Origin of the sequence: Nissabacter sp. SGAir0207 (assembly GCF_005491205.1) — a bacterium.
GTDB lineage: Bacteria > Pseudomonadota > Gammaproteobacteria > Enterobacterales > Enterobacteriaceae > Chimaeribacter.
In genome coordinates, this window is record NZ_CP028035.1 from 3660198 (window position 1) to 3716408 (window position 56211).

53 protein-coding genes and 4 tRNA genes (1 of these 57 cut by a window edge) are annotated in these 56211 nt (G+C 61.8%); 18 read left to right on the forward strand and 39 right to left on the reverse strand.

Going from position 1 to position 56211, the window contains the following annotated elements:
* The first annotated feature begins 254 nt into the window (after window positions 1-254).
* Window positions 255-644, forward strand: coding sequence for an aspartate 1-decarboxylase autocleavage activator PanM (gene panM / locus C1N62_RS16415; protein WP_137764630.1), 390 nt, complete (start codon window positions 255-257; stop codon window positions 642-644).
* Window positions 645-697: 53 nt separating this feature from the next.
* Here the strand turns inward: panM and rpoH are convergent, their stop codons facing one another.
* The 4 genes from rpoH to ftsY form a co-directional block, all read right to left on the reverse strand.
* On the reverse strand, window positions 698-1555 hold the full coding sequence (gene rpoH, locus C1N62_RS16420; RefSeq protein WP_137764631.1) for an RNA polymerase sigma factor RpoH: 858 nt from the start codon (window positions 1553-1555) through the stop codon (window positions 698-700).
* Between the two features lie 287 nt (window positions 1556-1842).
* Window positions 1843-2832, reverse strand: a complete 990-nt coding sequence (gene ftsX / locus C1N62_RS16425) for a permease-like cell division protein FtsX (RefSeq protein ID WP_137764632.1) — start codon at window positions 2830-2832, stop codon at window positions 1843-1845.
* The gene (ftsE, locus tag C1N62_RS16430; RefSeq protein WP_137764633.1) at window positions 2822-3493 is read right to left on the reverse strand and encodes a cell division ATP-binding protein FtsE; all 672 of its coding nucleotides are present in this window, start codon (window positions 3491-3493) and stop codon (window positions 2822-2824) included. The genes ftsX and ftsE overlap by 11 nt, the downstream gene beginning before the upstream one ends.
* A gap of 5 nt (window positions 3494-3498) precedes the next feature.
* Window positions 3499-4944, reverse strand: coding sequence for a signal recognition particle-docking protein FtsY (gene ftsY / locus C1N62_RS16435; protein ID WP_137764634.1), 1446 nt, complete (start codon window positions 4942-4944; stop codon window positions 3499-3501).
* A 226-nt stretch (window positions 4945-5170) separates the two neighbouring features.
* On the opposite strand from ftsY, the gene rsmD reads away from it, so the two are divergent.
* Both rsmD and C1N62_RS16445 read left to right on the forward strand, forming a co-directional pair.
* Window positions 5171-5791 carry a 16S rRNA (guanine(966)-N(2))-methyltransferase gene (rsmD, locus tag C1N62_RS16440; RefSeq protein WP_137764635.1) on the forward strand — a complete coding sequence of 207 codons (621 nt, stop codon included), beginning with the start codon at window positions 5171-5173 and terminating at the stop codon, window positions 5789-5791.
* The gene (locus tag C1N62_RS16445) at window positions 5781-6059 is read left to right on the forward strand and encodes a DUF1145 family protein (RefSeq protein ID WP_137764636.1); all 279 of its coding nucleotides are present in this window, start codon (window positions 5781-5783) and stop codon (window positions 6057-6059) included. Before rsmD ends, C1N62_RS16445 begins: the two co-directional genes overlap by 11 nt.
* 5 nt (window positions 6060-6064) lie before the next feature.
* Here the strand turns inward: C1N62_RS16445 and C1N62_RS16450 are convergent, their stop codons facing one another.
* Window positions 6065-6382, reverse strand: coding sequence for a DUF1820 family protein (locus tag C1N62_RS16450; protein WP_137764637.1), 318 nt, complete (start codon window positions 6380-6382; stop codon window positions 6065-6067).
* A 206-nt stretch (window positions 6383-6588) separates the two neighbouring features.
* Between C1N62_RS16450 and C1N62_RS16455 the strand changes: the two genes are divergently transcribed.
* Window positions 6589-7215 (forward strand): lysoplasmalogenase, encoded by a 627-nt coding sequence (locus tag C1N62_RS16455; protein ID WP_137764638.1) that lies wholly within the window; start codon window positions 6589-6591, stop codon window positions 7213-7215.
* 35 nt (window positions 7216-7250) lie between these two features.
* Here C1N62_RS16455 and tusA read toward each other — a convergent pair whose 3' ends face one another.
* Window positions 7251-7499 (reverse strand): sulfurtransferase TusA, encoded by a 249-nt coding sequence (tusA, locus tag C1N62_RS16460; RefSeq protein WP_137764639.1) that lies wholly within the window; start codon window positions 7497-7499, stop codon window positions 7251-7253.
* Between the two features lie 257 nt (window positions 7500-7756).
* Between tusA and C1N62_RS16465 the strand changes: the two genes are divergently transcribed.
* Both C1N62_RS16465 and C1N62_RS16470 read left to right on the forward strand, forming a co-directional pair.
* Window positions 7757-8422 (forward strand): 7-cyano-7-deazaguanine/7-aminomethyl-7-deazaguanine transporter, encoded by a 666-nt coding sequence (locus tag C1N62_RS16465; protein WP_137764640.1) that lies wholly within the window; start codon window positions 7757-7759, stop codon window positions 8420-8422.
* Window positions 8423-8522: 100 nt separating this feature from the next.
* The gene (locus C1N62_RS16470; protein WP_137764641.1) at window positions 8523-9092 is read left to right on the forward strand and encodes a DcrB family lipoprotein; all 570 of its coding nucleotides are present in this window, start codon (window positions 8523-8525) and stop codon (window positions 9090-9092) included.
* Window positions 9093-9142: 50 nt separating this feature from the next.
* Here the strand turns inward: C1N62_RS16470 and C1N62_RS16475 are convergent, their stop codons facing one another.
* Both C1N62_RS16475 and C1N62_RS16480 read right to left on the reverse strand, forming a co-directional pair.
* On the reverse strand, window positions 9143-10207 hold the full coding sequence (locus C1N62_RS16475) for an ABC transporter ATP-binding protein (RefSeq protein WP_137764642.1): 1065 nt from the start codon (window positions 10205-10207) through the stop codon (window positions 9143-9145).
* Window positions 10208-10259: 52 nt separating this feature from the next.
* Complete coding sequence (locus C1N62_RS16480; RefSeq protein ID WP_137764643.1) at window positions 10260-11315, reverse strand: LacI family DNA-binding transcriptional regulator; 1056 nt, start codon at window positions 11313-11315, stop codon at window positions 10260-10262.
* A 256-nt stretch (window positions 11316-11571) separates the two neighbouring features.
* Between C1N62_RS16480 and C1N62_RS16485 the strand changes: the two genes are divergently transcribed.
* From C1N62_RS16485 to C1N62_RS16505, 5 genes are read left to right on the forward strand one after another with little or no spacing between them, the layout of a single operon-like run.
* Window positions 11572-12840: an ABC transporter substrate-binding protein gene (locus tag C1N62_RS16485; RefSeq protein WP_137764644.1), complete on the forward strand. Its 1269-nt coding sequence runs from the start codon at window positions 11572-11574 to the stop codon at window positions 12838-12840.
* Window position 12841: 1 nt separating this feature from the next.
* Entirely contained in the window at window positions 12842-13714 is an 873-nt protein-coding gene (locus tag C1N62_RS16490) for a carbohydrate ABC transporter permease (RefSeq protein ID WP_137764645.1), read from the forward strand.
* Between the two features lie 2 nt (window positions 13715-13716).
* Window positions 13717-14556: a carbohydrate ABC transporter permease gene (locus C1N62_RS16495; RefSeq protein ID WP_137764646.1), complete on the forward strand. Its 840-nt coding sequence runs from the start codon at window positions 13717-13719 to the stop codon at window positions 14554-14556.
* A 10-nt stretch (window positions 14557-14566) separates the two neighbouring features.
* Window positions 14567-16162 carry an alpha-amylase family glycosyl hydrolase gene (locus tag C1N62_RS16500; RefSeq protein ID WP_137764647.1) on the forward strand — a complete coding sequence of 532 codons (1596 nt, stop codon included), beginning with the start codon at window positions 14567-14569 and terminating at the stop codon, window positions 16160-16162.
* Complete coding sequence (locus C1N62_RS16505) at window positions 16143-17201, forward strand: glycoside hydrolase family 130 protein (protein WP_137765045.1); 1059 nt, start codon at window positions 16143-16145, stop codon at window positions 17199-17201. The genes C1N62_RS16500 and C1N62_RS16505 overlap by 20 nt, the downstream gene beginning before the upstream one ends.
* A 34-nt stretch (window positions 17202-17235) precedes the next feature.
* Here the strand turns inward: C1N62_RS16505 and yigL are convergent, their stop codons facing one another.
* Together yigL and pldB are read right to left on the reverse strand one after the other, a co-directional pair.
* Window positions 17236-18045, reverse strand: a complete 810-nt coding sequence (gene yigL, locus C1N62_RS16510; RefSeq protein ID WP_137764648.1) for a sugar/pyridoxal phosphate phosphatase YigL — start codon at window positions 18043-18045, stop codon at window positions 17236-17238.
* Between the two features lie 10 nt (window positions 18046-18055).
* Complete coding sequence (gene pldB, locus C1N62_RS16515; protein ID WP_137764649.1) at window positions 18056-19102, reverse strand: lysophospholipase L2; 1047 nt, start codon at window positions 19100-19102, stop codon at window positions 18056-18058.
* A gap of 115 nt (window positions 19103-19217) precedes the next feature.
* Here pldB and rhtB point away from each other — a divergent pair, with 115 nt between their 5' ends.
* Window positions 19218-19838 (forward strand): homoserine/homoserine lactone efflux protein, encoded by a 621-nt coding sequence (gene rhtB / locus C1N62_RS16520; protein WP_137764650.1) that lies wholly within the window; start codon window positions 19218-19220, stop codon window positions 19836-19838.
* A 65-nt stretch (window positions 19839-19903) separates the two neighbouring features.
* On the opposite strand, the gene rhtC is transcribed toward rhtB, so the two are convergent.
* The 3 genes from rhtC to pldA all read right to left on the reverse strand — a co-directional run bounded on the left by rhtC (window position 19904) and on the right by pldA (window position 23377).
* Window positions 19904-20524 (reverse strand): threonine export protein RhtC, encoded by a 621-nt coding sequence (gene rhtC / locus C1N62_RS16525; RefSeq protein ID WP_137764651.1) that lies wholly within the window; start codon window positions 20522-20524, stop codon window positions 19904-19906.
* 78 nt (window positions 20525-20602) lie between these two features.
* Window positions 20603-22432 carry an ATP-dependent DNA helicase RecQ gene (gene recQ / locus C1N62_RS16530; RefSeq protein ID WP_137764652.1) on the reverse strand — a complete coding sequence of 610 codons (1830 nt, stop codon included), beginning with the start codon at window positions 22430-22432 and terminating at the stop codon, window positions 20603-20605.
* A gap of 66 nt (window positions 22433-22498) precedes the next feature.
* Window positions 22499-23377 carry a phospholipase A gene (pldA, locus tag C1N62_RS16535; RefSeq protein WP_137764653.1) on the reverse strand — a complete coding sequence of 293 codons (879 nt, stop codon included), beginning with the start codon at window positions 23375-23377 and terminating at the stop codon, window positions 22499-22501.
* A 189-nt stretch (window positions 23378-23566) separates the two neighbouring features.
* Here pldA and C1N62_RS16540 point away from each other — a divergent pair, with 189 nt between their 5' ends.
* Complete coding sequence (locus C1N62_RS16540; protein WP_137764654.1) at window positions 23567-24037, forward strand: thioesterase family protein; 471 nt, start codon at window positions 23567-23569, stop codon at window positions 24035-24037.
* A 79-nt stretch (window positions 24038-24116) separates the two neighbouring features.
* The gene (gene rarD, locus C1N62_RS16545) at window positions 24117-25004 is read left to right on the forward strand and encodes an EamA family transporter RarD (RefSeq protein ID WP_137764655.1); all 888 of its coding nucleotides are present in this window, start codon (window positions 24117-24119) and stop codon (window positions 25002-25004) included.
* Here the strand turns inward: rarD and C1N62_RS16550 are convergent.
* The 9 genes from C1N62_RS16550 to C1N62_RS16590 form a co-directional block, all read right to left on the reverse strand.
* Entirely contained in the window at window positions 25001-26077 is a 1077-nt protein-coding gene (locus C1N62_RS16550) for an AbrB family transcriptional regulator (protein ID WP_370465576.1), read from the reverse strand. The two genes, rarD and C1N62_RS16550, sit on opposite strands and share 4 nt — an antisense overlap.
* 131 nt (window positions 26078-26208) lie before the next feature.
* Window positions 26209-27159: a magnesium/cobalt transporter CorA gene (gene corA, locus C1N62_RS16555; RefSeq protein ID WP_137764656.1), complete on the reverse strand. Its 951-nt coding sequence runs from the start codon at window positions 27157-27159 to the stop codon at window positions 26209-26211.
* Window positions 27160-27535: 376 nt separating this feature from the next.
* Window positions 27536-29698: a DNA helicase II gene (gene uvrD / locus C1N62_RS16560; protein ID WP_137764657.1), complete on the reverse strand. Its 2163-nt coding sequence runs from the start codon at window positions 29696-29698 to the stop codon at window positions 27536-27538.
* Window positions 29699-29785: 87 nt separating this feature from the next.
* On the reverse strand, window positions 29786-30502 hold the full coding sequence (yigB, locus tag C1N62_RS16565; RefSeq protein WP_137764658.1) for a 5-amino-6-(5-phospho-D-ribitylamino)uracil phosphatase YigB: 717 nt from the start codon (window positions 30500-30502) through the stop codon (window positions 29786-29788).
* The gene (gene xerC / locus C1N62_RS16570) at window positions 30502-31425 is read right to left on the reverse strand and encodes a tyrosine recombinase XerC (protein ID WP_137764659.1); all 924 of its coding nucleotides are present in this window, start codon (window positions 31423-31425) and stop codon (window positions 30502-30504) included. Before xerC ends, yigB begins: the two co-directional genes overlap by 1 nt.
* Window positions 31422-32126, reverse strand: coding sequence for a DUF484 domain-containing protein (locus C1N62_RS16575; RefSeq protein WP_137764660.1), 705 nt, complete (start codon window positions 32124-32126; stop codon window positions 31422-31424). Before C1N62_RS16575 ends, xerC begins: the two co-directional genes overlap by 4 nt.
* Entirely contained in the window at window positions 32123-32947 is an 825-nt protein-coding gene (gene dapF, locus C1N62_RS16580) for a diaminopimelate epimerase (RefSeq protein WP_137764661.1), read from the reverse strand. The genes C1N62_RS16575 and dapF overlap by 4 nt, the downstream gene beginning before the upstream one ends.
* 77 nt (window positions 32948-33024) lie before the next feature.
* Complete coding sequence (locus C1N62_RS16585) at window positions 33025-33231, reverse strand: lipoprotein (protein WP_137764662.1); 207 nt, start codon at window positions 33229-33231, stop codon at window positions 33025-33027.
* Between the two features lie 149 nt (window positions 33232-33380).
* Window positions 33381-35936, reverse strand: a complete 2556-nt coding sequence (locus C1N62_RS16590; protein WP_137764663.1) for a class I adenylate cyclase — start codon at window positions 35934-35936, stop codon at window positions 33381-33383.
* A 312-nt stretch (window positions 35937-36248) separates the two neighbouring features.
* Here C1N62_RS16590 and hemC point away from each other — a divergent pair, with 312 nt between their 5' ends.
* The 4 genes from hemC to hemY are packed head-to-tail and all read left to right on the forward strand — an operon-like array spanning window position 36249 to window position 40273.
* Complete coding sequence (gene hemC / locus C1N62_RS16595) at window positions 36249-37190, forward strand: hydroxymethylbilane synthase (protein WP_137764664.1); 942 nt, start codon at window positions 36249-36251, stop codon at window positions 37188-37190.
* Window positions 37187-37927, forward strand: a complete 741-nt coding sequence (gene hemD / locus C1N62_RS16600; protein WP_137764665.1) for a uroporphyrinogen-III synthase — start codon at window positions 37187-37189, stop codon at window positions 37925-37927. Before hemC ends, hemD begins: the two co-directional genes overlap by 4 nt.
* A gap of 22 nt (window positions 37928-37949) precedes the next feature.
* A complete protein-coding gene (hemX, locus tag C1N62_RS16605; protein WP_137764666.1) occupies window positions 37950-39077 on the forward strand; it encodes a uroporphyrinogen-III C-methyltransferase in 1128 nt (375 codons plus the stop codon).
* 2 nt (window positions 39078-39079) lie between these two features.
* Window positions 39080-40273 (forward strand): protoheme IX biogenesis protein HemY, encoded by a 1194-nt coding sequence (gene hemY, locus C1N62_RS16610; protein ID WP_137764667.1) that lies wholly within the window; start codon window positions 39080-39082, stop codon window positions 40271-40273.
* 653 nt (window positions 40274-40926) lie between these two features.
* Here hemY and C1N62_RS16615 read toward each other — a convergent pair.
* From C1N62_RS16615 to rho, 17 genes are all read right to left on the reverse strand, one after another.
* Window positions 40927-41003: transfer RNA gene (locus C1N62_RS16615), tRNA-Pro, on the reverse strand.
* 48 nt (window positions 41004-41051) lie between these two features.
* A tRNA-Leu gene (locus tag C1N62_RS16620) sits at window positions 41052-41138 on the reverse strand.
* 14 nt (window positions 41139-41152) lie between these two features.
* A tRNA-His gene (locus C1N62_RS16625) sits at window positions 41153-41228 on the reverse strand.
* Window positions 41229-41304: 76 nt separating this feature from the next.
* Window positions 41305-41381 (reverse strand) — tRNA-Arg (locus C1N62_RS16630).
* A 143-nt stretch (window positions 41382-41524) separates the two neighbouring features.
* Window positions 41525-42919, reverse strand: a complete 1395-nt coding sequence (locus C1N62_RS16635) for an amino acid permease (protein WP_137764668.1) — start codon at window positions 42917-42919, stop codon at window positions 41525-41527.
* 294 nt (window positions 42920-43213) lie between these two features.
* Window positions 43214-43954, reverse strand: coding sequence for a lipopolysaccharide N-acetylmannosaminouronosyltransferase (gene wecG / locus C1N62_RS16640; protein WP_137764669.1), 741 nt, complete (start codon window positions 43952-43954; stop codon window positions 43214-43216).
* Between the two features lie 8 nt (window positions 43955-43962).
* Complete coding sequence (wzyE, locus tag C1N62_RS16645) at window positions 43963-45330, reverse strand: ECA oligosaccharide polymerase (protein ID WP_137764670.1); 1368 nt, start codon at window positions 45328-45330, stop codon at window positions 43963-43965.
* A complete protein-coding gene (locus C1N62_RS16650; RefSeq protein ID WP_137764671.1) occupies window positions 45327-46412 on the reverse strand; it encodes a TDP-N-acetylfucosamine:lipid II N-acetylfucosaminyltransferase in 1086 nt (361 codons plus the stop codon). Before C1N62_RS16650 ends, wzyE begins: the two co-directional genes overlap by 4 nt.
* The gene (gene wzxE, locus C1N62_RS16655; RefSeq protein ID WP_137765047.1) at window positions 46409-47659 is read right to left on the reverse strand and encodes a lipid III flippase WzxE; all 1251 of its coding nucleotides are present in this window, start codon (window positions 47657-47659) and stop codon (window positions 46409-46411) included. The genes C1N62_RS16650 and wzxE overlap by 4 nt, the downstream gene beginning before the upstream one ends.
* A 1-nt stretch (window position 47660) precedes the next feature.
* Entirely contained in the window at window positions 47661-48791 is a 1131-nt protein-coding gene (rffA, locus tag C1N62_RS16660) for a dTDP-4-amino-4,6-dideoxygalactose transaminase (protein WP_137764672.1), read from the reverse strand.
* Window positions 48792-48795: 4 nt separating this feature from the next.
* Window positions 48796-49494: a dTDP-4-amino-4,6-dideoxy-D-galactose acyltransferase gene (gene rffC, locus C1N62_RS16665; RefSeq protein ID WP_137765048.1), complete on the reverse strand. Its 699-nt coding sequence runs from the start codon at window positions 49492-49494 to the stop codon at window positions 48796-48798.
* A complete protein-coding gene (gene rfbA, locus C1N62_RS16670; RefSeq protein ID WP_137764673.1) occupies window positions 49472-50353 on the reverse strand; it encodes a glucose-1-phosphate thymidylyltransferase RfbA in 882 nt (293 codons plus the stop codon). The genes rffC and rfbA overlap by 23 nt, the downstream gene beginning before the upstream one ends.
* A gap of 48 nt (window positions 50354-50401) precedes the next feature.
* Entirely contained in the window at window positions 50402-51664 is a 1263-nt protein-coding gene (wecC, locus tag C1N62_RS16675) for a UDP-N-acetyl-D-mannosamine dehydrogenase (protein WP_137764674.1), read from the reverse strand.
* A complete protein-coding gene (gene wecB / locus C1N62_RS16680; protein ID WP_137764675.1) occupies window positions 51661-52791 on the reverse strand; it encodes a non-hydrolyzing UDP-N-acetylglucosamine 2-epimerase in 1131 nt (376 codons plus the stop codon). The genes wecC and wecB overlap by 4 nt, the downstream gene beginning before the upstream one ends.
* A 63-nt stretch (window positions 52792-52854) precedes the next feature.
* Window positions 52855-53904: an ECA polysaccharide chain length modulation protein gene (gene wzzE, locus C1N62_RS16685; protein ID WP_137764676.1), complete on the reverse strand. Its 1050-nt coding sequence runs from the start codon at window positions 53902-53904 to the stop codon at window positions 52855-52857.
* 20 nt (window positions 53905-53924) lie between these two features.
* A complete protein-coding gene (wecA, locus tag C1N62_RS16690; RefSeq protein WP_137764677.1) occupies window positions 53925-55022 on the reverse strand; it encodes a UDP-N-acetylglucosamine--undecaprenyl-phosphate N-acetylglucosaminephosphotransferase in 1098 nt (365 codons plus the stop codon).
* A 298-nt stretch (window positions 55023-55320) separates the two neighbouring features.
* A protein-coding gene (rho, locus tag C1N62_RS16695; protein WP_137764678.1) for a transcription termination factor Rho crosses the window boundary here: on the reverse strand, window positions 55321-56211 show its 3' portion. Its footprint extends 369 nt past the window's final position; only the last 891 of its 1260 coding nucleotides appear in the window; its start codon lies off the right edge, out of view — the gene reads right to left on this strand; the stop codon is at window positions 55321-55323.

Sequence of the window (56211 nt, forward strand, 5' to 3'; positions counted from 1 at the left end):
AGACTTTATTTTTCATGCCATTAAACAGGAATTTTCTTCTGCAAATCAAATCGAGAACTCAGAAACAAGCGGTATAAACAGAATAAAATTCGGAGTAAATTCGCGCACCTTGCGATCAGTATGGTCGCTTATGCTGGCTTTTGCCGCAGGCGGTGATCTATAACTCCGAAAATGCGCGCAGAAAAAAACGTAATGCGCAGTTTTTGTACAGTATTGTCATTGAGCAGCCACGGCACTTTCAGGGTTGGGAGAGCATGAGATTAAGCATTGAACGGATTGGCCCATTGAGCCAGCAGGATCGGCTCGATTTAGCCAAAATTTGGCCGCACCAGACGCCAGAGCAGTGGCAGGCAGCGGGTGCGCTGTTCGCCGCCCGCTTCAATGCGCGGCTGCTGGCAGCGGTGAAGGTGGAGTGGACGGGCGATCGCGGCGTGATGCGCGATCTCTGCGTGCGTGAGGTCACCCGGCGGCGCGGTGTCGGGCGCTATCTGCTGGAGGAGGTGCAGCGGCAACTGCCAACGGTGCGCCACTGGCGGGTGGAGGGAGCGAGTGGGGATACAACGATGCAGGCGTTTATGCTGGCCTGCGGCTTCCGGGCGGAGGGCGATGGCTGGACGCGCGATCCCGCTGCCCCAGCGGCCTGAAAAACGGCAATAAAAAAGCCCGGCAAGCCGGGCTTTTTTGTCTCTGGCAGGCGTCAGGCCTCGATCGCCATCTTCAGTTTCTTCATGGCGTTCTTCTCCAGCTGGCGCACACGCTCGGCGGAGACGCCGTACTTGTCGGCCAGCTCCTGCAACGTGGACTTGTTGTCGTCGTCCAGCCAGCGGGCGCGGATAATGTCCTGGGAACGCTCATCCAACCCCTCCAGCGCGTAGCTGAGTTTGTCGGCCGCGTTGCTCTCCCAGTTATCCTCTTCGATGCCCTCGGCAAAGTCAGAGCTTTTGTCTTGCAGGTAGAGCATCGGTGCCATCGGCTGGCCGTCGCGCGCTTCGTCATCCGGCGTCGGGTCAAAGGTCATGTCCTGCGCCGCCATGCGGGACTCCATCTCCAGCACATCTTTGCTGGAGACACCCAGTTCGCGCGCCACCAGCTCCACTTCATCCTGGTTGAACCAGCCCAGACGCTGCTTGGTTTTGCGCAGGTTGAAGAACAGCTTGCGCTGCGCCTTGGTGGTCGCCACTTTTACAATGCGCCAGTTGCGCAGCACGTACTCGTGGATCTCCGCCTTGATCCAGTGAACCGCGAACGACACCAGTCGCACGCCCACCTCTGGGTTGAAACGGCGCACTGCCTTCATCAGGCCGATGTTGCCTTCCTGGATAAGGTCAGCCTGCGGCAAACCGTACCCTGAATAGTTACGAGCAATGTGAGCGACAAAGCGCAGGTGAGACAGGATAAGCTGCTTCGCCGCTTCCAAGTCGCCCTGATAATGCAGCCGTTCAGCCAGCTCCCGCTCTTCCTCTGCCGTCAGCATCGGGAAGGCATTGGCGGCCCGCACATAGGCTTCCAGGCTACCTTGGGGAATTAAGGCTAAAGTTTGCATCTCTTTGGTCATTCAAACCCTCTCTTAATTGGAACGTTCATGCAGGTTGATTGGCCGCCGGGCTTTATTGATCGCTTTACGTCGCCGCAGACGGGCACCCTTACATTTGCTCTCTTTTTGACCGTGATCCAGGTCACAAGTTCCCTGAAGATCCTCTTCAGATAACAGACCATACGTGATGGCGTAAAGGATAGATAGGGAAAACGTGCGAAGGGAAATGCCGGAAAGGTCAGGAACCCGAAGGCGCTTCCCCTGCCTGCACGATCAGAGCAGCAGGGGAAGAGTATATCAAAAAATCACTATTGTGGTGTAAAACGGCGTAAATGTTGCACGGTTGCTAACCACGCGGCGATCCAGCCGATCATCGCGGCGATCAACAGCAGCAGCAGACCCTCATCCCAGCTCAGGCCATGCAGGGTAAAGGTGGTGCCGAACACCGACGCCACATGCACCACTACGCTCTCCAGCCGCAGCACCAGCGCCTCAGAGAGGCCGAGCGAGAGCAGCGCGCCGAACAAGCCGAGCAGCGCCCCGCCGTTGAGGAACGGGCGCAGGATAAAGCCGTCGGTCGCGCCAATCAGCTTCATCACGTTGATGGTGTCACGGCGGCTGAAGATGCTGAGCCGCACGCTGTTGCCGATCACCAGGAACACCGCCACGATCATCAGGATGCCGATCATCGCCGCCACCTGGCCCACCAGCCCGGTCAGGGCCGCCAGCCGGGCGAACCAGCTGTCATCCATCCGCACCTCATCCACGCCCTGCACCGCCGCCACGCGGTCGCGCAGGGTGTTGAGCGTCTCCTGGCTCTGGAAGTTGAGTTTCGGCGTGATGATCGCCACCGCTGGCAGCGGGTTCTCCTCCAGCATGTCCAGCGCGCCGCCGAAGCCTGACCAGTTGCGGAACTCGCCCATCGCCTCGTCACGCGTCAGGTAGTTGACCTTCTCCACGCCGCCCTCGGCTTTCAGCGCCTTGATCACGCTTTCGGCCGCGTCATCATCCAGCGCCTTGTCGAGGTAGACCGTCAGTTGCGGCGTCGGATACCACTGCTCCGCCGCGGTGCTGACGTTCTTCCACACCAGATAGCAGACGCTCGGCAGCGTCAGCGAGATGGCGATCACCATGATGGTCAGCAGCGTCGCCAGCGGCTGGCGCAGCATGTCTGACAGCGCATTGGCCCACGCGTAGCGCCACTGCTCATGCCAGCCGCCGCGCAGGGATTTGCTCTTGGCGCTGCGTGCCGCCTCGGCGCTCTTCACGCCGCCGGTGCCCTTTGGATTACTCGCCATGATGCGGCCCCCCGTGCATCCGCCCCTGCGTCAGGGTCAGGATGCGGTAGTTGCGGCGGGCGATCAGCCCCATGTCGTGGGTCGCCATCAGTACCGTCACGCCCACCCGGTTGAACTCCTCGAACAGGCGCAAAATGCCTTCGGAGAGCGCCTCATCCAGGTTGCCGGTTGGCTCATCCGCCAGCAGCACCGCCGGCTTGTTGACCACCGCGCGGGCGATGCCGACGCGCTGCTGCTCACCGCCGGAGAGTTGGATGGGAAAGTTTTTCGCTTTGTCCAGCAGCCCGACCTTGTCCAGCGCCGCGGAGACGCGGCGGCGGATGTCCTCGCTGCTGGCGCCGGCGATGATCAGCGGCATCGCCACATTGTCATACACCGTGCGATCCATCAGCAGGTGGTGATCCTGGAAAATCATACCGATCTGGCGGCGCAGGAAGGGCACCTCGCGCGCCTTGAGGCGGCTGATGTCGTGCCCGCCGAACCAGATATGGCCCGCGCTGGGCCGCTCAATGCCGCAAATCAGCTTGAGCAGCGTGCTCTTGCCGGCCCCGGAGTGGCCGGTGAGGAACGCCATCTCCGCCGGACGGAGGTGGAAATCCACCCCCTGCAACGCTTGCCGGCCGCCGAGATAGGCTTTACTGACCTGTTCAAAGCGAATCATCCGTATTAATCCTCTCGGGCAAAAAGTGCCTCAATAAAATCGTCGGCCTTGAAGGGCCGCAAATCCTCAATGCTCTCACCGACGCCGATGTAGCGGATCGGAATGCCGAACTGGTCGGCGATGGAGAAGATCACCCCACCCTTCGCCGTCCCATCCAGTTTGGTCAGGGTGATGCCGGTCAGGCCTACGGCCTCGTTGAACAGCTTCGCCTGGCTGACAGCATTCTGCCCGGTGCTGGCGTCCAGCGTGAGCATAACCTCGTGGGGCGCGTTCTCGTCCAGCTTTTTCATGACGCGGACAATCTTCTTCAGCTCTTCCATCAGGTGCGCTTTGTTTTGCAGACGGCCCGCGGTGTCGGCAATCAGCACGTCGATTTTGCGCGCCTTGGCCGCTTGCAGGGCGTCGAAGATTACCGAGGCAGAGTCCGCGCCGGTGTGCTGCGCCACCACCGGGATATTGTTGCGCTGGCCCCAGACCTGAAGCTGCTCCACCGCCGCCGCGCGGAAGGTGTCGCCCGCCGCCAGCATCACCGACTTGCCCTGTGCCTCAAACTGGCGCGCCAGCTTGCCGATGGTGGTGGTTTTGCCGACGCCGTTGACGCCGACCATCAGGATCACGAACGGCGTGTGCGAGGTGACATCCAGCGGCTGGTCAACCTTCGCCAGGATCTCCGCCATCTCCTCTTTCAGCTTGCCGTAGAGCTGCTCGGCATCTTTCAGCTCCTTGCGGCTGGCGTGCTGGGTCAGGGAGGTGATGATGCGGCGGGTGGTCTCCACGCCCACGTCGGCGATCAGCAGCTGCTCTTCCAGCTCCTCGAACAGGTCGTCATCAATCTTTTTGCCACGGAACAGGCCCATAAAGCCGGAGCCAAGGTTCTGGCGGGTCTTCACCAAGCTGCGTTTCAGGCGCGCGAAGAAGCCCTCTTTGGTCGGGCGCTCCTGCTCCTGCGGCACCACGTCCGCTGGCACGATCGGCGCGAGCGTTAGCGGGGCTTGATCCTCTTCGATCTGCGCCTCGGTCAGCGGCTCGCCACGATCTTCCGCCAGGGCCGGGATCGCCGCCTCGGTCTCCTCCACCGGTTGGTGGGCGACCTCCTGCTCAGCGGCCACCTGCTCGGTGATCGCCACAATCTCCTGCGCCAATGCCTCTTCCGGGGCTGGCTCTGCGGCCACGGCCTCCGGGGCCTCCTCCCGCGGCGTCGGCTCGATGCGCTCCGCCTTCTCAACCACTGCCTCTGGCTCCGCGACCGGTGCCTCTGGCTCAACCACCGCTGCCTCTGGTTCGGCAACGGGCGCTTCAGGTGTGGTTACCGGGGCGTCAGCCTCTGGCGTTACCGCTTCAGGTTCAGCCTGTGCTTCCTGGGAGGCGACGGCCTCTTCCTGCTCGGTTTTCTCTTCCTGACGGTTGCGACCAAACCAGGAGAAAAACCCGCGTTTTTTCTCTTTTGCCATTTTTCGACTTCACTCCTCGCCGTTGTTGCAGGGCGTCAGGACATTAAAAAGTTATAAACCCGGCAGTCTAACACTTTCTTTTCACAGCAACACGCTCCCGGCGCGGCAATCCGGCGGATTTGGCCGGCACGGCGAAACATTTGCCCTAAACCTTCACACCGGTAGAATAGCCCACCAAACTGTATGTGAGCGACGCCGCTTCGGCCGCTGAAAATTGAAACGAGATATGGCAAAGAAACCGCAATCCGCCCCGGCCGGGCAAATCCGCATCATTGGCGGACAGTGGCGTGGCCGCAAACTTCCTGTCCCGCATAGCCCCGGCCTGCGCCCGACCACCGACCGCGTGCGTGAAACGCTGTTCAACTGGCTGGCACCGGTGATCCGTGGCGCGCGCTGCCTCGACTGCTTCGCCGGTAGCGGCGCGCTGGGGCTGGAAGCGCTCTCGCGCTATGCCGGCCACGCCACCCTGCTGGAGTTTGAGCGCCCGGTGGCGCAGCAACTGGAGAAGAACCTGGCACTGCTGCGGGCGGAAGAGGCACAGGTCGTGAACACCAACGCCCTCACCTGGCTGGCGCAGAGCGGCACGCCCTACGACGTGGTGTTCCTCGATCCGCCGTTCCGCAAGGGCATTCTGGCGCAGACCGTCACTTTGCTGGCGGAACAGGGCTGGCTGGCAGAGGAGGCGTGGATCTATATTGAGGCCGAAGCGGAGGGCGAGGCCCTGGACGTGCCCGCTGACTGGCAGTTGCACCGTGAGAAGATTGCCGGGCAGGTCGCCTACCGGCTCTATGTTCGCCAGACGCCCGGCGCGTCACTGGCCCCAGAGGAGTATGCAGATGTTGATTAATATTGGCCGCGTGCTGATGCTGTGCGTGTGGGCGTTTTTGTTGTCCAACGTGATCCACCCCTTCCCCAAGCCGCTGAACATTTTCCTGAATGTGGCGATGATCTTCATGATCCTGATGCATGGGTTGCAGCTGACGCTGCTGAAATCCACGCAGCCGAAAGATGGCCCGGCGATTGGCAAGGCGCAGCAATTCCGCATTTTCCTGTTCGGGGTGTTTGAACTGCTGGCCTGGCAGAAGAAGCAGCCTGCCCTGCCGAAAAAGAAGTAACGCGCTTACTTTTTCCCCGGCAGGATCGGGAAGGGGGCGACGTTGTCGCCCAGCTCCGAGATGCGGGCGCTGCCCCGCTCGGTGACCGCATCGATGCGGATCACCGCCTGTAACGGGATGTAGCTGCGGTTGACGCCACTGAACTCGGTCTTCAGCCGCTCCGTTGACGGATCCACCAGCAGCGTGGAGTGGCTGTCAAACACGAACCCGCCAATCTCAATAAAACCAAACAGCGTACCCTGCACCACCTCACGCACGTAGAGCTGGTAGTTTTTGCCGTTGTTCATGAACTGGATGCGGTATAGCGGTTGCTGTTCACTCATGCTCTCACCTCGCCTGCACTGGCCGGTACGCGCCGCGCCGGAAATTTTTCACTTTCCGTAACATAGCACGAAGCCCTGTGCAGGAAACATCCGGGAATCCGATTGTCCGCCCGTGGCGCTTTCCCCTACACTTATCCGGCAGAGGGAAATGCAGTCGCCCGGCGCGGCTGTAAGGTGAAAAAACATAAACGTTAAGAGGGAAGCAAATGAGTTGGCCTTTACTTGCGGTATTTTTTTCGGCCTGGCTGTATGTGGATGCCAGTTATCGCGGCCCGGACTGGCAACGCTGGCTGTTTAAGCCGGTCACGCTGTTGTTACTGTTACTGCTGGCGTTGCAGACGCCAATCCTGTCGGTCTACGGCTACCTGATTATCATGGGGCTGATCGCCACGCTGGCGGGCGACGCGCTGATGCAGTTGCCGAAGGCGCGCGTGATGTATGCGCTGGGGGCGTTCTTCCTCTCCCACCTCTTCTACACCCTGAGTTTCGCCACCCAGATGACCATCACGCTGTTCTGGCCGCTGCCGCTGGCGCTGGTGGCGATTGGGGTGATCCTGCTGGCGGTGATCTGGACGCGGCTGGAGGAGCTGCGCTGGCCGGTCTCCACCTTTGTGGCGATGACGCTGCTGATGGTGTGGCTGGCGGGCGAGCAGTACTACATGCGCAGCAATGATTTCAGCTTCTCGGTGCTGGTCGGCACCTCGCTGCTGCTGCTCTCCACCATCCTCTGGCTGGTGCACCGCTTCCGCTGGAACTTCCGCGCGGCGGATGCGCTGGTGGCCGCCTGCTACTTTGGCGGCCACTTCATGATCGTGCGTTCAATGGTGCTGTGACACCCCGGCCTGCCGCGCGGCGGCAGGCCCCCTCCTCACGCCGCGCCCTTTCGCAGCAGATAGCGGTAGGGCAGGCTCTCCGTCTCCGACGCCAGCAGGGTGTGCTCCATAAACCGGCAGAAGCCGGGAATGTCACGGGTGGTGGCCGGATCGTCAGCGATAATCAGCAGGGTCTGGCCCTCTTCCATATGGCGCACCGCTTTGCGCACCATCATTACCGGTTCCGGGCAGCGCAGGCCCAGCGCGTCCAGCGTCTTATCGGCCTGGGTAAATGCATCTGTCATGGGTTTCTCTCAATTACGGCGGGCGGGATGCGGCGTCAGGCCGCGATCGGCAAGGCAAACAGTTTACCCCGGCAAAAATCTGGTGCAAGCTGCGTGAACGATTGCGCGGAATTTAACCATTTGCATCAGTTGCGCAAACAGGTAATATGCGCGCCGCGCCGCGACATCCTGTGGCGGCGGCACGAGCGTCTGGCCTGATTGGCTGGCCGGGCATGAATACTGGGTTCCCTCACCCCATCACTAAAAAGGCGACATTTATGTACGACTTTACCCTCCAGCAGCGTCATCGCGCGCTGGTTTGGCTTTCCCTGTTCCACATCCTGATCATTACCTCCAGCAACTATCTGGTGCAGCTGCCGATCGACATTTTCGGCTTCCACACCACCTGGGGCGCGTTCACCTTCCCGTTCATCTTCCTGGCGACTGACCTGACCGTGCGCATCTTTGGCGCGCCGCTGGCGCGACGGATTATCCTCGCGGTGATGGTGCCAGCATTGCTTATCTCCTACCTCATCTCGGTGGTCTTCTACCAAGGCAACTGGCAGGGGCTGAACGCGGTGACCGACTTCAACCTGTTTGTGGCGCGCATCGCCATCGCCAGCTTTATGGCCTATGTGCTCGGGCAGATTCTGGACGTCTACGTCTTCAACCGCCTGCGCCAGCGCCACAGTTGGTGGATTGCCCCGGCGGCGTCGATGTTCTTCGGCAACATCAGCGACACCCTGGCCTTCTTCTTCATTGCGTTTTACAAAAGCAGCGACGCCTTTATGGCGGATCACTGGGTGGAGATCGCGCTGGTGGACTATAGTTTCAAAGTGCTGATCTGTCTGGTCTTCTTCCTGCCGATGTACGGGATGCTGCTGAATACGCTGCTGAAGCGTCTGAGCCGCAGCGGCGGTCAGCAGTATGTGCGGGCGCATTGATTATCAGGCAGTTTGCGCAAAAGTCTGACTTGCTTTTCGGTACTGAATCAGGTGCGATAAGGGCCGAAAGTCATGGACTCATGATTAAGAAGGAAGCCCTATGCGTAAACTCGTAAAATATGTCGGTATCGGCCTGTTGGTGACGGGCCTCGCGGCCTGTGATGGCAACAGCGATGAGAAAGCCAGCGCGGCACCGGATGCCGACCAGACCACTACCCAGACCGCGGCTGGCCAGCAGGTTTCGCTGCTGAACGGCAACGTCACCTTCACCATGCCGGGTGACATGAGCGACCAGAGCGGCAAGATGGGCACCCAGGCCAACAACATGCATGTCTATGCCGATGAGAGTGGGCAGAAGGCGATCATCGTGCTGTTGAGCGACAACAGCCCGGACGCGCTGGACGCGCTGTCAAAACGTCTGGAGGAGCAGCAACGCTCCCGCGATCCGGACTTGCAGGTGGTCACCAACAAGAGCATCACGGTGGATGGGCAGCCCGTCCAACAGCTTGACAGCGTGATCTCCACCAGCGGCAAGAAGGCCTACTCCTCCGTGCTGCTGGCGAAAGTGGACAGCCACCTGATGACCCTGCAAATCACCCTGCCAGCGGATGACCAGCAGCAGGCACAGGGTCAGGCAGAGCAGATCATCAATACGCTGAAGTTCAAGTAACACGACACTCAGTGCATCAGGGCGGGGATCTCCCCGCCTTTTTTTTTGGCTTACTCCAGCCGCTCCCCCGCCTCATCAAACAGCAACAGGCTCGCCTCCTCCGCACCAACCTGTAGTGTCGTACCCGCCGGGAAACGCACCTGCTGTGGCGTCTTGAGTTTCAGCGCCAGTTCGCCCGCGCGGGCGTAGACCAGCGTGGCGTCCCCCTGCAATTCGGTGAACTCCACCTCCACCGCCAGCGTGAGATCGTGCGCCCCCTCCAGCCGCAAATGCTCCGGCCGGATGCCGACCCACAGCCGCTGATCCGCCTGCAAGCTTGCTGGCGGCTGGCGCAGCGTAAACGGCGACTGGCCGTCGATCCGCACCTGCCCGTCGCGCCAGTGGGCTGGCAGTAGGTTGATTTTCGGCGTGCCGATGAACTCCGCCACAAAGGTGTTCTGCGGCCGGTTATACAGCTCAATCGGCGTGCCTATTTGCTCCACCTTCCCCTTGTTGAGCAGCACGATGCGGTCGGCCAGCGTCATCGCCTCCACCTGATCGTGGGTCACGTAGATCATGGTGTTTTTCAGCCGGGCGTGCAGGCGGCTAATCTCCTGGCGCATCTGCACCCGCAACGCGGCGTCGAGGTTGGAGAGCGGCTCATCAAACAGGAATACCGCCGGTTGCTGCACGATGGAGCGGCCAATCGCCACCCGCTGCCGCTGCCCGCCGGAGAGCTGCTGCGGCAGGCGATCCAGCACCGCTTCCAGCCCCAGCATCTGCGTGGCCTCCTGCACGCGGCGCTCAATCTCCGCCGCCGGGGTGTGCAGATTCTTCAGGCCGAAGGAGAGGTTCTGCCTGACCGTCATGTGCGGGTAGAGCGCGTAGGATTGGAAGACCATCGACAGCCCGCGCTGGCCAGCGGGCAGGTGGGTCACCTCGTTGCCATTGATGAACACCGCGCCGGAGGTCAGCGCCTCCAGCCCGGCAATCATCCGTAGCAGGGTGGATTTGCCGCAGCCGGAGGGGCCGACCAGCACCAGAAACTCGCCGGACTGCACGGTAAGGGAGAGTGCCTCAATCACCGTGCTCTTCTGGTAGCACTTGGTGACGCGATCCAGTATGACGCCTGACATAGTGAAATCCTTGTAAAACGGCCGGCACCGCGCGCCGGCGATGCGTAGCGGCTCAGAGAGGGCGCGCGTCGGGCTGGGTTGACTCACGCACAATCAGTTCAAACTCCAGCGTGTGGCGCACCCCTTTTTTCCCCTCTAACAGCAGGCGGGCGGCAATCTCCCCTTTCTTGACCGCATCCTGGGCGATGGTGGTCAGGCCGGGATGCGTGCCCGCTGGTGCGTTGTTGTCGAAGCCGGTGATCGCCATTTGCTGTGGGATGGCCAGCCCGGCCTGCTGGCAGGCGCGCGCCGCGCCGACGGCAAAGCGATCCGACAGGCAGATCAGCGCGGTCGGGCGCGGTGACTGCGCCATCAGCGCCTGCGCCGCCAGCGCGCCATGCGCCTCGTCATGCTCCGTCTCATACAGCCAGCAGGCGGCGAGGTCGATGCCGTGCGCCACCAGCGTGCGTCGGCAGGCGTTCACCCGCGTCAGCATCAGGGTGTTGTCGCCCTCCAGCGGCGCGTCGAGCGCGGAAAGCCCCTGCCGCCCCTGCTGGGACGGGAAGGAGATGATGCCGACCTGACGGTGGCCGCACTCCAGCAGGTGCAGGCAGAGCTGGCGCATCGCCTCGTGGTTGTCGATAGAGACGCAACTGTGCGGCGGCAGGAGGAAATCGGTGGTGACAATCGGCAGGCCCCTGTTAAGCGCCTTCTCAATAATCCGGTCATTGTTGAAGGTGGCGTTGAGGATATAGCCATCCACCGCCGCATTCAGCGAGTACAGCTTCGCCCGGCTTTTGTGTTTCAGCGGGATCAGCACGATATTCGCCCCCTGCTTTTCGCAGGCATTGGCGATGCCGTTCATCAGGTGCACATCATGCTGGTCGGTGAAGACATAGCTCAGGGCGTCATTGAAGATCACGCCAATCGCGCCGGATTTGCCTGTCCGCAGCGCGCGGCCAAGGTGATCTGGCGTGTGGTAGTGGTTTGCCGCCGCGTGGGCCAGCACGCGCTCAAGCAGCGCCGGTGATAATTTGTGCGGCCGGTTAAACGCATTGGAGACCGTGGTATGGGTAACGCCCAGATCTTTGGCGAGGGATTTTAGCGTCACCTTTTTCTTATTCGGCATACAGGCCACCTTTCACAAAAATAGTGGGCGCAGTAATCCGCCCACTATTATCTTGGGGAGCAACGGCAATTCAGCCTGAATTACCGCTTATTTATCGCCGCAAAGTTTAACGATAAACAAAATGAATTCTGTGACAGGTTTAACGCCAAAGTTAAATAGCCGCGTGCTAGCGTAAAAAAAGAGACGCGCGGCCCGCCGGCGTTAAATATAAAAAAGATAAATATATAGTCACTTAGCTATTATTAAAGGAGTATATATGTTGCGCACAGCAATAAAATACGCCGCCCTGTCCGCGGCCCTATTATTTCTTGGCGGCTGCGGGCAGGAGGAGCAGGCCAGCGAGCCGCTGAAAATGTGGGTGGCGCCCAACCGCACGCAGGAGCAATTTTGGGGCGAGGTGATCCGCGACTGGAACGCCATTCCCGGCAATACGCCCATTGAGTTCTCCGCCATCCCGGCGGCTGGCAGTTCGGAGGAGGCGATCATGAACGCGCTGGCCTCCGGCACTGAGCCGGACATTTCCACCAACATTTTCATCGGCTTTGCCGCGCAACTCACCGAACTGGACCAGCTCACTGACTTCTCCACGCTGGCGGGCTATGACGCGCTGGTGAAGGCGCGCCGGATGGAGCCTGCGCTGGCGAACTGGAAAATCGACGGCAAACAGAGCGTTATCCCAATCTACGTCAGCCCGATTGTCTACTGGTGGCGCGGCGACATCCTGGCGCAACAGGGGTTTGACGAGGTGCCAACCACCTACGAGCAGGTCTACGGGCTGTCACAGCGCTACGCCGCGCAGGGGCGGGGCTACTCCATGCAGGTGACCGCTGGCAAGAACTGGTGGGATCGCTGGTGTGACTTCATTCCGCTCTACTACGCCGCCTCCGGTGGCACGCCCTATCTGGCGGACAACCGCGCCCAGTACAACAATGAGGCTGGCTTGCAGGCGCTGACCTTCATCCAGACCATGTTCCTGAACAAGTGGTCGAGCTACGACTTCACCGCCGCTGACGACCCGCTGCTGACCGGCGCGGTGATTGGTGCGGTGCGCGGCCCGTGGGACATCATCCGCTACCGTGACAACTATCCTGAGGTGCTGAAAACCATCCGCATCGGGCCGATGCTGACCGCCAGCGGCCAGCCCAACCCGGCCACCATGGCCGACAGCAAAGGGCTGGTGCTATTTAATAGCTCGGATAAAAAAGAGGCGGCGTGGAAATTTATCCAATGGGTCTATAGCAACCCGAAATATGATTTGCGCTGGCTGGAATTAACCAATATGCCGCCAGCGCGTGACGACCTGCTGACCAATCCGCAATTCATCGCCTATTTTGACAATAACCCGCTGGTGAAAGAGATCGTTAATTATATTGATCGCGCCACACCGCCCGCCGCCATTATTCATACCGTGGATGTCCAGCGCAGCATGACGCAAATGATCGAGCGGACAATATTCAGCAACCAGACACCTGCCGCCGCCTTAAAACAGTCGGCAGCGGAAGTCGACCCTATTTTGGCGCAGTGATATGAAATTCGCCCTGAAAGAGTCCACGCTGGGGGGCCTGGTGGCCTCCAGTTATCTTGGCTATTCGCTGTTGTTTTGGTTCTACCCGATTTTTTGGCTGTGCGTATTGAGCGTCACTGACTGGAAATTTATTGGCCTGCCCACCTTCAGTGGGCTGCGCAATTTTCTGGCGGTGCTGCATGACCCGCTCTTCTGGCGGGCGATGCGTAACGTGTTTCACTTCCTGCTCTACTACCTGCCGGTGGTATTCAGCGCCTCGCTGCTGTTTGCCTTCGGGCTGAAAAAGATCCGCTACGGCAAGGCGTTCATCGCCCTGAGTTTCCTACTGGCGAACGTCTCCTCCAGCGTCGCCTACTCGGTGGTGTTCTCGAAACTCTTCAGCGAGTCCGGCCCCATCAACACGCTGTTGCAGCAACTGTGTGGCGTCAGCGTGCCGTGGTTCACCTCGCCGGACGTCGCCATGCTGTCGATTGCGCTGATCGTCACCTGGAAGTTCGTCGGGTACTACGGGCTGATCTTCTACTCCGGCCTGATCACCCTGCCCAAGGAGATCGAGGACGCCGCCGCCCTCGATCACGCTGGCCCCTGCAAGCGGCTGTTTTACGTGACGCTGCCGATGATGAACGCGCAGATCGTGATGGTGTTGGTGCTTGCCATCTCCGTGGCCTTCGCGCTGTTCACCGAACCCTACCTGATCACCGGCGGTGGCCCGCTCGACAGCACCACTACGCCGATGGTGGTGATGTATGAGGCGGCCTTCCGGCGTATGCGGCCCGGCTGGGCGGCGATGATGTCGATTATCGTCGCGCTGGTCAGCTTTGGCCTGATCTGGCTGCTGCGCCGGCTGCTGGAAAAGAACATTGAGAAGGTGTGACCATGAAAAAATGCCTGACTGCCCTGTCGCCCGCCTCGCTGCTGCTGCACGCCGTGATGCTGCTGCTGGCGCTCTCCTGGCTCTACCCCTACCTCTGGATGCTGTTCTCCTCGCTGAAGGATACCGCCGACATCTACACCACCAGCCTGCTCGGCGGCCACTTCTCCTTTGATAACTACCGCTTCCTGTTTGATGACACCGCGCAGGCGGAGAAGCCCTTCCTGCGCACCCTGCTCAACTCGCTGTTCATCACCCTAAGCATCACCGCCTGCGTCACCGTCAGCTCGGCGCTGGTGGGGTACGCGCTGGCAAAAATGCCCTTCCCCGGCCGGGCGGCGTTCAAGAACCTGCTGATTTTGCAGATTGTCTTCCCGGCGTTCATGTTCATCATCCCGCACTTTGTGCTGATGCGTGAACTGGGGCTGATGAACAGCTACGGCGCGCTGATCCTGCCGTTCGTGATGAATGCCTGGGGCATTTTCATGGTGGCGCAGAGCTTTCAGGGCACGCCGAATGACTACCTCTACGCTGCGCGGCTGGATCATGCCTCGATCCCGAAGATCCTGCTGCACATCATGGTGCCGCTGAATAAGTCGATTTTGGCGATTGTCGCGCTCTTCACCTTCACCGCCGCCTGGGACAATTTCCTCTGGCCGCTGGTGGTGGTGCAGGATGCGCAAAAGATGCCGCTCTCGGTGCTGCTTGCCACTTTCAGCAAGTCCTACAGCATCTATCTTGGCCCGGTGATGGCTGGCGCAGTGGTGCAGACCCTGCCGATTGTCACCCTATTCATTCTGTTCCGGCGGCACTTCCTGCAAGGGATGGCGCTGACGCTCAAGTAAGGAGGCAGTGATGCAAGAGAGTGTGAAGTGGTGGCGCAAAGGGGTGTTTTACCAGATCTACCTGCCCTCCTTCTGTGACGGCAATGGCGACGGGCTGGGGGATTTCCACGGCCTGCTGAGCAAGCTGGACTATTTGGCGGAGCTAGGCATCGCCGGTATCTGGATCACCCCCTTCTACCCGTCGCCGCTGGTGGACAACGGTTATGACATCTCCGACTACTGCAACGTCGATGCGCGCTTCGGCGATCTGGCGCTGTTCAGCCAACTGGTGGAGGCGTGCCATCAGCGCCATATCCGGGTGATCATCGATCTGGTGATCAACCACGTCTCCAGCGCGCACCCGTGGTTCCAACAGGCGCTAAGCGACCCGCAGAGCCGCTACCGGGAGTACTTCTTCTTCCGGCCGCAGCCGAACAACTGGCACTCCTTCTTTGGCGGCCCGGCGTGGAGCCGCACGCCCGCTGGCGATGCCTTCTACTACCACAAGTTTTCGCCGCAGCAAGTAGATCTCAACTGGGCCAACCCGCAGGTGGAGCGCGAGATTGAGCAGGTGATCGACTTCTGGCTGGCGCGCGGCGTGGATGGCTTCCGCTTCGATGTGATCAACTTCCTCACCACCGACGGCATCGGCCCCGACAACCCCCCGGGCGAGGGGGAGCAGCGCCATGAGCATGACATCAACCAGCCGGGGGTGACGGCAGTGATTGCGCGGCTGTGCCGCTACATCCGCCAGCGCAAGGAGGCGTTCCTGATTGGCGAGGTGGGCAGCGAGAAGCTGGAGGAGCTGTGCCGCTACCAAGGCGGCGACCTGCTGGATGTGGTGTTCAACTTCAACCTCGGCAGCCTTAAGACCTTCAGCGTCCACGACATCCACCAGCAACTGGTGGCAATGGAGACGCAACAGCCCGGCGTGCCGACGCTGTTTTTCTCCAGCCACGATATGTCACGCATGATCAGCCGCTTCGGCGAGCATGAGCAGGATCTCGATCGCGCCGTCGCGCTGTTCGCGCTGCAAATCAGCGCCAAGGGGGTGCCGTTTATCTATAACGGTGAGGAGATCGGCATGACCGATTTTGTGCCGGAGACGTTCGACCAGTTGCGGGACGTTCAGGGCATCACCCACTACCAACAGGCGCGGGCGGCCGGGCTGGCGCACCCAGAGGCGCTGGCGGAGGCGATCGTCCACTCCCGTGATGCCTCACGTTCGCCCATGCAGTGGGACAGCCGTCCCCATGCCGGTTTTTCGCCGGTCACCCCCTGGATGCCGGTGCACCGCAATGCCACAACCACGCAGGTCAGCGCGCTGCGCCGCCAGCCCGGCTCCATCCTTAAGCGCTACCGGGCGCTGATTGCGCTGCGCAACCGCCACCCGGCGCTCCAGAGTGGCGACTATTTACGGCTGGCACGGCACGGCGACTGCCTGATGCTCTGCCGGACGCACCGCACGGAGACGCTGCACATCTTCATCAACTTCGGCGACCCGCTGCCCAACCCCAGCTGGGGCGACGGCGAGCAGGTGCTGTTTGGCACCGACTGCCGCCAGTTGGAAAAAAATTCCGTCCTGATTAAAAAGGTATGCCATGAACATCATCCGCAATCCCGCTAATCCGCTGATTACCCCGAAAGATGTGCCGCCGACCCGGCCGGGCATGAAGGTCGAGTGTGTGTTTAATGCCGGCGTGGTGCGCCGCGGCGAGGAGACGCTGCTGCTGCTACGGGTGGCCGAGAGCGTTATTCCCTCGCACCCGGATGAGATCTGTGTGCCGCGGCTGGTGAATGAGGAGGGCGTCTGGCGGCCGCACACCGTGGCGTTCAACCGCCACGACCCGCGCTATGAGTTCAGCGATCCGCGCGCCATCGTGCTGAAGGCCGATCCCACCGAGACGCTGCTGACCTCGCTCTCCCACCTGCGGCTGGCACGCAGCCGTGACGGCGTGCACTTTGATATTGATGACGCGCCGTTCCTCTTCCCGGAGAACGAGTATGAGCAGTTTGGCTGTGAAGATCCGCGCATCAGCCTGATCGACGGCTTGTACTACATCAACTACTCGGCGGTGTCGCCCTACGGCATCGCCACCGCGCTGGCAGTGACGGCGGATTTCACCGAGGTGCGGCGGCTCGGCGTCATACTCTGCCCGGACAACCGCGACGTCTGCTTCTTCCCACAGCGCGTCAATGGCGAATATCTGGCGCTGACGCGCCCCTCGCCCAAGTATTTCGGCAAGCCGGAGATCTGGCTCAGCGCCTCACCAGACCTGCTGCACTGGGGCAACCACCGCCGCCTGCCGGCTGGCTCGGCCAGCGACTGGGACGCGCTGAAGCTCGGCGGCGGCGCGCCGCTGCTGGAGACAGAACATGGCTGGTTGCAGATCTACCACGGCGTGGATCAGCAGCAGCGCTACTGCCTCGGCGCGCTGCTGCTCGACCGGGATGACCCGATGCGCATTCTGGCGAAATCCGCCACCCCGCTGTTGCAGCCAGAGGCGGAGTATGAGGTGCACGGCTTTTTCGGCAATGTGGTGTTCACCTGCGGTGCGCTGATTGAGGGCGATCAGTTGAAGATCTACTACGGCGCGGCCGACCAGTGCATCGCGCTGGCGCAGATGACGCTGGCCGATCTCTGGGCGCATCTGGGCATCGCCTGAGTCCCATAAAAAAGGGCGCTGAGCGCCCTTTTTTTTACTGCCCTTCGGCGAGGTACATCGCCCGCAGGTAGTGCGGCACCGCGTCATCAACGTTGGAGCCAATCACCTCCAGATGCGGCAGTTGATCTTTCAGGCGCTGGTGCGCGTTGCGCATCAGGCAGCCCTTGCCCGCCACCGACAGCATCTCGAAATCATTCATGCCGTCACCAAAGGCGATGCAGTCCGCCAGCGAATAGCCCGCCAGCGCTGCCACCTGCTCCAGTGCATGGCCTTTGGAGACGCCGCCCGCCATGACTTCCAGACAGGTCGGGAAGGAGAAGCTGACGTTCACTCGCTCGCCCCAGCGGCTGTTGATCTCCTCCTCCAGCCGCAGCAGTTCGTCGTGATCCTCACTGGTGAAGTAGACCTTGCAGATGCCGTCGGTCTCCAGCAGGCTCGGTTCGAACAGCGTGTATTTGAACACCGACTCTTGGAAAAACTCATCCTGATCCGGGCGGTCACGGTTCATGAACCAGTCATCATTGCGGTAGACATTGGTCAGGATCGCCGGGTTATCGTGCACGATGCCGTAGAGATCGCGGGCGATATCGCCGTCCAGATTGTGGGAGAAGATCAGCTCGCCCTCGGTATTGTGCACGCGCGCGCCGTTGGAGGTGATCATAAAGGCGCTGATCTCCAGGTTATCCCGGATCTGGCCCACGTCCACGTGGTGGCGGCCAGTGGCGAAAACGAAGTGGATACCCTTGCGGGTCAGCAGCTTCAGCGTCTCCTTGGCGTACGGGGTCAGGGTGTGGTCCGGGGAGAGCAGCGTGCCGTCTAAATCGGATGCGACAACATGGTACATAGCGTCTGTTTTAACCTCTGATGGTATGAAGGGCAGCTGCGCCGCCAGATTGGGAGTGTCGCGCAAAAAAGCGCAGGGTGGCGTCCAGCGCCTGGGCGCGCAAGGCGTCCCGTTCAAACAGGATCTCATGGCGCGCCCCCTTGATGACCAGCGGCTTGCCCCCTTCGCAGGGCCGCCCCGCTTGCGTCATCGCCTGACAAAATGCCTGCTGCGAGCGGTTATCCACCACCCGGTCCTCACTGGCCTGCAACAGCAACAGGGGAGTATCAATATCTTTGGCCTTCGCCAGCACCTGCTCGCCCGCCAGCACGCCCTCCCGCACCCAGTGGTAGGTTGGCCCACCCACCCGCAGCTCCGGGTAGTCGGCGTAGTAGCGCAGGGTGCGCTGGTAGCGCTCACGGCTATGGGTTAACCGGTTGACCAAAAAGGGCAGTGGCTGCCAGTGGCCGGTGCCGATGGCATAGAAATCGCGCCGTGCCGGGTTGCCCTCCGCCCAGTTCAGGATGCGGCGCACCATCCAGCCCGGCATCGGCAGGGTGATGCCGGTCATCGGCGCACAGAGCGTCGCGGCGGCAAAGAAGGGCGGCGTATCCGCTGGCCGGCGGCGCGCCAGATAGAGCGCCAGAATCGCCCCACCCATCGAGTGCGCCAGCGCGTATTTTTGGCGATAGCCGAGCGGTGCCACCACCTCTTCGCAGAAGGTGGCGAGATCATCCACATAGTCGTCGAACAGGTGGACGTGCCCACGGTGGCTGTCTTCCAGCATCCGCCCGGATCGCCCCTGCCCGCGATGGTCGAGGATCATCACGTCATAGCCGCAATGGAAAAGGTCATACGCCACTTCGGGGTACTTCATGTAGCTTTCGATGCGGCCGGGCGACACCACCACCACCTGATCATGGTGCGGCGCATGGAAACGCACATAGCGAATCGGCACGCCGTTGACGCCGGTAAACTCCCCCTCCTGACGATGGCGCCAGAAATCGAGCAGGGGGCCGGTCGAGAACGCCGCGAAGCCCAATTCACGTGTCAGCCAGCTCTGTTTGATGTGTGACATAGCGTCTGTCCGTAGCCACTCATGGTGCAATGAAACGCGCCGTTCAACGGCCATAGCGTAACCTCCGGCAATAGCGTATTGTGGCACAAAACAGCGCAATCAGGGAGCATTGCCGATGACCTTGGAGTGGTGGTTAACCTACCTGCTAACAACCCTTATCCTCAGCCTGTCGCCCGGCTCGGGAGCGATCAACACCATGAGCACCAGTATCAGCCACGGCTACCGCGGGGCCGCCGCCTCGATCGCCGGCCTGCAACTGGGGCTGGCCAGCCACATCCTGCTGGTGGGTGTGGGCCTTGGCGCGCTGCTGTCGCAGTCGCTGCTGGCCTTTGAGCTGCTGAAGTGGCTCGGTGCCGCCTATCTGGTGTGGCTGGGCATCCAGCAATGGCGCGCCGCGGGCGCGATGGATCTGCACGCGCTGGCCGGCAGTATGCCGCGCCGCCAGCTGTTCCGCCGGGCGGTGCTGGTCAACCTGACCAACCCGAAGAGCATCGTGTTCCTCGCCGCCCTCTTCCCGCAGTTCATTGTGCCGCACCAGCCGCAGGCCGCGCAGTACCTGATCCTCGGCGTCACTACTGTGGCAGTGGACATCATCGTGATGATTGGTTACGCCACCCTCGCCCGCCGCATCGCTGGCTGGCTCAAGTCGCCCAAGCAGATGGCGCTGCTCAACCGCATTTTCGGCTCGCTGTTTGTGCTGGTTGCGGCGCTGCTGACCACCGCCCGTCAGGCGTAAACGCCGCGTTGGAAAAAAGGCAGGCCATGCGCCTGCCTTTTTTTATGGATGCTAACCGCGAAAGGTTAACGGGAGATGATCAGATGGATGCCGAAACCGGCAAACAGCACGCCCGCGACGCCGTCGATCCACTTGGCCAGCCGCTGGTAGCCGCGGCGCATCACCGGCAGGGCAAACACCATCGCCACGATGGAAAACCAGACGAAGGTCTCGGCAATGATCATCACGAACAGCCCCCAGCGCTCGGCGCTGCCAACGCTGTCACCGACAAACAGCGAGAAGACGCTGCCGAAGTAGATCACCGCTTTCGGGTTGGAGAGGTTGGTCAGGAAGCCGCGCATAAAGGTGCGGCCACGCGCTGGCAAGGCGACGGGTGCCTCCGCGGCGGGTTCCCCCTGCCGGGCGCGGGCGGCGCGCAGCAGTTGCCAGCCCATCCACAGCAGGTAGAGGCCGCCGCCGACGGTGATCACCTGATGCAGCCAGGCCATCCGCTCCAGCAGCAGGTGCAGCCCCATCAGCGCTACCCCCGCCCAGATCACGATGCCCAGGGTGATGCCAATCACCCCCATCATCGCCTCACGGCGTGAGCGGCTGGCCGCGGTTTGGGAAACAAAGAAGAAGTCCGGGCCGGGGCTGATCAGGGCCACCAGATGCACCAGCGCAACAGTGAAAAACAGCATGAACATCAGTACAACTCCCAGAGAGGCGGAAATATCGCGCCATCATAGGCGATGGCGGAGGTTCCCGCCATCGTCCTCGAGGGGTCATTCGTCGTCGTTGTCGATATGGTCGCGGATCATCTGCAGGAAGGGCGCGCCAAAGCGCTCCAGCTTGCGCTGGCCGACGCCGTTGACGCTGAGCAATTCGCCCGGCGAAGCTGGCATCTGCTCGGCCATCTCCAGCAGCGTGGCGTCGTTGAACACCACGTAGGGCGGCACGTTGGCCTCGTCAGCGATCGATTTGCGCAGCTTGCGCAATTTGGCGAACAGCTTGCGGTCATAGTTGCCGCTGTAGCTCTTCGGCGTGCTACTGCGCGCCTTGGGTGCCTGAATGCGCGGCACCGCCAGTTGCAGCGGCGTCTCGCCACGCAGCACCGGACGCGCCGCCTCGGTGAGTTGCAGCGCCGAGTGCAGCGCGATGTTCTGGCTGATCAGGCCGAGGTGGATCAGCTGGCGATAGACGCTGACCCAGTGCTCGGTGGTCTGGTCACGGCCCATGCCATAGATCGTCAGCTTGTCATGGCCGTTTTCACGGATACGCAGGTTATTGGCCCCGCGCAGCACCTCCACCACATAGCCGATACCAAAGCGCTGGCCGACGCGCGCCACGGCGGAGAGCGCTTTTTGCGCATCGAGCAGGCCGTCATAGCGCTTCGGCGGATCGAGGCAGATGTCGCAGTTGCCGCACGGCGTCTGCCGCCCCTCGCCAAAGTAGTTGAGCAGCACCAGCCGGCGGCAGGTCTGCGCCTCAGCGAAAGCGCCCATCGCGTTCAGCTTGTGGCGCTCCACGTCCTGCTGCGGCCCGGCGGGTTTCTCCTCCAGACAGCGGCGCAGCCAGGCCATGTCGGCCGGATCATAGAGCAGAATCGCCTCGGCTGGCAGGCCGTCACGCCCGGCGCGGCCGGTTTCTTGGTAGTAGGCCTCGATGGTGCGCGGAATATCAAAGTGCACCACAAAGCGCACGTTGGGCTTGTTGATGCCCATGCCGAACGCCACGGTCGCCACCACCACCTGCAAGTCATCGCGCTGGAAGGCGTCTTGCACCTGTGCGCGCCGCTCGCTCTCCAGCCCGGCGTGGTAGGCCCCCACGCTGAGGCCGCGCGCTTGCAGGCGGGCGGCGGTGTCTTCCACCTTCGCCCGGCTGTTGCAGTAGATGATGCCGCTCTTGCCGCGCTGATCCTGCACAAAGCGCCACAGCTGGTCGAGGGGCTTGTACTTCTCTACCAGCGTGTAGCGGATGTTGGGGCGGTCAAAGCTGCTGATCTGCACCAGCGGCTCATGGAGCGCCAGCCCGCGCACGATGTCATTGCGCGTGGCTTCGTCGGCCGTCGCCGTCAGGGCGATGACCGGCAGATTCGGGTAACGCGCCTTCAGTTGCCCAAGCGCACGGTATTCGGGGCGGAAATCGTGCCCCCACTGGGAAATACAGTGCGCTTCGTCAACCGCCAACAGCGACGGGTTAAGCTGCGGCAACTGGTCGAGGAAGTTGTCCATCATCAGCCGCTCTGGCGCGATGTAGAGCATCTTGATCTGCCCGTTGCGGCAGCCGGTCATCACCTCATACTGCTGCTCCCGCGTCTGGCTGGAGTTGAGGCACGCCGCCGCCACGCCGTTGGCCAGCAGCTGATCCACCTGGTCTTTCATCAGGGAGATCAGCGGCGAGACCACCAGCGTCAGGCCATCCATAACCAAGGCAGGGATTTGGTAACACAGGGATTTGCCGCCCCCGGTGGGCATGACCACCAGACAGTCGCGCCCTTCGAGCGCGGTGTTGATGATGGTTTGCTGACCCGGACGGAATTGCTGGTAGCCGAAGGTGTCACGCAACACCTGCTCTGCCAGCAACGCTTTGTTGATTACTGCCGCCGTAGACACTCGTTTCCCCAACGTTCTGCGAGCCGGCAGGGAGCCTGCCGGCCGGTGATGATGCGCACGCGCGTTTTACAAAATATCGTTCAGCATGATGCCGACACCGACGCGCGTCTGCTTGTAGTTGTAGTCAATCAGCGATTCGCCATAGCCGCTGAAGACCTGCGTATAGAAGCGCACATGGCGGGTGATCGGGTAGCTCCACCCGGCCTCCGCCCCGCCGTAACCAGTGTTCCAGTTGTAGCGGCCGTTGATGCTGAATACGCTGTCGCCCCAGGCATACGCCACCTTCAGGCGGTAGTAGCCCATGTATTTGGTGATGTCCGGGTTATCGTCATTGCTGTCGCTCTCCGGGATGCGATACCAAGGCTTGAGATCCACCTGCCAGTTGCCGTGCTGCGCCATAAAGCGCGCGTAGATACGGTTCCAGCTACGCGAAGTGGGATCGGAGCGGCCATTGGAGTCATGGTTGAAGCCGGTCTCCACCTCACGCAGCGTCCAGCCAGCGAAGGAGTAGTCCGTCGCCCAGGCCACGAACACCTGCGGCTCATAGTTGGTTTCGCGGAACGGTGACGATTCGCTACTATTGGAGAGCTGCCAGAATGAGCGCTGGGTGTAGGAGGCCGCCAGCAGCGAGTTGTCCCCGGCAATGCCGCGCCAGATCGGGAAGCCCAGGCTAAGCTGGAACTCTACCTCATCTTTGCGGGCGTTGTCTGCCCAGTCGTAGGTCTGAATGGCCTTGGTGTTTACCTTATCGGTATAGGTATACAACAGATAGTTCGTTTCGTAAGGATAGAGCGTAAACGGGTTGTCATGTTCCTGCAACATGCTGGCAATGACGCTGCCACGCACTGTGGGGTAATCATGGATCTGTTTAACTGTCGCTTCTTCCGCCTGAACCAGGGCCGGTGCTGCCAGCAGCGCCATCCCGATTCCCCAATAACCGCGCATAACCCCTCCAAAAAAATCCTAAAATAGACCGCCAACAAAAAGGCAGGCCATTTTACACACAAATCACGACGGCGATCAGCGGTGTTTCGATTTATCCGCGCCGGGCTGGAAAGCAACAAATGCGAAGCATAAAATCCACAATAAATTAACCTAACCGCGCCGCCTTCCGGCGCTGACCAAGGAACCTGTATGTCTGACCTGACCCTGACGCCCGAGGCCGCCCGCCGGCTGATTGGCAACATCTTTGTGTATGACATGCCCTTCAATCGCGAGCTGGGGCTGGAGCTGGCCTGCTTTGATGAAGAGCAGGTGGTGCTGACCTTCGCCAACCAGACGCGACTGGTGGGCAACGCGGCGCAGCATATCCTGCATGGTGGCGTCATCGCCTCGGTGCTGGATGTGGCCGCCGGGCTGTGCTGCGTTGGCAGCGTGCTGCTGCGCCACGAGAACCAGAGCGAAACCGAGCTGCGCCAACGGCTCGCCAAAATGGGCACCATCGACCTGCGGGTCGACTACCTGCGCCCCGGACGCGGCGAGCAGTTCCGCGCCACCAGTACCCTGCTGCGCGCGGGCAACAAGGTGGCGGTCGCCCGCGTGGAGCTGCATAACCAAGCGGATCTGCATATTGCCAGCGCCACCGCCACCTACCTGATTGGCTGACGCCGCAAGGTTGCGCGCCGTCAGGAAAAGCGCCTGCCACTCCGGTACACTCGCTGTTTTCTTTTTTTAGGTTAATAACATGGATGCGAAACAGACCCGCCAGGGCATTCTCTTTGCCCTCGGTGCCTACTTTATCTGGGGCATCGCCCCGGCCTACTTCAAACTGCTGCAACAGGTGACGCCGGGCGAAATCCTCACCCACCGCATTGTCTGGTCTTTCTTCTTTATGCTGATCCTGCTCTCCGTCAGCCGCAACTGGGGCAAGGTGCGGGCCGTGGTGCACCAGCCGAAACGGCTGCTGATGCTGGCGTTGACCGCGCTGCTGGTGGGCTGCAACTGGCTGCTGTTTATCTGGGCGGTGAATAACCACCATATCCTGGAGGCCAGCCTCGGCTACTTTATCAACCCGCTGGTAAATGTGCTGCTCGGGATGCTGTTTCTGGGAGAGCGCTTCCGCCGAATGCAGTGGCTGGCGGTGGCGCTGGCGATCTGTGGGGTGCTGGTGCAGCTGTGGCAGTTTGGCTCGCTGCCAGTGATTGCGCTGGGGCTGGCCTTCAGCTTCGCGCTGTATGGCCTGCTGCGCAAGAAGATCGGCATTGACGCCCAGACCGGGATGTTGGTGGAGACCCTGTGGCTGCTGCCAGCGGCGGTGATCTACCTGTTCGGCATTGCCGACACCCCCACCAGCCACCTGACCGCCAACCCCATGTCGCTCAATCTGCTGCTGGTGGCGGCGGGCGTGGTCACTACCGTACCGCTGCTGTTCTTCACCGCCGCTGCCACCCGCCTGCGCCTCTCGACGCTCGGCTTCTTCCAGTACCTCGGCCCGACGCTGATGTTCGTGCTGGCGGTGACCTTCTACGGCGAGCACATCGGCAATGACAAGCTGGTCACCTTCGCCTTTATCTGGGGCGGCCTGCTGCTGTTCACCCTCGACGCGCTCTACACCCAGCGCAAGCTGCGTTAACGCAGCGCCTGTTTTGGCGGTTTGCCGGCGTGGCGCGAGATGAAGCGCGCCATCGCCGGGCCGGTGAACAGGATGGTGAGCAGCCGTAGCGTCTGCATCGCCATCACGAATGACATATCCACCTTGGTGCCGGCGGCGATGATCGCCACGGTATCCAGCCCGCCGGGGCTGGTGGCCAGATAGGCCGACATCAGATCGACCGGCAGTACCTTGGTCATCCCCCATGCCATCACACCGCACACCACCATCAGCCCAATAATTGACACCAGCATCTGCGGCAGGGTGCGCAGCGCCAGCAGCACGATGTCACGCGTGAAGCGCAGCCCCACCGTCCAGCCAATCAGCGCGTAGGCTATCGCCAGCAGCCACTCCGGGATCTGGAGGGTCATCAGCCCGCTGGAGTGCACGCCCGCGCCCAGCAGCGCAGGCACCAGCAGCGCGCCAGAGGGGATACGCAGCCGGGGGGCCAGCACAATGCCCGTCAGCGCGATCGCCAGCGTGCCAAGGAAGCGCCAATCCAGCGACGGGAACCAGACCAGCGCCGCCGCGTGCTGGCCAGCCTCATCCCCCAGTCCGATGCGCGCCACCACGGCGGCAGCGGTAGCGACGAACAGCACGCGCAGGTACTGCATAAAGGCCACCAGCCGCACGTCCGCACCAAAGTCACCGGCCATCGCCACCATTGCCGACGCGCCGCCGGGCGAGGAGCCCCAGGCCCCGGTCGGCCCCGGCAGGGCGCTGAAACGCACCAACAGCCAGCCGGAGAGGCCGCTCGCCAGCAGCGTGGCCACCAGCGCGCCGATCACAATCGGCCAGTCCGCCAGCAGCGGCGTCAGGATGCCGGGCGACAGGCTTTGGGCAATCATGCAGCCCAGCACACCTTGGGAGAGTTTGAAACAGAGGGAGGGAATACGGATAGACGCGCCGCCCAGCCCCATCACCACGCCAACGATCATCGGCCCCAGCAGCAGCGCCGCTGGCAGGTGGAAGGCTTGCAGGCCAAAGCCCAGAATCAGGGAGAGCAGCAGCAGCAGGCCCCACTGACCCGCGGGAGAGATGCGTTTCAGCAACATGACTTCTCTACAATTTATTAACAACCGAGTCACTATTCTACGTCGGTTATGGACAAAAAGGGGAAGAAAGCGTGCGGAAAATCACACTATGGCGGGAGGGCCTCCCCGCCGCGGCGGGGAGTGCGGAGGCGTCAGAGCCAGTTTTTGCGCTTGAAGTAGAGGTAAGGGGCCAACCCGGCCAGGATCATCAAGCCGATGGCACCCGGATAGCCGAATGACCACTTCAGCTCCGGCATAAACTCAAAGTTCATGCCGTAGCTGGAGGCCACCAGCGTCGGTGGCAGGAACACCACCGAGACCACCGAGAAGATCTTGATGATGCGGTTCTGCTCGATGTTGATGAAGCCCATCGCCGCCTGCATCAGGAAGTTGACCTTCTGGAACAGTGACTCGTTGTGCGGCAGCAGCGATTCGATGTCGCGCAGCACCTCACGCGCCTGCTCCAGCTGGCCGGCTGGCAGGCGCGCCTTGCGCACCAGGAAGTTCAGCGCGCGCTGGGTATCCATCAGGCAGAGCCGCACCTTCCAGCCGGTATCTTCCAGCACCGCCAGGGTGGAGAGCGCCTCGTCATACTCGTCGCCCTGCTGCCCCTCCATGATCACCCGGCTCAGCTTCTCCAGGTCGCTGTAGATGTTCTCAATCTCATCCGCCAGCTGCTCAATTTTGGTTTCGAACAGGTCGAGCAGCAGCTCGTAGGCGTTGCCGTCGATCAGCATCTGGTTGCGGGCGCGCATCCGGTAGAGCCGGAACGCTGGCAGCTCGCGCTCGCGCAGGGTGTAGAGACGCCCGTCGCGGACGGTAAAGGCGACGGTGGAGTTGCCGCCGTGATCCTCGGCATCCTCATAATAGAAGAAGGAGTGGATGTGCAGGCCATCCTCATCTTCGAAGAAACGCGCGGAGGCTTCGATGTCATCCAGCTCCGGGCGGGTGGCGAGGTTCTGCCCCAGCTCGGTATGGACTTTGTCGCGCTCCTCCACGTCGGGTTCGATCAAATCAACCCAAAGCGATGTGGTGAGATCGTTCGAGTCATCCAACTCTAAACGGGATAAGCGACTGTTATCTAATTTGAATGCGCTCAGCATAGGCGATGGCTCCCTTGTGATGACAAGCAGAGGCTCGCAATGGAACACGGAAACAGAGTGGGCGATGAGGCACCGGCGTGTTTCAAACCGCCATAGGGCCTGACTCAGTGCGACAAACAGGAGGTCGCTGACAACCACGAAGGCCATCAGCAAAGAGGATAGCCTTAGAAGTTGTACCTAATGAACAGGTTCATGAGCCAGTATCTACTGGGTGTGTCCAAGGCGAAGGTCCTCATTTAAGAATAGTGCGCGCATGTTACGCTGAGACGAAAAAGTCTGTCAACCGCCGCACCCCAGTTAATGTGCAACAAAGCAACAACGTGCGGCGGGCGAAAAAGACGGCATTCGCCAGCCCGCAAGGCGGGCTGGCGTGGGCTTAGACTGTCTCGAGCCGGGCGTAGGCCGCCACCAGCCACTTCACCCCTTCGCCATTGAAAGCGATCTGCAAACGGCTGTGGTCGCCGCTGCCCTCGAGGTTGATGATGGTGCCCTCGCCAAATTTCGGGTGGCGTACGCGCTGGCCGAGGCTGTAGCCGCTGTCGCTCTGCGCCACCGGCGCGCCCATGCGGCGGGTATTGACCGGGCGGGAGACGCTGGCGCGCAGCCGCACCTCCTCCACGCAGTTCTCCGGCAGTTCGGCGATGAAACGCGACGGCCGGTGGAACACCTCTTTGCCATACAGGCGGCGCGTCTCGGCGTAGGTCAGGGTCAGCTTCTGCATCGCGCGCGTCACGCCGACGTAGGCCAGCCGACGCTCCTCCTCCAGCCGGCCGCCCTCGTCGAGCGCCATCTGGCTGGGGAACATCCCCTCCTCCATGCCGACAATGAACACCTGCCGGAACTCCAGCCCCTTGGCGGAGTGGAGGGTCATCAGCTGTACCGCGTCCTGATAGGCGTCCGCCTGCCCCTCGCCCGCCTCAAGCGCGGCGTGGGAGAGGAACGCCTGCAACGGCATTAAATCCTCATCCTCATCCTGGTAGCTGTACTGCCGGGTGGCGTTGACCAGCTCCTCCAAGTTTTCGATGCGCGCCTGCCCCTTCTCGCCTTTCTCCTGCTCATACATCATCCACAGGCCGGAGTCCTTGATCACCCGGTCAGCCTGCACATGCAGCGGCATCTCGCTAGTCTCATGCGCCAGCGCATCCACCAGCTCAAGGAAGCGTTGCAGCGACGAGGCGGCACGGCCCGCCAGCGCCTTCTCCTGCAACAACAGGCGGCAGGATTGCCACAGCGTCAGTTGGCGCTCCCGCGCGGTCTGGCGCACCACGTCAATGGTGCGGTCGCCAATGCCGCGCGTCGGCGTGTTGACCACGCGCTCAAAGGCGGCGTCATCGTTGCGGTTGGCGATCAGGCGCAGATAGGCCAGCGAGTCCTTGATCTCCTGCCGTTCGAAGAAGCGCATCCCACCGTAGATGCGGTAGGGCATCGACACCTGCAACAGCGCCTCTTCCAGCACGCGCGACTGGGCGTTGCTGCGGTAGAGGATGGCGCAATCATTCAGCGCGCCGCCGTTCTCCTGCCAGGTCTTGATGCGGTTGACCACAAAGCGCGACTCATCCAGCTCATTGAAGGCGCAGTAGAGCGAGATGCGCTCGCCCTCGGCATCCTCCGTCCAGAGGTTTTTGCCCATGCGGCCATTGTTGTTGGCGATCAGGGCGTTGGCCGCCGACAGGATATTGCTGGTGGAGCGGTAGTTCTGCTCGAGGCGGATGGTCTCCGCTTTCGGGAAATCCTGGAGGAAGCGCTGGATGTTCTCCACCTGCGCGCCGCGCCAGCCGTAGATCGACTGGTCATCGTCACCGACGATCATCACGTTGGCCTGATCGCCCGCCAGCAGGCGGATCCAAGCGTACTGGATGCGGTTGGTATCCTGGAACTCATCCACCAGAATGTTGGTGAAGCGGTCGCGGTAGTGGTTCAGGATGTGCGGCTTGTTGAGCCACAGCTCATGGGCGCGCAGCAGCAGTTCGGCGAAGTCCACCAGCCCGGCGCGGTCGCACGCCTCCTGGTACGCCTGATAGACGCGCAGCCAGGTCTGCTCCACCGGATTGCCGTAGCTCTCAATGTGCTGCGGGCGCAGGCCATCATCTTTCTTGCCGTTGATGTACCACATCGCCTGACGCGCCGGCCACTGCTTGTCATCCAGATTCATCGCCTTGATCAGCCGCTTCAGCAGGCGCAACTGGTCTTCGCTGTCGAGGATCTGGAAATCCTGCGGCAGGTTGGCGTCCATGTGGTGGGCGCGCAGCAGGCGGTGGGCCAGCCCGTGGAAGGTGCCGATCCACATCCCGCCCTGGCTGGTGCCGATCAGGTGTTCGATGCGGTGGCGCATCTCCGCCGCCGCCTTGTTGGTGAAGGTCACCGCCATAATCGAGTAAGGCGAGCAGTTCTCCACGGAGAGCAACCAGGCGATCCGGTGCACCAGCACCCGCGTTTTGCCGCTGCCCGCGCCGGCCAGCACCAACAGGTTGCTGCGTGGCGCCGCCACGGCTTCGCGTTGTTTATCATTGAGGCTGTCGAGCAGGTCAGAAACGTCCATAGGCACCGTCGGGTCTGGTCAGCGGGAAAGGCCGGGCCTCGCGGCACGGCATTTCACTGGGGATATATACAGAGTAGTTGCAGAGGATTATAGCAATGCTGTCAGCGATGCCAACCGCGAAATCTCGATATGCGGCAACAGGCGCGCCTCGGGGTGGGTCATCAGGTTCGCCTGCCGCAGGTTGATCCAGCACGCCTGCATCCCACAGCGCACCGCGCCCGCGACGTCGGTGGTCAGGTCGTCGCCGACGTGCAGGATGCTGCCCAGCGGCAGATCAAGCTGTTGCGAGGCGCGATGGTAGAGATCCTCATACGGCTTGGCGCGGCCATGCGGGCCAGCGCGCAGCACAAACTGGAAGGCGTCACCGAGGCCAAACAGCGCAGGATCGGCGTTGCCATTGGTGACAGCCACCAGCGGCCAGCGCTCGCCGAGCGCCTTCAGGGTGTCATGGGTCTCCTGCGGCACCTCAATCTGGCTGCGCCAGTGGGCGAAGTGGCTCATCGCCTCATCCGCGCCAGCGCTGGCTTCCGCCTCGCTCAGCCCCAGCCGTGAGAGGCCGAGGTGCAGGGCGCGCCAGCGCCACTGGGTGACATCGTGGTAGATCTCCGGCTCCTGCCGGCGCAGCTCGGCCCGCAACTGCTGGAAGTGGGCCGATTCCACTTCCGCCAGCAGCGGGTGATAGGCGCGCAGGAACTTCAGCGACTCCTGCTCGGTACGGCGGATCACAGGCCCGTTGTCATACAGGGTGTCATCCAAATCAAAGGTCAGGGCCGCAATGGCCTTCAGCGGACGATAGACAATCATCAGGATTTTCCTCGTTTGGCTCGCGGGTGCGCCGCGTCATAGACCGACGCCAGGTGCTGGAAGTCGAGGTGGGTATAGATTTGGGTGGTGGAGAGGTTGGCGTGGCCCAGCAGCTCCTGCACCGCACGCAGGTCGCCGCTCGACTCCAGCATGTGGGTGGCGAAGGAGTGGCGCAGTTTGTGCGGGTGGATATGGCTGTTCACCCCCTGCTTGACGCCCCACTCGGCAAAGCGCTTCTGCACGTTGCGCGCCGAGATGCGCTTGCCCAGCTTGGAGAGGAACAGCGCGTCATCCTGCGGGTTGAACTGGTCACGCAGCGCGCGCCACTGCTCCAGCCAGCGCAGCGCGGTCTGGCCGAACGGCACTTTGCGCTCCTTGCTGCCCTTGCCCAGTACCCACACCTCGCCGCCCACCCAATCAATGTGGCGGCAGTCGATGCCGACGGTTTCCGCCAGTCGCAGCCCGGCCCCGTACATCAGTTCCAGCATCGCCCGGTCGCGGATCGCCAAGGGATCGCTGAGATCGATGCCCAGCAGTTGATCCACCTCATCCACATCCATATTTTTCGGCAGGTGGCGCGCGGTACGCGGCGTCGAGATCCCCTTGGCCGGATTGGCTGGCAGTTCGCCCTGGCTCACCAGCCAGTCGAGGAAGCTGCGCAACGCCGACATCCGCAGTGCCAGGCTGGCGCTCTCCAGCCCGCCGCGCTTGCTGTTGGCCACCAGCGCGCGCACCCGTGTTGGGTCGAGCTGCGCCCAGTCGGCCAGGCCGCCCTTGGCCGCCAGCGCCATCAGCGCCGCCAGCTGGTGGCGATAGTTTTTGACCGTCAGCGGGCTGAGCCGCCGCTCATGCTGGAGATGGCGCAAAAAGCGCTCCACCGGCGCGGTGAGCGCCAGCGGCAGGGCGGCGTCAGCGGCGGTCATGCGCGCTCGATCCAGCGTTCCAGCAGGCCGGGCAGCATCCGCGCCAGCTGGTCAAGCAGCACGGTGCCCATGCCGGGATGGTAGTGCTGGGCATCGCGGCTGCTGAAGATCACCATCCCCAGCTCGCCCTGCGCACCCATCAGCGACAGCGCCACTGAACCGACCTGCTTCGCCTGCGGCAACAGCAGCAGCAGTTCCGGGCCGGTCAGGCCGCCGAGAAAGTGGTTGTCCTCGCCCATACGCGGAATGCGGAACGACTCAAACGCCGTGCGCGCCAGCCCGAGGTGGGTGAAGTCAGAGGGGGCACCGATTTTCCAGCTGTCGGCAAACAGGCGGATATGCGCGCCCGCCAGCCCGAGGCTACGCGCCCAGCGGTGCAGGCGATCCAGCATCTCTTGCAGGCTGCTGGCCTCGGCCAGCTCGGCCTGCAACTGGATCAGCCGGCTGAACAGCGACTGGTTGACCGCCGCCTGCTCCATCAGCAGGGTGATCTCCTCCTCCAGCAGCTGGATGCGGTTGCGCTGGCGCGCCATCTGCCACTCCACCAGCGACACCGAGCCGCGCACCGGGTGCGGCACACGGATCGGCTCTACGGCGCGGGAGTTGCGGATAAAGAAGTCGGGATGTTGCAGCAGGTAGCTGAGCACCTGCTCATCGTCCAGTTCAGCGACGGCGGCCACTGGCTCCTCTATATTACTCATAAATGAATGAATCCATCGTAGACGTGGGTGGCCGGGCCGGTCATGTAGAGCGGATGCCCCGGCCCCTTCCAGCGGATGTCGAGGCTGCCGCCCGGCAGATCGACGCGCACATTTTCAGCCAGGTTCTCTTGCAGGATGCCGACCGCCACCGCCCCACAGGCGCCGCTGCCGCAGGCCTGGGTTTCACCCGCGCCCCGTTCGAAGACGCGCAGTTTGATGTGGTCACGGCTGACAATCTGCATAAAGCCGATGTTGGCGCGCTCCGGGAAGCGCTCGTGGCTCTCCAGTACCGGCCCCAGCGTCTCCACCTCGGCGGTCTGCACATCCTCCACCTGCAACACGCAGTGCGGGTTGCCCATTGAGACCACGCCGCACAGCACGGTTTTGTCCGCCGCCCGCAGGATGTAGGTCTTCTCCGCCTTGGCGGCGCGGAACGGCACCTGCTGCGGCTCGAAGATCGGCTCGCCCATGTTGACGCAGACGTCATCATTCTCCGTGACGCTCAGCACCATGCGGCCGGTCTGGGTACTGACGCGGATGTCGCGTTTGTTGGTCAGCCCCTTCAGGCGCACGAAGCGGGCGAAGCAGCGCGCGCCGTTGCCGCACTGCGCCACTTCGCTGCCGTCGGCGTTGAAGATGCGGTAGTGGAAATCGAGATCGGGATCGTAGGGCGGCTCCACCACCAGCATCTGGTCAAACCCCACGCCGGTATGGCGATCGGACAGGCGCCGGATCAGCTCAGGCGAGAAGTAGACGTTCTGCGTAACGGCATCGACCACCATAAAGTCGTTGCCTAACCCATGCATTTTGGAGAACTGCATATTTTACTCCGCTGGCTGCCGGCTATCCCGGACGCCTGATGTGATCCTGCCGGCACAAACCGCAGGGCTGCTATCCGTTACAGGCCCGCAGGGTCTGCGGTGGTGCTGCCCTGAGTGCCAGAAGTCGGTTGTTGGTTGCGCTGCACGTCATTGTTGGAGTCAGGCGGCGCGGTGGTCACGGCCGGTTTGTCTTCCGGTGGGAAGTAGAGCGGGCCTTTCAGGCCACAACCGGAAAGCCCCAGTAACATCAAGGCGGCCGCTGCCCAACGTAATTCTTTTTTCATCTGTTCTGCCTGTATTGCGTGCGTCCAAGCCCTCTATAATCGCAGGTGGATCATGAAAAGCAATAGGAATTACGTCCGGGGCCAGGCTGGCGGTTGGGGGAAAAAGGCCAAAGCGTGAAGGCGCGCAGCCGGGTCGCCCGGCCACGCGGTCAGTGCAATTGGTAGAACTGTTTCAGGCCCGGCGGCAGTGCCTCGCTGTTCACCGCCAGGTTGAGGGCGGTCAGCGCCTTGCTGCGGAACGGGATCACCTGTTTGCGGCCATCCAGCACCACAATCTGGTAGAACTGCGGCAGGTTGAAGTTGATGAAGCTCGAGCCGTAGGTAAAGCGGTCATGGGAGGAGGAGTAGAAGCGGCTGACATCCTTCACCAGCTCCTCTTTGCTGCCCTCACAGTGGTGGAACACCTCCACCCGGTTCGACTCATCGAGAATATAGATGTTGAAGCCGCGGTCATCTGGCGAGTCTTCAAAGAAGAACTGGATGATCCCCTCGCTGGCGTAGCCATCGACCACCGCCGGCAGGTGCACCTGATCCGACTCCACCTTCACCGACAGGCCATGCAGCTTGTTGTTGGAGATGGCACCGTAGAACTCCACCGCATTCTCCAGCTTCTGCACCGAGACACTCAGGCGCTCGAAGAACAACCCCCAGGTCTGGCCAGAGACGCGTACCGCCTTGAAGCGGCCCGGATCCTGGCGGGTGCTGGAGAGGCGCAGCTCAATGCACTCCGACACCAACTGCTGCACGCGCGTGCCAATCAGGCCGCGCAGGTGCTGGCTGTAGCAGAACACCTCGACCGACTCCGGCGGCGCGGCGTCTTGGTGCATTTTGCCGAGGATGGTCTTCAGCGCCTCCAGTACCGCCTGCTCGCCGCTGAAGTGCAGGGTGCGCACCTCATTCCACGAGTTGCGGTAGAGCAGGTCGATGCTGCCGACCAGACACTGCTGTTGCTGGCCGAAGCTGAAGACATCCAGCTTGCGGAAATCGAAGTGCACCACCTGATTGCGGAAGGCCGCCGTCGGGTCATGCTCCAGATTGACGATAATCGCCAGATGGCGGATCTCACACGGGCTGTAGAGCGCCTTGGGCGTCGGCGCCGGCAGGCGCAGCGGGAAGTGCTGCGAGACGTCCGCCACCAGCTCCTGCAACTTGGCTAGGTCGCACAGGCCGCCGCCCTTGATATGCAGGCGGGTGCGCGCGGTGAGCAGGCCGTTAAAGTAGGCCCACGCCACCAGCTTATTCAGGTAGCGGTTATACTCCAGCGGCTGGTGGCTGATGATAGCGTCCATCGACGGCGCCTGATTGTACAGATACCAGCCGGTGCGGTTGGCGCGGCCAATCGGCACATGGATAAAGGTCAGGTCATTTTCCGACAGGTCGGGCGAGATCTGCGGGTTCACCAGCGTCACTTTGCCCGGCAGCGCCTCAAAGGCGGCGTAGAGCTTGCGGGTCAGCACGCCGATGTCCTGCGGACTGGCGCTGACGCTCAAATTATTGCGGCGGGCGAAGCGGATCAGGTTGCGATAGCTCTGCATCATCGCATCCAGCAGCTCGTTGTGCGCCTCGCGCACCCGCTCAATCTTCCAGTTGTTGCGGTTGTCGAGGATCGCCAGCTTCTCGCTGCTCCAACCCCACTCCTGCACCAGTTGCGACAAAATCTCCCGCCGCCAGCCAACGCAGTCGCGCCCCTGTGACAGCTTCTCGCACACCTTCAGATAGAAGCAGCGGCGCACCAGATCCAGCCGCGTCTCATCCTCAATCGCCGTCAGGTAGCGGGTGACGCGCGCCAGCATCATGCAGTAGGCGTCCAGCCCGAAGGAGACGATCTCGCCATCATGCAGGCGGCGCTTGATGTCCATCGCCAGCAACTGGGTCTCCGGGTACTCCCAGGAGTAAGCCTCCAGCAGCAGGGTTTTCAACACCGCTTTATAGGGGGAGTCGATGCTCTTATAGAGCTGCCACAGGCTGGCGCCGAAATACTCTTCCGCCGACAGCGTGCCGAGGCCACCGAGATCGAGCCACTCATTGGGCGTCAGCGCGCCCTGCGCATAGAGCGACATCACATACTCGTCGTAGTGCGGCTCCTCTTCGCCCGGCACCATGTTCCACAGGATGCGCTTGCCCGCCAGACGCACGGCGCTGCGGTAGAACTCATCCAGCAACAGGATGTGCTGGGTGGAGCCGCAATCCTCGCCGCCGAGGCTGCCGCTCTCATTGTGGCGGAAGCGGTTTTCGTCGATCAGGAAGAAGCTCACCTCAACGCCCAGCGACGCCGCCCACTCCTCCAGCAGCGTGCACTTCTGTTGCAGCCGCTGGCGCTCCTCGTTGTCCAGCCAGGATTGGTGGCAGACCCAAATGTCCAGGTCTGAGCTTTCGCTCTGGCCAATCGAGGAGGTACTGCCCATGCTGTAGAGGCCAGTGATCGGCAGTTCGCCGTGGGGGGCTTTGTCGAGGGGCTTGCCGATTTTTTCTTCTAAATCAGCGAGATAACGAGATTGCTTTTCATCGGGCGTGAACAGGCAGATGCCGCCCGGCACGTTACCGTCCAGGTAACCCGGCATCAGTGGATGATGATAGTGCAATAAGATCGGCAGTAGACTGTAGACCTGTTGGAAAGCCGGCCCAGAGGCCGCCAGGGCACGATCGACACGCAGTTGGTTGATCGCATCCAGTCTCTGCTTGAGTGTCTCAATGTAGAGGTACAAGACGTTTCGCCTGATTTATCCCAGTGCCTATAAAAAACCCGTTTTCCAAACCTGCCTGTGTTTAGACGAATATTTAGCAGATAATTGCTGGAAACGTGATCAATTTAACACCTTGCTGATTGACCGTAAAGAAAGTATAGCACCAGACTTACTCTGGTCCCTTTGTATACTCCTCTCTCCCGGCCATGTCATGTAAAACCTGTCGAACGCGCCGTTTTGGCCCGGTTTCCCCCGCGCTGCCGGGGCTTCTTACGCTGACAGCTTTCCCCGGTAAATGGTAGGATGGGGCGAACTCGTAAAACGGTAACAAGCATGGTAGACAAAATTATCCGTATTGCCACCCGCCAAAGTCCCCTGGCGTTGTGGCAGGCACATTATGTTCAACACCGCCTGGAGGAGAGCCATCCGGGCCTGCGCGTTGAGCTGGTGCCTATGGTCACGCGCGGCGACATCATCCTTGATACCCCGCTGGCAAAAGTGGGCGGCAAGGGGCTGTTCGTCAAGGAGCTGGAGCTGGCGCTGCTGGAGAACCGCGCGGACATCGCCGTCCACTCCATGAAGGATGTGCCGGTGGAATTCCCCGAGGGGCTGGGGCTGGTCACCATCTGCGAGCGCGAAGATCCGCGTGATGCCTTTGTCTCGCCCAACTTTGAGAGCCTCGCCCACCTGCCGCCGGGCAGCGTGGTCGGTACTTCCAGCCTGCGCCGCCAGTGCCAACTGCGCGAGCAGCGCCCGGATCTGGTGGTGCGCGACCTGCGCGGCAACGTCGGCACCCGCCTGAGCAAGCTCGACAACGGCCAGTACGACGCCATTATTTTGGCGGTCGCCGGACTGAAACGCCTCGGCCTTGAGTCACGCATCCGTAACCCGCTGTCGCCAGAGGAGTGCCTGCCAGCGGTTGGGCAGGGTGCGGTCGGCATTGAGTGCCGGCTGGATGACAGCGTGACGCGTGAACTGCTCGCGCCGCTGAACCACCATGAGACGGCGGTGCGCGTGCGTGCCGAACGGGCGATGAATACCCGCCTCGAGGGCGGCTGTCAGGTGCCAATCGGCAGCTACGCGGTGCTGGAGGGCGATCGCCTCTGGCTGCGGGCGCTGGTGGGCGCGCCGGATGGCAGCGTCATCGTGCGCGGTGAACGCCACGGTTCAGCCGATCAGGCGGAGCAGATGGGCGTGGCGCTGGCCGAGGAGCTGCTGTCGCGCGGCGCGCGCGAGATCCTCGCCGAGGTCTATCAGGGAAATCCTCCCGCATGACCATTCTGGTGACCCGCCCTTCCCCGTCAGGCGAACAGTTGGTCAGCCGGTTGCGCCAGCTTGGGCTGGCCGCGTACCACGCGCCGCTGATTGAGTTCGCCCCGGGGAGGGACGTGGCCACCCTGCCGGCCCGCCTGGCCGCTTGCGTGCCCGGCGATCTGGTGTTTGCCCTCTCCCAACATGCGGTGGATTACGCACACCATGCTTTGGCGGCCTGCTCGCCGCCCTGGCGCGCCGATCTCCACTACTATGCCATCGGCCGCACTACCGGGCTGAAACTGCACACCCTCAGCGGCCGCCCGGTCAGCTACCCCCCCGACAGCGAGACCAGCGAAACCCTGCTCTGCCTGCCTGACCTGCAACAGGTCAGCGGCAAGCGGGCGCTGATCCTGCGCGGCAACGGTGGCCGTGAACTGCTGGCTGAGACGCTGGCGGCACGCGGCGCCACCATCGACTACTGCGAGTGCTACCAGCGGCGCGCCATTCACTATGACGGCAGTGAGCAGAGCGCCCACTGGCACCGTCTCGGCGTGAACAGGCTGGTGGTCACCAGCGGTGAAATGTTACAACAGCTCTATAATTTAGTTCCTGATTACTATCGGACTTCATGGTTGCTGCGCTGCAACCTGATAGTGGTGAGTGAACGCCTGGCAACTCTGGCGCGCCAGCTTGGCTGGCAGAGCGTCGGGGTGGCCGACAATGCAGATAATGACGCGCTGATCCGCGCGCTACGATAACCTGACTATGGGATGTGCCAACATGACGGAACAAAAAACCCCATCCGCTTCGGACGAAGAGATCACCCCAGCGGTGGAGACGCCCCTCCGGCCAGCCGTTGATTCCCGCAAAGAGAGCCGCACCGGACTGGTGCTGGGTGCTGTCGCCATTGCGCTGGCGCTGGCCCTCGGTGCCGGGCTCTACCTGCACGGGCAACAACAGGCCAAGGCGCAGTTGGCAGAAAACCAGTCGCTGCGCGCGGAAATTGCCGCGCTGCAACAGAGCCAGCAGCAGGAGAAGCAGCAGCAAGGCACCCTGTGGCAGCAGCAGGGCGAGGCGCTGAAAAACGCCGACCAGCAGCAGGCGAGCCTGAACCGCCAGCTCAATGAGTTGCAGGAGAAGGTGGCGACCATCTCCGGCAGCGATGCCAAAACCTGGCTGCTGGCGCAGGCTGACTTCCTGGTCAAACTGGCCGGCCGCAAGCTGTGGAGCGATCAGGACATCACCACTGCCGCCGCGCTGCTCAAGAGCGCCGACGCCAGTCTGGCGGACATGAACGATCCGAGCCTGCTGGAGGTGCGCCGCGCGATTACCGAGGACGTCAGCACGCTCTCCGTGGTGGCGCAGGTCGATTTCGACGGCATCATCCTGAAGGTGAACCAGCTCTCTAATCAGGTGGACAATCTGCGTCTGGCGGATGACAACACCGACGACTCGCCGATGGACGAGGACAGCGGCGAGCTTTCTGCCTCCATCGGCGAGTGGCGGCAGAATCTGGTCAAGAGCTGGCACAACTTTATGGATGACTTCATCACCATCCGCCGCCGTGACACCGCTGCCGAGCCGCTGCTGGCGCCGAATCAGGATGTCTACCTGCGTGAGAACATCCGCTCGCGCCTGCTGGTGGCCGCACAGGCGGTGCCGCGCCACCAGAATGAGGTCTACAAGCAGTCGCTGGAGACGGTCTCCGGCTGGGTACGCTCCTACTTTGACGCCAACGATCCGGCGACCAAGGCCTTCCTCGACGATCTGGACACCCTGAGCCAGCAGAGCATCTCGGTGGATGTGCCGGAGCAGCTGAAGAGCCAGCCGATGCTGGAGAAGCTGATGCAGACCCGCGTCCGTAACCTGCTGGCGCAGTCGCCGGCTGCCGCCAACCAGGAGGGCTAAATATGATTCGCGTGTTAGTCCTCTTCCTGCTCCTGATTGCTGGCGTGGTCGTCGGGCCAATGCTGGCCGGCCATCAGGGCTATGTCCTGATCCAGACGGACAACTATAACGTGGAGACCAGCGTCACAGGTCTGGTGATCATGGCGATTGTGCTGTTTGTCGCCCTGTTCATCGTGGAGTGGATCCTGCGCCGCCTGTTCCGCACCGGCGCGCGTACCCGCCGCTGGTTCAGCGGCCGCAAACGCTCCAAGGCGCGCAAGCAAACCAAAGAGGCGCTGGTGAAACTGGCCGAGGGCGATCACCAGCAGGCTGAGAAGCTGCTGACCCGCCATGCCGACCACGCCGAGCAGCCGGTGGTGAACTACCTGCTGGCCGCCGAGGCCGCGCAGCAGCGCGGTGACAGCTTCCGCACCAACCAGTATCTGGAGCGTGCCGCCGAGATCGCCGATCGCGACCAGCTGCCGGTGGACATCACCCGCGTGCGTATCCAGCTGGCACAGGGCGAGATCCATGCGGCGCGTCACGGTGTGGATAATTTGGTGGGCCAGGCCCCGCGCCACCCGGAAGTCTTGCGACTGGCGGAGCAGGCTTACCTGCGTAGCGGTGCCTATGACGCCCTGCTGGAGATCATCCCGTCGATGGCGAAAATCCATCTGTATGATGAGCCGCACTTGCAGGCGCTGCGTGAACAGGCCTATGTCGGCCTGATGAACGAGGCGATGGCCAAAGAGGGCAGCGACGGCCTGAAACGCTGGTGGAAAGATCAGAAGCGCAAAACCCGCCACGATGCCACCCTGCAGGTGGCGATGGTAGAGAACCTGATCGCCTGTGACGATCACGACATGGCGCAGGAGGTGCTGTTGGATGGCCTGAAACGCCACTTCGATGAGCGTCTGGTGCTGCTGATGCCGCGCCTGAAGTCGGGCAACCCAGAACAGCTGGAGAAAGTCCTGCGCCAGCAGATCAAGCAGAATGGCGCGACCCCGCTGCTAAGCAGCACGCTGGGCCAGTTGCTGATGAAGCATGGCGAGTGGCAGGCGGCCAGCGAGTGCTTCCGCGCGGCGTTGGCAGTGCGTCCGGATGGGCATGATTATGCCTGGCTGGCGGACACGCTGGACAAGCTGCATAAGCCGGACGAAGCCGCGCAGCTGCGCCGTGAGGGCCTGTTGCTGACCCTGCAACGCCCGGACGTGTAATGCATGCCGAAAAATAGAAAGGCCCCCTCGGGGGCCTTTTTTTATACCCGCGAAATGGCAGGCAAAAAAAAACACCTGCCGCCGGGACAAGTGTTTAAACAAGCAAATTCAGGTCTTGGACAACAGGGGGGTACCTCACTCAACGTTATGCCCGCTTGCTGATAACCAGGTTATCGATAAGGTGGACATTAGGTACCGAAATTGGCTCTGCATCATTCAGGGTTTTATGAAGCCAAAGGCAGTCATAACAAGGGGAATGAGCATCTACCCCGTTAGTATTGCACACACCGTGCCAGAATCTACCCACGGCCGGTATTTAAATTTATCCTTTTGTTTTAATGCGTAAAAAACTTATGTGCGGCGGCTGTAAGTGGGGCAATTTCATGCCTTAGCGTGAGATCCACTTGCCGTTTTGTCGTTCTCAGACGACAGCCTGCCGTATGGCGTTAATTGTCTAAATAAATCATGAGGATAGGTGTCACTTTTTCACGACAGCCAGATTGCGTGCTGTAGCGGAAAAACGACAATTGAATAACGGTATGGGTGGCGGTGCCTGAACGGAAAGAGGTGTGGAGAGATAGAGGCGGGCGCTTTGCAAGAAATCCCGGACGCCAGAAAGCGAAAAACCCCGCAGAGCGGGGTTATTCTGAAAGTGGTCGGCGAGAGAGGATTCGAACCTCCGACCCACTGGTCCCAAACCAGTTGCGCTACCAAGCTGCGCTACTCGCCGATTTTTTCTACTGCTTTAACTGCAACAACATCAAAGATGCTGTTTGTGTGGTGCGAAGAGAGGGACTTGAACCCTCACGTCCGTAAGGACACTAACACCTGAAGCTAGCGCGTCTACCAATTCCGCCACCTTCGCATCGTCACAAAATTTGGGGTGGCTAATGGGACTCGAACCCACGACAACTGGAATCACAATCCAGGGCTCTACCAACTGAGCTATAGCCACCAAAGTTACTTCTACTTCACGCGGTATGTTCTTTTCTAAGAAAGAGTACCACCGCAGCTCTTGCGCACAAACTTAATGGCGCGCCCGACAGGATTCGAACCTGAGACCTCTGCCTCCGGAGGGCAGCGCTCTATCCAGCTGAGCTACGGGCGCGTAGCGCCGTTGCGGGGCGGGATATTACGGCTTTAGTGCCATGCTGTCTAGTGCTTTTTAGAAGAAATATTGCGTTTGCTTACGCTTTGCTCATTTCGTCCTAAAAGTGACCACTTCTCCCGCCCTGCCCCGTCACTAAGCCCTTATTCTACCGGGTTTTGCACCGTAGGTTTGCGTTTATGCATCCCCAGGCCCGCGTAGATCAGCGAGACACCGGCAATGAAAATGGCCCCCACCAGCAGCGAAATCCGCGTGTCTGGGTTGATTCCCATGCCTACCAGCACACAAAGCAGGAACGCGATGGTCAGGTAGTTGACGTAGGGGAACATTATCGACTTGAACGGATGGCTTTTCAGCGCCTGCTTATGCACCACGCGGAACTTAAGCTGGCTCACCAGCACCACGAACCACGGCACCATGCCCGGCAGCACGCTGGCGCTGTAGACATAGACAAACACCTTCTCCGGGTTCGGGATGATGTAGTTCAGGCAGGAGCCAGCCAGCAGGCAGAAGATGGTGACGGCAATGCCGTAGACCGGCACGCCGCCTTTGGAGACTTTTGCCAGGAACGATGGCAGTTGGCGGTTTTTTGCCAGCGCGTAGAGCATACGGCCACAGCTGTACATGCCGCTGTTGCAGCCGGAGAGCGCCGCCGTCAGTACCACGAAGTTGATGATGCCTGCCGCGGCAGCGATGCCGATCTTGGCGAAGGTCAGCACGAACGGGCTGCCGTGCGAGCCAATCTCATTCCACGGGTAGATGGTGATGATGACGAAGATTGCGCCCACGTAGAAGATCAGGATGCGCCACAGGATGTTGTTGATGGCGCGCTTCAGCGTGACCTGCGGGTTCTTGGCTTCGCCAGCGGTGATGCCCACCAGCTCGACCCCTTGGTAGGAGGCCACCACGATACAGAGCGCAAACAGGAAGCCTTTCCAGCCGCCAGCGAAGAAGCCGCCGTGGACGGTCAGGTTCTCAAAGCCCAGCGCCTGGCCGTGGTTGCCAAAGCCGAAGAAGATGACCCCCAGCCCGGCGACAATCATCACGATGATGGTGGTGACCTTGATCAGCGCGAACCAGAACTCAAACTCGCCATACAGCTTCACCGCCGCCAGGTTGGCCAGCGCCACCAGCGCAATCGCTGCCAGTGCTGGCACCCACTGGGGCAGCTCCGGGAACCAGTACTGCACATAGACGCCCACGGCGGTGATCTCGGAGATCCCCACGGCTATCCACATGAACCAGTAGCTCCAGGCGGTCAGGTAGCCGAAGTAAGGACTGAGGTACTTATGCGCATAGACCGCAAAGGAGCCAGCCACCGGCTCCAGGTGCAGCATCTCGCCCATCGCGCGCATAATGAAAAACACAAACAGACCGGCGACGATGTAGGCCAGCAGCACTGACGGCCCTGCCCACTTCAACGTACTGCCCGCGCCCATGAACAACCCGACACCGATGGTGCCGCCGAGCGCTATCAGCTCGATATGCCGGGCCTCCAACCCTCGCTGTAATCCTTTCTTCTCTTCGTGACTCGCCATAATTCCTCTGTTTCTCGCGTGTTGTGTATGCCTTCCAGCCCGCTGGAATGTTATTTTTTTGGTTGACTATGCCTGTGACAACGGCGGCAGGACGCCACCGGGGGTAAGCGGTCAGCAGCGGGGGATTTCCTACAGAAAGGATTCAGGCGGAAAAGCGGCCCAGCTACCGGGGGAGTTACCGGGCGCTATGGTTCCGTATTTTCCTGTCAGAAGCAAACCAGAATTTGCAAGCGTTGCGACGGGGCGACCGCTTTTTTTGCCAAAAACGCCCCGCGAAGCGGGGCGTCGAAAGCATCAGAGTTGGTTGGTGTAGTGGTAGCGCAGGTATTTCAGCAGCTTAAGCTGGCGGCGCAGCCGGCTGGGTTGCAGCAGGAGACGGTAGAGCCACTCCAGCCCGCTGTTCTGCCAGAATTTCGGCGCACGGCGCACATGGCCGGTAAAGACGTCATAGGTGCCGCCGACGCCCATGTAGAGCGCCTGCGGATGGAGCGCGCGGCAGTCGCGCATCAGCACCTCCTGCCGCGGCGAGCCCATCGCCACCGTGACAATCGCCGCGCCGCTGGCCTTCACCCGCTCAAACAGCGACGTCCGCTGCTCGGGGGTGAAGTAGCCATCCTGGCTGCCGACGATGTTGACGTTCCACAGCGCGCGCAGCTTCTCCTCGGTCTGCGCCAGAATCTCTGGCTTGCCGCCAATCAGGAACACCGGCGTGCCCTCCTGCCCGGCGCGCTGCATCAGTGCCTCCCACAGATCGGCACCCGCGATGCGTGACACCTCAGCGCCGGGGTATTTGCGGCGGATGGAGCGCACGATGCTGATGCCGTCGGCGTACTTATACTCCACGCCGTTGATCAGCGCGTGCAGCGAGGCGTCGCGCTCGCTGGCCAGCACCTTTTCGGCGTTAATCGCCACCAGCGTACCGGTTTTGACCCGGCCGCCCGTGAACAGGTGATCGAGAAACTGCGCCTGATGTTTGAATCCCCAGATATCCAGGCCACGGATGCGGTACTGGGGGACAGAGCGTAATGAGTCCATGAGTTTCCTTACAGGATGCCGTCCGCCGCAGGCGGCTCGCCGGGGGAGATGGCCCGGCGGCCGCGCGGCCGGATCAAGCCGCTGGCGTCGAACATCCAGTACAACAGTTTCGCCGCCACCAGACAGGCGCCGAACACCAGACAGAAGAACACCACGCGCGAGCCAAAGGCATCGACCCCTTCCCGCGCCAGCACAATCATATTGAACACCGCGCCGAAGCAAAACGCCTGCAACACCGCCGACTTATAGCGGTTGCCCTCCGCCTTGCCCTGCTCATACAGCCAGTCGAACCACTTGATGATGCCGCCGACCGCCACCGCGCCCAGCGGGATGAACCACGCGCCGCCCATCACCACCAGCGAGCCAATCAGCGTCGGCGAAATCGCCAGCCCCGAGTGGTTGTCCAACACCTCCCAGGTGAAGTAGTTGGCGGAGTTGAGCACCTCGCTCGGCCTTCCCGGCCAGAGCCAGCTCGGGATAAAGACGTAGAAGTCACGGGCCATCGGGGCCAGCCCTTGGAAATCGATCTTATCGTAGTTCTGCAACAGCAGCGCCAGATTCTCCCACGGCGAGAAGGTGTCACGCGTCAGGTAGAGGAAGGTGTAGAACGCCTCCGCCCCACTGACGTCCAGGCTATAGCGCTTCAGCGCCAGCCAGAACATGCCGACGATGCCGAACAGGCCAGCGGCGGCCAGCATCCATAGCGTGATCCAGCCGCGCACGATGCCGATAAACAGGAACAGCGCGAAGGCGATGATGATGTTGGCGCGCGTGCCGCCGACAATCATATAGGTCAGGATGCCAAACGCCACCGTGCTCACCAGGAAGAACAGCCAGGCGCGCAGATCCTGCCGCAGAAAGTAGACCACCAGCATCGCCGGGATGAAGAAGTAGAAGAAGCGCTTGAGCGCCACCCCTGAGACTTCGCTGGAAAAGATCTGGTTGTAGGCACTGAGCTTGAACAGCAGGAAACCGTTGTGCATGAAGAACACGGTCACCGTGCCGAGGGCAATCAGCGCCAGCATCATCCAGGTAAGGTGCGCCTCCACCCGGTTCAGGGTGAAGACCGGCCGACGCGGCGGGGCGTTGGCCGCGCGCAGCCGCGTTTTGTAGGCGACATAGTAGATGGCGTAGAAGCAGGTGGCGGAGAGCAGCGCCTGCAACAAGTAGGCTGGCGGCACCACCTCCACGTCAAAACCGAACACCAGCGCGCAGGTGAGCGGGAAGCCGAAGTAGAAGGTCAGCAGGTAGAGCAACGTGAAGAAGACGTTGAAGTTGAAGCGCACGCGGCGGAACTCGCGGTAGGCGAGCGTCAGGATAAACAGCAGCGAGGCGGCGTAGACCACCGCCAGCCCGGCGAACTCGGTCAGGCTCATGCGGCCTCCCCGGCGGCCAGCGCCAGCGCGTGCAACCAACCATCCAGATAGTTGGGGCGGAAGAAGGCGATCTCCCGCTTGTCCACCAGCGCCAGTTGCCGTTGCGCCTCACGCACCACCGTCTCGTCGAGCGTGTCGCCGTAGAACAGCACCGGCAAATGCTGCTCCGCCAGATCCTGCCAGAAGGGGTTCTGGCGGCTCAGCACAAAGGGAATGCCGAACTGGATCAGCAGGCAGAGCGTACCAATGCCCTGCTGGCGGTTGAAGATGAAGTAGCCAAGGTCGCACTGCCGCAGCAACTCAAGGTAGTCGGGGAAGGCCAGTTGCTCGGTCAGCAGTTGCAGATTCCCGGCCGGGAACAGCGCCTCACCAGCCGCGCGGATCTGCGCAATCCACGCCTCATTGTTGGCCGGATAGCCGAGCGGCACCACCACCCGCACATTGCCGCCAAACTGCCGGTGGATCGCCTGCAACGCCTCAATGTGGCGGTTGGTGCGATCGCCGGAGTTGCCCAGCAGAATGGTCAGCGGGCGATCGCCGTGCGGCGGGCGCGGCGCGTCATTCAGCGCCGGGTCCATGCGGGTCGGGAAGTAGAGCAGCGAGGCCGGCACCCGTGGGTGGCGCTGGCGGAAGTGCTGGAGGTCGCCACGGGTGGCAAACACCTGCCCGATGCGCCCCTGCGCCAGCCGACGCATCAGGTAGAACAGCCGGTACTTCCAGCCTTTCGCCTCCTCATAGAGATCCCCGCCCCAGATGTGCCAGCTCACCTGCTGCGGCTGGATCTTGCGCTGGAGCAGCGCCAGCCACAGCGTGGGGTTGAACTGCCCATGCAGGAAGAAGCGGGTCTGCCGCGACTGCTGCGCCCGCGCAATCACCGCCTGCGCCAGCGTGGCCTTGTCGGCGAAGGTCTCAATCTGCAACTCGGTAAAGGGCGCGAAGGCGGACGCATCCGCCGCCGCTACCATAAAGTGGCGGGTCTGCCCGGCTGGCGCGCGCGCCGACAGCTCATCATTGAAGAAGCGCAGTACGGTCAGGTTGTGGTGTGGGATGTCCGATCCCAGAACGTGAATAAGTGTGGTCATGCCCGCCTACGATAGATCAGGAAAACCGTGCTACAGAGCACGAAATAGACAATATAGGTCGCCATATAGGCTTGTGCCGCCCCCAGCGCGCCATGCGCCGGGATGAGCCAGTGGGCGAAGCCAATCAGCAGCAGGAACTGGCTGAGTTCGGTGAGCAGGTAGAAGCGCAGCGATGCCCGGGCAATCACCAGATAGCCATAGACATAGGCGCCGACCTTCAGCACGTCCCCCACCAGTTGCCAGGCGAACAGATCGCGCATCGCCGTGAATTTTTCCGAGAAGAGCAGCCAGATCGCCACATCGCGCAGCAGCCAGACCGCCAGACTGACCGTCGCCACCGCTGGCAGCACAAAGGCCAGCGAGCGGCCAATCTCACGCGTGACCGCCGCTTTCTCCTTCAGCCGCGACAGCGTGGGCAACAGATAGACGCTGAATGACGCGGTGATGAATTGCAGGTAGGCGTCAGAGATGCTGCTCACCCCCTGCCAGATGCCAACGGCGTCCCAGCCATCATGCGCCGCCAGCAGGTTACGCATCATGATATAGGCCACCGGCAGGGTAACGGCGGTCATCAGCGCCATCAGGGTGAACTTGGCGTACTGGCCACCCAGCACGCGATCCCAGCCCGGCTTCAGGTCACGCAACGACACCGGTTGGCGACGCGCCAGCATCAGCCCGGCTGGCAGGGCCGCCAGCGCGGGCACCAGCGCCAGCCCCAGCAGCGCCCCCTCGTAGCCGCCAAGGCGGAAACAGAGGTAGTAGGCCACCAGCCCAATCAGGCTGCCACCGGCAATCGCCAGCGCATTGCCCAGCGCGTCGCGGTAGCCCTTCAGGATCGCCAGAAAGAAGTTGGCGTAGGCGATGCCCATCTGCACCAGCGCCACGCCGCGCACCACATTCTGGTAGCGGTCATGGCCGAACAGCCCCTGACTGATGGGCGCGGCGGCCAGCAAAAACAGCAGCGCCAGCAGGGTGGAGAAGCCGAGGATCAGCGTCGAGGCGGTGCCGAGCACTGCCTGCAGTTGCGGGCCATCCTGCCGGTGCTCCGCCACATATTTAGTGACGCCATTGAAGATGCCCGCGCCGGAGAGCACCCCGAGCACGGTCACCAGTTGACGGAAATTGCCCGCCTGCCCGACCCCGCTGGGGCCGTAGGCGACGGCAAGCAGTTTGACCACCAGCAGCCCGACGCCGATTTTGATCAGCGTCGAGCCAGCGGTCCAGACGGATGCTTTGGCCAGTGACATATCAGGCAAAGAAACTCAGGATGGTGTTGATGACCGTGCGTTGGTTGACGTCAGACAGGTTGAAGAACAGCGGCAGGCGCACCAGACGCTCGCTTTCGCGGGTGGTGAAGCGGTCTTCGCCAGCGAAGCGGCCGAAGTGCTCACCGGCCGGGCAGGCGTGCAGCGGGATGTAGTGGAACACCGTCATGATCTCCGCCTCTTTCATGTAGGCGATGAAGGCGTCACGCTCCGCGATGTCGCGCAGCCGGATGTAGAACATGTGGGCGTTGTGCACGCAGTCCGCCGGGATGGCCGGCAGGTCGATGCGCCCTTGCTGCGCCAGACGGGAGAGCGCCTCATAGTAGTTGGTCCAGAGCAGCAGGCGGCGCTGGTTGATGCGGTCAGCCGCCTCCAGCTGCGCCCAGAGATAGGCGGCCTGCAAATCGGACATCAGGAAGCTGGAGCCAAGGTCGCGCCAGGTATATTTGTCCACCTGACCCCGGAAGAACTGGCTGCGGTTGGTGCCCTTCTCGCGGATGATCTCCGCGCGCTCAATCAGCGAACGGTCGTTGATCAGCGTCGCCCCACCCTCGCCGCCAGCGGTGTAATTTTTGGTTTCATGGAAGCTGAAGCAGCCGATGTGGCCGATGGTGCCAAGCGCGCGCCCCTTGTAGCGGGACATCACGCCCTGCGCGGCATCCTCCACCACGAACAGCTTGTACTTCTCCGCCAGCGCCATGATGGTGTCCATCTCGCAGGCGACGCCCGCGTAGTGCACTGGCACGATGGCGCGGGTTTTGTCGGTGATAGCCGCCTCGATTTTAGTCTCATCGATGTTCATGGTGTCCGGGCGGAGATCGACGAACACCACCTTCGCGCCGCGCAGCACAAAGGCGTTGGCGGTTGAGACGAAGGTGTAGCTCGGCATGATCACCTCATCGCCAGCCTTGATGTCGAGCAGCAGCGCCGCCATCTCCAGCGAGGCGGTGCAGGAGGGGGTCAGCAGCACTTTCGGGCAGCCAAAGTTCTGTTCAATCCACTGCTGGCAGCGGCGGGTGTAGCCGCCGTCGCCGCACAGCTTGCCGCTGCTCATCGCGGATTGCATGTAGTCGATTTCAGTGCCCACCACCGGTGGCGCGTTAAATGGAATCATAGGATCACCTGTACAACCAAAATGAAGTGGCCGTCACCGACGCGCCACTGCCAATGTAGAGACGCTGCGCCGCCACGTTGCCCACTTGTGTCGCTACGTGCAGGCGGGTCACCTGCTCATCGCGGCACCAGAGGCGGGCGGCCTGCATCAACTGTTTGCCCACGCCGCGCCCACTCGCGCCCGGCCAGGCCGCCAGCAGGCCAATGCGCGCCTCGCCTGACGCCAAACGGCGCAGGGTGACAAAGCCCTGCGGCACCCCCTCCGCCTCCAGCAGCAGGCAGAGGTGGTCGAAGCTGCCGTGGACGGCGTTGGCTATCCACTGGGCGTAGAAACGCCCGCTCGCCTGCAGCGGATACCACGGCGCGCGGAAACGGCTCAGGGCGAAGGCGGATGCCGCCGCCTGTTGCAAGGCGGGAATATCCGATGCGTCGGCCACGCGCACCTGTAAGGCAGGCGAGGCCGCCTCAGCGGCGATCGGCAGGGTGAAATCCACCTCGCCCTCCGCCAGCCGGAAGCCGAGCGCCGCCAGCCCATCTGCCAGCGGCAGCGCATCCGCCGCGATTTTCGCCTGCACCACCTGATAGGGCTGAAGCCGCGCCGGGGTCAACGGGGCGGCTTCAGCGGAGAAGTCGAGTTTGGCGCTCGGCAACTGGAAGAAGTCACTCTCCCAGCGCAGCGGCTCAATATTGGCGTGGACGCGCATGGAGCAGATCCAGTAAGTATTGGCCGTAGCCGGTTTTGCCCAGCGCCTGACCGGCGCGCGCCAGCGTGGCATCATCCAGCCAGCCGTTGCGCCAGCCAATCTCCTCCAGACAGGCGATCTTAAAGCCCTGCCGCTTCTCCACTACCTGCACGAAACTGCTCGCCTCCATCAGGCTCTCGTGGGTGCCGGTGTCGAGCCAGGCGAAGCCGCGCCCCAGCAGTTCGACGTTCAGCTCGCCGCGATCCAGATACATCTGGTTGATGCTGGTGATCTCCAGCTCGCCCCGGCTGGAGGGCTTCACCTGCCGGGCGAACTCCACCACCTGCGCGTCATAGAAGTAGAGGCCGGTCACCGCCCAGTTGGAGCGCGGCTGGGCTGGCTTCTCCTCAATCGACAGCGCGCGGAAGTCGTCATCAAACTCCACCACGCCGAAGCGTTCCGGGTCCATCACCTGGTAGCCGAACAGGGTCGCGCCCTGCGTCCGCGCCGCCACGCGCTGCAATTTCGGGCTAAAGCCCTGCCCAAAGTGGATATTGTCACCCAACGCCAGACAGACCGGATCGCCATCGATAAAGCGCTCCGCGATCAGGAAGGCCTGAGCCAGCCCGTCCGGGTGCGCCTGCACCTCATAGTGCAGGCGAATGCCGAACTCGTCGCCATTGCCAAGCAGCCGCTGGAAGGAGGCACGTTCATCGGGAGTAGTAATAATCAGGATGTCCCGGATGCCAGCCAGCATCAGCACCGACAGCGGATAGTAGATCATCGGCTTGTCATAGATGGGCAGCAGTTGCTTGGAGACCCCAAGGGTGAGGGGGTGCAGGCGGGAGCCGGAGCCGCCCGCCAGGATAATGCCTTTCATTGTTTCTCCTGTCGCGCCGCCCGCTGGGCGACGCGCCTGGGTTCATGGCTAGCGCCACACGCCTTTGGTATCCACCACCCACGGCTGGCGGATCTGCGCCGCCGGGATGGCCTTGAAGCGCTGGTGATCCACCAGCATCACCACCACATCCGCCTGCTGCAACGCCTCGTCAATCTCCACCAGCCGGGCATGGCCCGCCAGCGACGGCGGCAGGCTGGTGACGTGCGGCTCGACCACCAGCGTGTCGCCACGGTGCCAGTCGGCGATCATGTGCGCCACCTCCACCGCCGGGCTTTCGCGCAGGTCATCAATATTGGGTTTGAACGCCAGCCCAAAGCAGGCGATGGTCACGTCCGCGGCGCGGCAATCGCTGGCGGCCAGACAGTCAGCGACCGCCGCCTTCACCTGATTCACCACCCAGTGCGGCTTGCTGTCATTCACTTCGCGCGCGGTGCGGATCAGGCGCGCCAGCTCCGGGTTCTGCGCCACGATAAACCACGGATCCACGGCGATGCAGTGGCCGCCCACGCCGGGGCCGGGTTGCAGGATATTGACGCGTGGGTGGCGGTTCGCCAGCCGGATCAGCTCCCAGACGTTGATCTGCTGTTCGGCGCAGATCAGCGACAGCTCATTGGCGAAGGCGATATTGACGTCACGGAAGCTGTTTTCGGTCAGCTTGCACATCTCGGCGGTGCGGGCGTTGGTGAGCACGCACTCGCCCTCCAGGAAGATCTCATACAGCGCGCGCGCGCGGGCAGAGCAGGCGGGCGTCATGCCGCCGATCACCCGGTCATTCTTGATCAGCTCCACCATCACCTGCCCCGGCAGCACCCGCTCCGGGCAGTAGGCGATGTGGATGTCCGCCTGCTCGCCCGCCTGCTGCGGGAAGGTGAGATCGGGGCGCTCAGCGGCCAGCCAGCCGGCCATCTGCTCGGTGGCACCCACTGGCGAGGTGGACTCCAAAATCACCAGATCGCCCCGTTTCAGCACCGGCGCAATGGCGCGCGCCGCCGCTTCCACGTAGGCCAGATCGGGCTGATAGTCGCCCTTGAACGGCGTGGGGACGGCGATCAGGAAGGCATCCGCTGCCTGTGGCGTGGTCACCGCGCGCAGATAGCCCGCCTCCACCGCCTGTTTGACCACCACATCCAGATCCGGCTCAACAATATGGATATCGCCCCGGTTGATGGTCTCCACCGCGTGCGGGTTGATGTCCACACCGATGACGTTTTTCTGGCGCGAGGCAAAGGCCGCGGCCGTCGGCAGGCCAATGTAGCCCAGTCCGATCACAGAGATAGTTGCAAAACTCATAGCTTCACCTGATGGTTCTTTAATGCGTGAAGAATACGCTGACAGGCATGTCCATCGCCGTAAGGGTTATGTGCGCGACTCATGGCATGGTATTCGTCGTCGCTATTCAGCAGGCCGGTGACCTCCTGCACAATTTTCGCCATGTCGGTGCCGACCAGCCGCACGGTGCCGGCGTCCACCGCCTCCGGGCGCTCGGTGGTATCACGCATCACCAGCACCGGCTTGCCAAGGGAGGGAGCCTCCTCCTGGATGCCGCCGGAGTCGGTGAGGATCAGGTAGGCGCGATCCATCAGATAGACAAACGGCAGGTAGTCCTGCGGTTCAATCAGGAAGATGTTCTCGATGCCGCTGAGGATGCGGTTCACCGGCTCGCTGACATTCGGGTTGAGGTGCACCGGATAGACCACCTGCACCTCCGGGTGGCGGCGGGCGATCTCCGCCAGCGCGGTGCAGATGCGCTCAAAGCCGCCGCCGAAGCTCTCGCGCCGGTGGCCGGTGACCAGAATCATCTTTTTGCCCTCATCCAGGAAGGCGTACTCCTGGCCGAGGCGCTCCACCAGCGGCGGGTTGGTGCGGATGCGGTCACGCACCCACAGCAGCGCGTCAATCACCGTGTTGCCGGTGACGGTGATCTGGCGATCCGGCGTTGACTCCGCCAGCAGGTTGCGGCGGGCGTTCTCCGTTGGCGCGAAGTGCCAGGTGGCGAGCGCGCCGGTCATCTTGCGGTTGGCCTCCTCCGGCCAGGGGGAGAAGAGATCGCCGGTGCGCAGACCGGCCTCGACGTGGCCGACCGGGATGCGCTGGTAGAAGGCCGCGAGGCTGGTGGCCATGGTGGTGGTGGTGTCGCCATGCACCAGCACCACGTCCGGCCGGAATGACTCCAGCACCGGCTTCAGCCCCTCTAGGATGCGGCAGGTGACCTCCGTCAGTCCCTGACCGGGGCGCATGATGTTGAGGTCAAAGTCCGGCTCAATATCAAACAGGCGCAAAACCTGATCCAACATCTCGCGATGTTGAGCCGTTACGCAGACCTTTGCCTCAAAGGACGCATCCTGAGCCAGGGCGTGTACCAGCGGGGCCATCTTGATGGCCTCCGGTCGGGTGCCGAAAACAGTCAACACTTTCACAGCGAATCTCTTTTAAGTCGTGAGGGGGTGCCCGCCCGCAAGCCCAGGCCCCCATAAATCAAGTTAAGCCCGACGGCGCGCCAGAGCCACGCCCGCGCCGATCAATGCGCCCACCGCGCCCCACATCACCATCAGCAGCGTGCGGCGCGGGCTGTCCCGCGTGACCGGCTCCTCCGGGGTGCGCAGGTAGCGGTAGGTCTGGAACTTCGCATCCAGCACCGGCCCCACCTTGAGGGTCGAGAGCATTGCCCGGTTCTGGTCGTAGCTGATGTCATAGCTCGGGCCAGATGCCTGAAGTGCCTCCAGCCGCGCCTGCAACATCGGCGTGCCCAGCAGGAACATGTCAGAGTCTGGCAACTGCTCCGCTGGCGTGGTGGTCTGGCTGCGGCTGATGTTCTGCTGGCGCGCGATCTTCAGCGCCTGCCCGACGCCGGTCAGCGCACGCTTGTAAACCGCCGCCGCCACCGCCTCCTGGCGCTTGACCTGCGCCAGCATCGACACGGTACGCGCCGCCCACGCGCCTTGCAGCTCATCATTCAGGTGCTGCACCGCCCGCAAACTGGCGAACGCCACGTAGCGGCGCAGCAGCTGGTTGGCGTCCGCGGCGCGCTCCGCCGTCAGCTTCACGTTGTCATTCAGGAATTTTTTATCATCATGCGGGGTGAACTGAATATTGCCGATCAGTTTATCCAGTAACGCCGCATCTGCTTTGACATCACCTTCCTGACGCTGCTTGTAATAGTCAGTCTGCAACCAGAAGTCGCGGCGCGTATCGTAGGCCGCCAGCTGCATAATGAACTCATTATAGGCGTCATCTGAAATCGAGGGCTGGTCATGGTCAGCCGAGTTGTTTATCAGGCTATCGAGGTTGCGCAGGAACTGCGCCTGCGAGTAGTAGCCGCCAAGGTTGTTGACCGTTGGCCGGTCAGTGATCGCTGTGGCGCTCCACTTCTGCTCCATCAGCGCGGAGGCGCCCAGCGCCGCGGCCGCAGAGAGTAAACCCAGCCCAACAATCCAGCCTTTGCCACGCCACAGGGCGCAGCACAGGCCACGGATATCAAGCTCATTTTCCACAGATTGACGGCTGGGGGTTGGGGACGTCTCAGATTTCATCACTGCCAGAACACCTCGGATTAGGATACGTGTTTATTGATGGTCGAGCGGCGCATACGGCGCTTGATACGTTTGATAAACCGGGCGACGCGCCAGGCGCGCTTGATACAGTAGCCGTAGAGCAAAAATGCCAGCAGGAACAGCACCAGCATCATCCACTCCGGCACAAACACCAGCCGCTCGCCGATTACGCCAATCGCCGCCAGCAGCGCCGCCGCCAGCGTAATCAGCACAAAGGCCTGCCGGGAGGAGAAACCGGCGCGCATGATCAGGTGGTGGATGTGCTGGCGGTCAGGCGAGAAGGGGCTCATCCCCTTGCGCAGCCGACGGTACATGATGGCAATCATGTCCATCAGCGGGATGGCGATCAGCCACAGCGCGGTGACCGGGTTCATCGGCGGCGTCGGGCCTTGGGTGCTCTGCATCAAAATCCAGATGGCGGTGAAGCCGATCAGCGTACTGCCGGCATCGCCCATAAACACCTTGTAGCGCCGGCCCAGCACGCCCAGATTGAGCAGGATATAGGGGATGATGGCGGCGATCATGGCGAAGCACCAGAGCGCCAGGTCGATGTGCCCGGCCTGATAGACCAGAATGCCCATCGCCCCAAAGGAGACGCACGACAGGCCGCCAAGCAGGCCGTCGATGCCATCCACCATATTGAAGGCGTTGATGGCCGCCCACACGGCGAACAGCGTCACCAGATAGCCAAACGGCCCCAGCACCATCTCCCACGGCCCCAGAATATAACCGAGGCTCTTGAGGGTCAGGCCAGCGAACACCATCATCGAGATACCGACCAGCGCCTGCACCAGCGCGCGGATTTTGACGCTGATGTCAAAGCGGTCATCCAGCGCGCCGACCAACACCAGCACCCCGGCGCAGGTCAGATAGAGCGCCGAGTGGGGAATATGGAAATCCGAGATCAGGAAGGTGAAACAGATGCCGGCAAAGACGGAGATGCCGCCAACCAGTGGGATCAACCCCTGATGGCGCTTGCGGTAGTTGGGTCTGTCAACTAAGCCAATTTTCTTTGCGACTTTGCGGGCAGCAAATAAGAAACAGAAGGAAAACAGGAAGATAAAGAGAAGATCATTACTCATAGTGAGTAGATTCACAGTTAACAGCTCTCTGCATAAAGATAAGGCAATCCGGTTTGTAACCTGGCAATGTCATAAACCCTCGCAGCCTTATAGTCCTATCCTATGGTGACAGTTATGGTTATCGCGTGTCAAAAAACCTTCGCGGATTATGCTGCGTGCTCACCCGGGTGTTAACTAACTTAGGAAAACATCTCCCCGAATGCCATCCGCTATTATCTGAATGTTGTAAATATGGATCTTTTTTGGCGCTATCGTAGCGGCCAAAAGCGAAAAACGCCACGACTTAGCGTGGCGTTCCCCGAGTTTTACAGAATTATGAGCGCTTCATCATATCGAAGAATTCATCATTCGTTTTGGTCATTGCCAGCTTATTGATGAGGAACTCCATCGCGTCGATTTCACCCATCGGATGGATAATCTTGCGCAGGATCCACATCTTCTGCAGCTCTTCCTGGGAGGTCAGCAGCTCCTCCTTACGGGTACCGGAGCGGTTGTAGTCAATCGCCGGGAAGACGCGTTTTTCCGCAATCTTACGTGCCAGGTGCAGTTCCATGTTACCTGTACCCTTGAACTCTTCGTAGATCACCTCGTCCATCTTCGAGCCGGTATCGACCAACGCGGTGGCGATGATGGTCAGGCTGCCGCCCTCTTCCACGTTACGCGCGGCACCGAAGAAGCGCTTCGGACGGTGCAGGGCGTTGGCGTCCACACCACCGGTCAGTACCTTGCCAGAGGCCGGCACCACGGTGTTGTAGGCACGCGCCAGACGGGTAATGGAGTCCAGCAGGATGATGACGTCTTTCTTGTGTTCGACCAGGCGCTTCGCCTTCTCGATCACCATCTCTGCTACCTGCACGTGACGGGAAGCCGGTTCGTCGAAGGTCGACGCAACCACTTCACCCTTCACCAGACGTTGCATCTCGGTCACCTCTTCCGGACGCTCGTCAATCAGCAGCACCATCAGCACGCAATCCGGGTGGTTGTAGGCGATGCTCTGCGCGATGTTTTGCAGCAGCATGGTCTTACCGGCTTTCGGCGGTGCGACGATCAGGCCACGCTGGCCACGGCCAATCGGGGAGGCCAGATCCAGAACGCGGGCGGTGATGTCTTCGGTGGAACCGTTGCCGCGTTCCATACGCAGACGGGAGTTGGCATGCAGCGGGGTGAGGTTTTCGAACAGGATCTTGTTGCGGGCGTTTTCAGG

Excerpts from the sequence above, each read along its gene's own strand:
- panM (WP_137764630.1), top strand. The coding sequence starts at position 255 with ATGAGATTAAGCATTGAACGGATTGGCCCATTGAGCCAGCAGGATCGG.
- rpoH (WP_137764631.1), bottom strand. The coding sequence starts at position 1,555 with ATGACCAAAGAGATGCAAACTTTAGCCTTAATTCCCCAAGGTAGCCTG.
- ftsX (WP_137764632.1), bottom strand. The coding sequence starts at position 2,832 with ATGGCGAGTAATCCAAAGGGCACCGGCGGCGTGAAGAGCGCCGAGGCG.
- ftsE (WP_137764633.1), bottom strand. The coding sequence starts at position 3,493 with ATGATTCGCTTTGAACAGGTCAGTAAAGCCTATCTCGGCGGCCGGCAA.
- ftsY (WP_137764634.1), bottom strand. The coding sequence starts at position 4,944 with ATGGCAAAAGAGAAAAAACGCGGGTTTTTCTCCTGGTTTGGTCGCAAC.
- rsmD (WP_137764635.1), top strand. The coding sequence starts at position 5,171 with ATGGCAAAGAAACCGCAATCCGCCCCGGCCGGGCAAATCCGCATCATT.
- C1N62_RS16445 (WP_137764636.1), top strand. The coding sequence starts at position 5,781 with ATGTTGATTAATATTGGCCGCGTGCTGATGCTGTGCGTGTGGGCGTTT.
- C1N62_RS16450 (WP_137764637.1), bottom strand. The coding sequence starts at position 6,382 with ATGAGTGAACAGCAACCGCTATACCGCATCCAGTTCATGAACAACGGC.
- C1N62_RS16455 (WP_137764638.1), top strand. The coding sequence starts at position 6,589 with ATGAGTTGGCCTTTACTTGCGGTATTTTTTTCGGCCTGGCTGTATGTG.
- tusA (WP_137764639.1), bottom strand. The coding sequence starts at position 7,499 with ATGACAGATGCATTTACCCAGGCCGATAAGACGCTGGACGCGCTGGGC.
- C1N62_RS16465 (WP_137764640.1), top strand. The coding sequence starts at position 7,757 with ATGTACGACTTTACCCTCCAGCAGCGTCATCGCGCGCTGGTTTGGCTT.
- C1N62_RS16470 (WP_137764641.1), top strand. The coding sequence starts at position 8,523 with ATGCGTAAACTCGTAAAATATGTCGGTATCGGCCTGTTGGTGACGGGC.
- C1N62_RS16475 (WP_137764642.1), bottom strand. The coding sequence starts at position 10,207 with ATGTCAGGCGTCATACTGGATCGCGTCACCAAGTGCTACCAGAAGAGC.
- C1N62_RS16480 (WP_137764643.1), bottom strand. The coding sequence starts at position 11,315 with ATGCCGAATAAGAAAAAGGTGACGCTAAAATCCCTCGCCAAAGATCTG.
- C1N62_RS16485 (WP_137764644.1), top strand. The coding sequence starts at position 11,572 with ATGTTGCGCACAGCAATAAAATACGCCGCCCTGTCCGCGGCCCTATTA.
- C1N62_RS16490 (WP_137764645.1), top strand. The coding sequence starts at position 12,842 with ATGAAATTCGCCCTGAAAGAGTCCACGCTGGGGGGCCTGGTGGCCTCC.
- C1N62_RS16495 (WP_137764646.1), top strand. The coding sequence starts at position 13,717 with ATGAAAAAATGCCTGACTGCCCTGTCGCCCGCCTCGCTGCTGCTGCAC.
- C1N62_RS16500 (WP_137764647.1), top strand. The coding sequence starts at position 14,567 with ATGCAAGAGAGTGTGAAGTGGTGGCGCAAAGGGGTGTTTTACCAGATC.
- yigL (WP_137764648.1), bottom strand. The coding sequence starts at position 18,045 with ATGTACCATGTTGTCGCATCCGATTTAGACGGCACGCTGCTCTCCCCG.
- pldB (WP_137764649.1), bottom strand. The coding sequence starts at position 19,102 with ATGTCACACATCAAACAGAGCTGGCTGACACGTGAATTGGGCTTCGCG.
- rhtB (WP_137764650.1), top strand. The coding sequence starts at position 19,218 with ATGACCTTGGAGTGGTGGTTAACCTACCTGCTAACAACCCTTATCCTC.
- rhtC (WP_137764651.1), bottom strand. The coding sequence starts at position 20,524 with ATGTTCATGCTGTTTTTCACTGTTGCGCTGGTGCATCTGGTGGCCCTG.
- pldA (WP_137764653.1), bottom strand. The coding sequence starts at position 23,377 with ATGCGCGGTTATTGGGGAATCGGGATGGCGCTGCTGGCAGCACCGGCC.
- C1N62_RS16540 (WP_137764654.1), top strand. The coding sequence starts at position 23,567 with ATGTCTGACCTGACCCTGACGCCCGAGGCCGCCCGCCGGCTGATTGGC.
- rarD (WP_137764655.1), top strand. The coding sequence starts at position 24,117 with ATGGATGCGAAACAGACCCGCCAGGGCATTCTCTTTGCCCTCGGTGCC.
- C1N62_RS16550 (WP_370465576.1), bottom strand. The coding sequence starts at position 26,077 with ATGTTGCTGAAACGCATCTCTCCCGCGGGTCAGTGGGGCCTGCTGCTG.
- corA (WP_137764656.1), bottom strand. The coding sequence starts at position 27,159 with ATGCTGAGCGCATTCAAATTAGATAACAGTCGCTTATCCCGTTTAGAG.
- uvrD (WP_137764657.1), bottom strand. The coding sequence starts at position 29,698 with ATGGACGTTTCTGACCTGCTCGACAGCCTCAATGATAAACAACGCGAA.
- yigB (WP_137764658.1), bottom strand. The coding sequence starts at position 30,502 with ATGATTGTCTATCGTCCGCTGAAGGCCATTGCGGCCCTGACCTTTGAT.
- xerC (WP_137764659.1), bottom strand. The coding sequence starts at position 31,425 with ATGACCGCCGCTGACGCCGCCCTGCCGCTGGCGCTCACCGCGCCGGTG.
- C1N62_RS16575 (WP_137764660.1), bottom strand. The coding sequence starts at position 32,126 with ATGAGTAATATAGAGGAGCCAGTGGCCGCCGTCGCTGAACTGGACGAT.
- dapF (WP_137764661.1), bottom strand. The coding sequence starts at position 32,947 with ATGCAGTTCTCCAAAATGCATGGGTTAGGCAACGACTTTATGGTGGTC.
- C1N62_RS16585 (WP_137764662.1), bottom strand. The coding sequence starts at position 33,231 with ATGAAAAAAGAATTACGTTGGGCAGCGGCCGCCTTGATGTTACTGGGG.
- hemC (WP_137764664.1), top strand. The coding sequence starts at position 36,249 with ATGGTAGACAAAATTATCCGTATTGCCACCCGCCAAAGTCCCCTGGCG.
- hemD (WP_137764665.1), top strand. The coding sequence starts at position 37,187 with ATGACCATTCTGGTGACCCGCCCTTCCCCGTCAGGCGAACAGTTGGTC.
- hemX (WP_137764666.1), top strand. The coding sequence starts at position 37,950 with ATGACGGAACAAAAAACCCCATCCGCTTCGGACGAAGAGATCACCCCA.
- hemY (WP_137764667.1), top strand. The coding sequence starts at position 39,080 with ATGATTCGCGTGTTAGTCCTCTTCCTGCTCCTGATTGCTGGCGTGGTC.
- C1N62_RS16635 (WP_137764668.1), bottom strand. The coding sequence starts at position 42,919 with ATGGCGAGTCACGAAGAGAAGAAAGGATTACAGCGAGGGTTGGAGGCC.
- wecG (WP_137764669.1), bottom strand. The coding sequence starts at position 43,954 with ATGGACTCATTACGCTCTGTCCCCCAGTACCGCATCCGTGGCCTGGAT.
- wzyE (WP_137764670.1), bottom strand. The coding sequence starts at position 45,330 with ATGAGCCTGACCGAGTTCGCCGGGCTGGCGGTGGTCTACGCCGCCTCG.
- C1N62_RS16650 (WP_137764671.1), bottom strand. The coding sequence starts at position 46,412 with ATGACCACACTTATTCACGTTCTGGGATCGGACATCCCACACCACAAC.
- wzxE (WP_137765047.1), bottom strand. The coding sequence starts at position 47,659 with ATGTCACTGGCCAAAGCATCCGTCTGGACCGCTGGCTCGACGCTGATC.
- rffA (WP_137764672.1), bottom strand. The coding sequence starts at position 48,791 with ATGATTCCATTTAACGCGCCACCGGTGGTGGGCACTGAAATCGACTAC.
- rffC (WP_137765048.1), bottom strand. The coding sequence starts at position 49,494 with ATGCGCGTCCACGCCAATATTGAGCCGCTGCGCTGGGAGAGTGACTTC.
- rfbA (WP_137764673.1), bottom strand. The coding sequence starts at position 50,353 with ATGAAAGGCATTATCCTGGCGGGCGGCTCCGGCTCCCGCCTGCACCCC.
- wecC (WP_137764674.1), bottom strand. The coding sequence starts at position 51,664 with ATGAGTTTTGCAACTATCTCTGTGATCGGACTGGGCTACATTGGCCTG.
- wzzE (WP_137764676.1), bottom strand. The coding sequence starts at position 53,904 with ATGAAATCTGAGACGTCCCCAACCCCCAGCCGTCAATCTGTGGAAAAT.